Source organism: Planomicrobium sp. CPCC 101110 (assembly GCF_007859395.1).
Lineage (GTDB): Bacteria > Bacillota > Bacilli > Bacillales_A > Planococcaceae > Planococcus.
On the sequence record NZ_VOHD01000009.1, the window covers coordinates 284,887 to 341,897 of the forward strand.

Below are 57,011 nucleotides of genomic sequence, written 5' to 3' on the forward strand. Positions count from 1 at the left end.
TGATCAACGACGTACAGGAAAGTTACAAAGACGAGAACATCGATATCGAAAAAGCGATGGTTCAGCATGCCGCATTTGTGGATGCCCTGCAGAGAAATGGAGTAGATACATTATTGATCAAGCCAGTCCCCAAATTCCCTGAACAAGTTTTCACGCGGGATATCGGCTTTACAATCGGCGAAACAGTTTTTTTGGGGTCCATGGCTTCAGAGATCCGCCAAGGAGAAGAAGAAAATTTGAAGCACTTGCTTGAAGATCGCCGCATTCCATTTGAACGGCTTTCAGGCACGCCGATGGAAGGCGGTGATGTGCTGCTGGACCATAACAAAATATTTGTTGGCATCAGTTCCCGGACATCTGAACAAGCTATCCAGGAACTGCAACAGAAATTGCCGAATCATCATGTATTGCCAATTCCATTCAACGAGAAATATCTGCACCTTGACTGTGTCTTTAACATCCTGTCTCCTACAGAAGCCCTCATTTTTCCGGAAGCTTTAAGTTCCAAGACCATCAACCAGCTTTCAGAACATTACGATTTGATCCGCGTAAACCGCGAAGAGCAGTTTTCTCTCGGTGTGAATGTTTTGTCCATTGGGGACAAGCGTGTTTTCAGCCAGCCGCAAAATGTCGGAGTCAATCGCCAGCTCGCCTCGCGCGGTTATCAGGTTATTGAGGTCGATTTCTCGGAAATCATCAAATCAGGCGGCGCTTTTCGCTGCTGTACGATGCCGCTTGTCCGGGACTAACAAAAAACCTGGCTCACTATCATGAGCCAGGTTTTTTTGTTTATGGGGCTGATAAATCAGCCAGCATAATTGCAAGCATGCCTGTTTTTATGCCGTCCGGTTCTATCCGTTTACGGCCGCTTTTCGTTTCAAACCGGAAACAAATTCCTTCAGCAATTTTACGCCATCCGGCGTGCCGATGGATTCTGGATGAAACTGCAATCCGAACACGGGATAATCCCGATGTTTGATGGCCATAATGGAATTGTCATCCGTCGCGACAGCATTCACCTCAAAACATTCGGGCAGCGTTTCCGGTTCAAGCACGAGCGAATGGTAGCGCATCACCGGCAATGGCTGAGGCAAATGAGCGAACAAGCCTCGGTCGCTGTGTCTGACAGGCGATACTTTGCCATGCCGGATAACAGGGGCCTGCACCACATTTCCTCCAAACGCCGCTCCAAGCAGTTGGTGCCCTAAACAAACACCGAGAAGCGGAATCGACTGGCAGGCTGTTTGGATGAGCTTGATCGATTCCGGCAAAGCATCGGGATGTCCCGGCCCTGGCGATAAGATAATCGCTTCGGGTTTTTTTGCAAGAAGTTCAGCCACCGTCAAAGCGCCATAACGGACAACTTCCACTTCAACCCCCATTTCGGCAACAGCTTGATAAATATTGTACGTAAACGAATCATAATGATCGATTAGTAAAATCATCCGAACACCTCCGTTAATGAACGTGCTTTATGAAGCGTTTCTTCGTATTCTGCCTGCGGATCAGAGTCGTACACAATTCCCGCACCTGCTTGCACATGCACCTGCTCGCCTTTCATCACAAATGTCCTGATGGCAAGCGCGACATCCAAGTTGCCATTGAAGCCAAGATAGCCGATGGCGCCTCCGTAAACCCCGCGCCGGTCTTCTTCAAATTGCTGGATCAACTGCATGGCGCGGACTTTCGGTGCACCAGATACTGTCCCTGCAGGCAAGCAGGATACCAGCGCATCCAGCGGGTGCATTGCTTGGTTCAACTGCCCGGTCACTTCAGATACCAGGTGCATAACGTGCTGGTATTTCTCAATCGCCATGAATTTAGGGATGGCGACACTGCCAATCTCCGCAACGCGGCCGACGTCATTGCGGCTAAGATCAACCAGCATTTGATGTTCCGCCCGCTCTTTTTCATCGTTCGCCAATTCTGTGGCCAGCATATTGTCTTCCGCTTCCGTCTTGCCCCGTTTGCGCGTTCCGGCAATCGGATTGGTCACCATCTGCCCGTTTCGTATCGTCAACAAACTCTCAGGAGATGCGCCTACGACTGAATAATCATCAAATTCCACAAAAAACTGGTAAGGCGACGGATTCTGCTTGCGCAATTTGCGGTACAGCGTGAACGCATCCCCTTTATAGGTTGCGGACAAGCGCTGTGACAGCACCAACTGAAAAACATCGCCTTTGCGGATATGGTCCTTTGCCTGTTCCACTTGCGCACGGAATTTGGCCGCATCAGTTTCTGATTGGAATTGCAGCGGCTGTTGTTCTTCAAAGTTTGCAGTCTGTTCGGGCAAACTGAGCTCTTTTTCAATTTGATCCACTTTGTCTTCAAATGAAAGAATCGTTACATCGTTTTTCATATGATCGAATACAACAATTGTCTCGTATAAATGCAGATGCAAATCCGGCATTTCCAAACTGTTTTTTCTTGGTGCATCCACCGGTTCATATGCTTGAATCGCATCATATCCGATATAGCCGAGCGCCCCTCCAGTAAACGGCAGCCCTTCCACCTGCGCCTCATATGCCGGCATCCGGCTTTTCAGCAGCTCCAGCGGCTTACCGGCAAATTCCGTTTTGCTGCCTGTCCGGTAATCCATTTCGGTCAAGCTATTCCCGGTGCCGATAAAACTTTTTGACGGATCTGCTCCAATAAACGAATAACGTCCCGAAGCTGTCGTCTTCAGCGAACTTTCCAACAGACATTTCCGGGATCCGGTCAACCGGTTAAACACTGCAATCGGCGTTAAAGAATCTCCGTTGATTTTTCTCATCTTCATCTCTGCTCATCTCCTTATTGATAAAAAGCGAAAGCGGCCGATTCCTTTCGACACGCATAAGACACTCTGGCGAAGCGGCATTTTTATAGCCGGACAGCCGGAGGGGCCGATGCCCCGGGAATCTGGCCGCTGCAGCTGACTTACAAAACCCGCTGGACATTAAAAAAGCCCTCTGCCAGGAACAGAAACATTCCTTAGCAGAGGACGGATTGACCGCGGTACCACCTCACGTTAAAGCTGACACAGCTTTCCCTTGAATCCCCAGTAACGCGGGGAAAACGGACTCCGCTAATAAAATTTCACGGAATCTCTCATAAGTCCATTCACGCATATTCCCCGCCAGTTTCCACCTGCCACCGGCTCTCTTTGAGAGGATGATGATGCGCTACTCTTCTTATTCAACGATTTGCTCGGCTATGCTCAACTCAACTAGACTTTGGCGATGCCGCTCCCGGCATCTTCTACCATCCGTCCAAAAAGGTTGACCCTATCTTATGCGATATGGTGCTTCTTGTCAACAGAATTATTTCAGTTATTCGATAATTTTGTCATTAGGTGCATATATAAGGTATTCTAGTTATGAGGGGAAGTTCCAAAAAAAGACGAGGAGGAACAAAGATGAAAAAAAAGTATTCTTCTGTAGTGCTTACACTCTTAGCCGTACTATTGATTCTTTCTGGATGTGCCGGCGAAAGCACTAGCAACAGCAGCAGTGAAGGCGGGTCAAAAACGCAAATCAACTTTATGCACTGGCGTGGTGAAGACAAAGCCGTATTAGACGAAATCATTGCTGAATTTGAAAAAGAAAATCCGGACATCGCAGTTGAAATGACCATTTATCCATCCGACCAATACATGGCGACTGCCCAGCGGATGCTGCAGGAAGGTTCAACTGGAGATGTATTTGCATCATTTCCTGGCGCTCAATTTGAATCACTCCAAAGCGCTGGAGTCTTTGAGGACTTAAGCGGAGAAGCATTTGTTTCCAACTTTGACGAAAACTTGATCAGTGTTGGCCAACTAGACGGCAAACAGCTGGCTCTTCCTTATCAGCTGGTATTCAATATGCCAATTTACAATAAAGCGATGTTTGAAGAACTGGGACTTGAAGTTCCAAAAAGCTGGTCCGAATTCCAAGCACTTTGCGACACTTTGCTTGAAAACGGCATAACGCCTATCGCTTTCCCAGGTGCGGATATCGGTCCAAACCAGTTTATGAACAGCATGATGATGAACAATGCTCCTGACGAAGATATCTTCGCCAAATTGCAAAGCGGCGAAGAGAAACTGACCAACGAATGGTGGGTTAAAACGCTGGAGGACTTCCAATTGCTTGAAGAAAAAGGCTATATCCAAGAAAATGCGCTTGGCACCAACCAGGATTCCGCAATGCAAATGGTAGCGAACGAAGAAGCGGCGATGCTTGCAACCGGTTCTTACCACATGGCTTCTCTGATCGGCCTGAATCCGGAGCTGGAGCTGGATTTGCTTGCTCCTATCACAGTGGAAGAAAGCGAAGCTGTATATGAAGGCATCAATACCGCGACATTCATGCTAGCTGTCAACAGCAATTCCGAGAAAAAAGAACAAGCGAAAAAGTTCGTTGAATTTCTTAGCCAGCCGGAAATCGCTTCCAAGTATGCGAACGAAACCGGTCAGCATTTGACGGTTAACGACGTCAATTACGAATCTGAAGTTCTAAAAAATACAGCATACTGGATTGATGAAAGAAAAACGAGATTCCAACCTCGCTTTTTAATCACAAACGCACAAGTTGAAGATGCTGTACTTAGCTCGATTGAAGACGTATTGGGCGGAGCAGACCCAATGGACGCAGCAGCGGCTGCCCAGAAAATCGTAGACGAAAACAGGGAATGATTGCATGAAAATTTCAAAATCCATTTATTTATTTTTTATACCAGGGTTGATCCTCTATAGTATTTTCTTTCTTTTCCCTACTTTAAGCGCGCTGTTTTATTCGTTCACCAATTGGGACGGCTTTAGCCCGTCCTACCAGTTTGTCGGACTGGATAACTACGACCGCGCGTTTACGGGAGATTCAATATTCCGGAAAACGATTGGAAATAACTTGAAGTTTATGTTAGTCGTGGTTGTTTTCCAGACTATTGTGGCCCTGGCTTTTGCAGTGATTGTATTGAAGAATACCAAAACGACCATCTTTTTGCGGGCGCTGTACTTTTTTCCGACGATTTTATCGTCTGTTTCAGTCGCGTTCATCTGGTCATTCATCTACGATCCTTCGCTCGGCATTTTGAACCAGCTTCTGGAGTTGGTCGGGCTCGGTTTCTTGGCCCAGAACTGGCTCGGGAACGCTAATATCGCCATTTATTCACTGGCGATAACCCAAGTGTGGTTCCACGCCGGCCAAATGCTCATCATCTTTGTAGCAGGGCTGCAAGCAATTCCGCAAGACCTGTACGAAGTAGCGAAAATTGAAGGAGCAAGCAAATGGCAGACGTTCAGAAAAGTGACGTGGCCGTTGCTTGCCCCTTCCGCTACAATTGTTGTGGCATATACGACCATCCAGTCATTCAAAGCTTTCGACCTGGTCTTCGCCATGACTCGAGGCGGCCCGAACAACTCCACTGAAATCATCGCAACTTATATTTACGAAGTGGCTTTCAGAGGCTTTCAGTTCGGCTACGCCAGCGCCATTTCAGTTATATTCATGGTCATTATCGCCATCATTACGTTTTTGCAATTCAAAGCACTGCGATCGGACCGCATATCTTATTAATGAAAGGAGGACAACAATGTGCTTTTTCGAAAATTCGCTCTTGCCGTCTATGCATTGTTGATCTTAATTCCATTGCTGGTCGTTGTGCTGACTTCTGTTAAGACACTTCAGCAAACGTTCGCCAACCCACTAGGAATCCCAGAGGGCGGACTGCAATTCAGTAATTACGTCAACATTTTCCAAGAACAGACGATGGCCGGTTATTTCATGAACAGCTCCATCGTTACGTTATTCTCCGTTGCGTTCACGCTGCTTTTTGCGGCTATGGTCGCCTACGGCATCACCCGGCTCAACAATTGGCTGGGCAATCTTTTGTTCTTGTTATTCACGCTGGGCATGATGGTTCCAGCCCAAGTGAGCATGGTGCCTCTTTATTCGCTGATGCTTGATTTGAATTTGACGAATAGTCTGGTCGGGCTGATTCTCGTTAATATCGCGACAACATTGCCTATTGCGGTTTTTATCCTGACCGGCTTTATGAAGACGCTGCCGAAAGAACTTTTCGAAGCTTCAACGATGGACGGGGCAGGAAATTGGAAAGTGTTCACCAGTATCGTCATTCCCCTTTCCTTGCCGTCATTGTCGGCAACTGCCATATTCTTGTTCGTCATGCATTGGAACGATTTGCTGTATCCGCTTTTGTTCATCACGGACAACGCGTATAAAACTTTGCCGCTTGCCTTGCTTGAATTCCAAGGGCAATACGCCACCAATTACCCGATGCTTTTTACAGGAGTTATTATCGCTTCAGCCCCGATGGTTGTGGCATACATTTTCCTTCAACGATTCTTTGTCGCCGGCATGACTGCAGGCGCGGTAAAAGGCTAAACAAAAAGCTGGTGTTCCGCTTTCAACAAAGCGGTACATCAGCTTTTTTGTTACCATAATACCGGTTTGTCCACCATGAACCAAAGCATCAGCAGCAAGAGAAAAATATAGATCCATAAGGAGCGATTCAGTTTTTTGACGAGTGCCGCTTGATCGGCTTTTGGTTCCTCAAACTTCCTCAGTACGGGCGTAAATGCACGGGCGAGGAAAAAAATTGATGCAAACATGACCGCAAGCGTCAAGACAACCCATGATGCCGACCATTGCCATGCGCTTTGCCAGATGAGCAAGGCGCCGCTGGCCACCAAGGCATGGCCGGCATGTTTGACAAGGCGGGTAGCCGATTTGAATGTGGCAATGTGCGCCTGCAGAACCTCGCCTTGTGCCGCCCCTATCCGCTTGACCAACGGAACCAGCACAAAGAAGGGGCCGATTGATAGAATGGCGCTCATGATATGGACATACAATAAAATAGAGTACATCGCTTATTCCCCGGATACCGGAATGAATTCATGGACCCAGACTTTCATATCGGGTGTCCATGGCATGCCTGGATGAAAAGACAAAATCGTTTGCTTATAAGCTTCAACGTCTGCATAGCCTTCCTGCGAAGCCATTTCATCCGTCAGCTCACCGAGAGTTTGCCTATAGACCCGCTCCACCTTGAATTTCCGACCTTCTAAAATCATAATCTCCCCAATATCCGCATATCGCCCGTTGCGGCGGGTTGCTGTTTTTTTTCCGGCCAATACTTTTTCCACATCTTTTTTGTTCGTGACCAATCGCTCGATGCTGCAAGTTTTCGGCGGCATTCCGCTGTTTAACGTTTCTGGCATTGTTTACCCAACCCTTCCATAATTCTTATAACATTATAGCGGATAAATGCTGGAACCTGAGCATTTCTTGTAGTAAAAAAGGATCCTCCCAAAATTGAAGCGAATAAAACAAAAAGAGCCGATTTGTTAAAGGAGGAAACGCTTTGTTTATCCGCAGTTTTGAAAGCCCGGGCATTCGCGGCCAAAAAGGGGGCGATTTGACCCACGCCGACTGCATTGCTCATAGCAAAGGCTAAAGCCGTTCTCTTTAACAGCTAAAAAGGATTCAAAAGCAGCAAGCTTTCGAATCCCTTTCCCATTCTATTTCTTCAATTCGTAGTGCAGCTGGGCAAACTGCCCGAACTGCCGGACGCTCTTCAAGCGGTAATCAATCTGAAAGTCGAGTTCTTGGAACAGCGGGATGCCCTTGCCGATAAGCGTTGGCGCAATGGATATAATAAATTCATCAATTAGCTTTTCTTTCAAGAAGCCATGGAGGAGACTGCCTCCTCCAACTACCCATATGTCTTTTCCCGGCTCCCGCCTCAGCCTTTCTGCAAAGGGCAATATCTCTTCATCTGTATACTTAACATTTTCTTTTCGGCCGTGTTCTGTTGTGGAAAAAACATAGCATTCCTTATCGGGATATGGATCCTTTCCGCCTTCCGCCTCCATTACCCAGTCGTATGTGCGCCGGCCCATCACCACCGTATCAATGGTTTTTATAAATTCCCCGTAACCCGCGTCGCCTTCTCCCTCGACTTTGAACAGCCACTCCAGCGAATCATCTTCTGTCGCGATATACCCGTCCAGGCTGATTGCGATATAACACACGATTCTGCGTTGATTTGGCAATTTCCTTTCCCTCCTTGCTTAATATATCCATGGATGAGAATCAGATGGAATTCTATTCAATAAAAAGAAGCTCCGTAATGATGGATAACCTTTTTGGTATGTACACAGATGGGTGAAGGCAGCTGGTCCAGTGCAAAAAAATCCATTTGCAGCGACTCTTCTTCATCTTCTAAAGAGAGCGGGGTTCGGATATCGGTACAACGGTAATTGATCGTCAAAGAATACAGCTGATCGCCATTCGGCATTTCTTGGAAGTATTTCTTGCCAGAAAAAATACCCAGCAAGCTCAATTCGCCAATTTCAATCCCCGTTTCTTCTTTGACTCCCCGCCGTCCGGCTTCTTCAGCTGTTTCCCCCAGCTCCATAAAGCTCATGGGCAAAGACCAATTGCCATCTTCCCTTTTTATCAGCAGGATGTATCCTCTTCTATCCAATACAACAAGCGAGGTTTTGACAGCCAACAAGGGATCATTGCCGACTTTCTCCCTCAAATTTTCGATATAGCGCATAATACCCCTCCTCCCTTTTCATCCATAAGTTTTGCCGAAAATAATAAATTGATTATTCCGTTAATTTTATCACAACTTGTTTTATTTGGCAGTACTGATGCGGTAGATGTTGAAGAAGAAAAAGAGATAGTTTTTGACATTGGCCGAAATTAGTTTTACGGTTGAAGAAATCAATGGAGCGGAGGTACATATATGAAAAAAATTGTAATTGTTTCAGATACCCATATTCCAATGCGCGCAAAAAAGCTGCCTCAAACCTTAGTCGACGCTTGCCAGAAAGCAGATTTTATCATCCATGCCGGAGATTGGCAGACGCTCGATGTGTATTATGAGTTCGCAGCTTATGCAGAAACCGACGGTGTTACTGGAAATGTGGATCCATGGGAAATTTCAGACCGTTTCGGCAAAAGCAAAATTTTAACTTTCGATGATCTTCGCATTGGCGTAGTCCATGGCGATGGCATCCGCCAAACAACCGAACAACGGGCATTGGATACATTCCGGGATGAAAAGGTGGATATTATCGTTTTTGGCCACTCCCACATCCCGGTAATGCGCGAAGTGGATGGCATCATATTGTTCAACCCCGGTTCCCCTACTGACAAACGTATGCAGCCCCAATATTCTTTCGGTGTGCTCGAAATCGGAGAATCATGGGAGTTGAAACACATTTTTTTTGATAAAAAAAACTGAAAACTCGGGCCCCGATCAAAGTGGGCCCGAGTTTTTTTGACAGTCTTGCATCAATACAAAACCTAGTTGTTTCAATGCGGTTTCAAGATTGGCTTCGATTAAGACACCTTTCAAGCTAGAGGCAAAGTGCGGAACTTTCAGTGCCATAAACGGCTGCATGCCTGTAATAACAGGAGTAACACCAATCAACTTTAAAATGTCAATCAGTTTCAGCAAATATTCGCCTACCGCTGCGTTGATGTGGGAAACTCCAGAAACATCAATGACCAAATACTCCAGATCTTTTTCTCCCGCTTTTACAAGCATATGATCGATGATTGTTTGCGCCCGCTGTGCCGTGATTTCACCGATGACTGGAAAAATAGCCAATCCTTTTGTAACAGGGACAAGCGGCGATGAAAGGGTCTGGATTTGGTTGTTCGCCTTTTCGAGTTCCAAAACGTATGTCAGCAGCGAAGACATCGCTTCAAACGCGTATAAATGTTCTTCTGTAAATTCGAAAGATTGATTGTCCAACCCGCAAATTGTTCCGTAAACTTCTCCGTCCTCATAGTAGACAGGAATCCCAATAAAAGAGCCATTGCCAAACTGCGCAGCAATCTCCAACGACTCCGTCAATGTGCTTGCTGCAATATCATCAATGACCAACGGCGCTTCCCCGTAGTTAAGGCTAAGGCTGCAAAATGTATTTTCCAGCGGCAAAGAACTGCCTTCTACAACAAGTTCTTCGCTCACGTTTCGGGATTTGACAATTTCATTTGTTTTGCCATCGTTTTTAGCGATGAACAATGTATTAATTTTCAATTGCTTGCTGAGCATTTCCAAAATGTGTTCAGCCGCTTCATCAAAATTGCGGAAGCTTCGTTTTCTTTTCTGTTCTTGTGAAGCCATTGGTTCATTCCTCCTACTGCAAATTGCTCGTAAAACTTTTCCAGCATTCTTTTAAACATACTATTGGTTTTTCATTTTTGCAAACAGCACTTGTTTTCATTTTCACCATGGAACTTTTTACCGGGAGAAGGTTCGCCCAATTTAAGAAAGGGTATAGCATATTAACCCACTTTGGAGGTGAAAGCAGTTGTTACCGAACTCCCTTGAAATCGATTTGTTGCAACAATCGGACACGGTTATTGACTTTACTTGGACCTATACCGGCGATGCGTGCCGTGTAACACGTGATGAAGAAGTAATCTATACCGGAACTCAAAATTCCTTGAAAGATGAAAATTTGCAGCGCGGCGAATTGTATACGTATACCATCGAACGGTTGAACGGCGAAGGCAAACCAATCGAACAAATCAAAATGCAGACAGGCACCGAAAACCATGTCGAGAATTTCGTTAACCGCCTGCAGCAAATTGCTGTGACAACCATCTTATCCAAGTCAAAAATTATACTTGCATGGGGTGCCATTGATGGCATTGAGCAATTTGAGGTTTACCGTAATGGTGAAGTGATAGACACCGTCGATAAAAACCAATTCACAGACCGCACGGCGGAAATGGATCAATCTTATACGTACTGGATTCGCGGCAAGCGTCCACTGGAAAAATCCGAAGAAAGCTTTAAAACCGAAAAGTCTGCGATTGCACGAGTCTTCGGGTTGTTAAATGTGAAGTCCTCTCAGGAAAAAGCGGCAGAAGAAGAGTTTTGGATAACAAAGAAGATAGGAAGCCGCAACCGGTTGCTTGCTGAAAAAGAAAAGCCTAAAACTGACTTGCAGTATCCAATTTGGCACTTCCGTTATACCACATTTCTGCCGCAGGAATTTTTGCCAAGCCCTAATCCATTGTCTCCCAACCGCTATTTTTCCGGAGATGGACGCAGTTTCGATCCAGAGTCCAAGGATTATCGCACACAAGTGAATTTCTCTCTTGAGCTAACAGAAGGCGGAGCCGTGCTCGAATATGAAAAAGATGTAGGCACAAGCATTGCCTATGACTGGCGCAAAAAATTCCGAAAAGCTGATGTCGCCTCATCAGAAGGCATCGTATTGGAGAAAGTGAAGGAAGACCCGCACAAAGTTTCGCTTTCTTTGAAGCACAGTGTCGGAAATCCGCTCACTCCTTCACCAAACATTGATTATGAAATTTCAGCGACTTTCTATAGGGATGGCCATTATGATATTATCGGCATCCATGACCAGGCGCCCAATCATGAAGTATATTTGCGAACGGGCAAAAACAGCGAATGGGAGCAAATCCATGAAGCTGAAAGCAAAGGGCTTGCCTGGATGTCAGACGCGATTGCAAGCCAATATTGGCGCATTTCCACATTCGAGTAACGAAATGCGCGCATAAAAACAATCCGAAACGTCTCTGCTGTTTCGGATTGTTTGCTGTTATTTGTCTAAAAATCTTTTGCGGATGTGTGGAGGCGGCAGCATGCAGCTATTTAGTTTCCCAAACACTTTATAGCGGTTTCTGGCAAATGTATCATAGGCGCCATCCCTTATAAAACGAGGCACCGATTTCAAATAGAAAGCCAGTTTCCATAACCCGGTCAAGTGATGCGAAATTCTCAAAGCGCCTTCCGACTTGATATAGGCTTGTCCGTTCTCAATCAAAACCAGGCTGTCAACATCGTCCGGTATTTGATGCTCTTTTCTAAGTTCTCTTCCGACATCGCTTTGCAGGGACGCAAAATGGTAATAGCCTGCTGGGTCATGGTTTATGATGAACTGGACACTCGAGTCGCAGAAGTTGCAATCTCCGTCAAACAGCACAATGGCATGTTCCATTTTCTCTCCTCCTTTGAAGTGGACTTATTATTATTTATAAATAACCTCTTTCAAGCCCGTTAAAACACCGCTCTTCCAGAAATCGGCGAAGTGCCTTGATGAAAATCAATTTCCATCCATTGGAACGCTTTTCAGACAGAACTGCAGCGAGACCTTTTCCCGGTTGGCTGTTGAAGAAAGCGCATGGCTGCATGGCCCTTCACACCACTCCAACATCCAGCTGCAGAGCCTACATTTCCTGGGAAATAACCTCCCATTACTAGAGGGTCCGATTTCTCCTCTCCTAATCCATTCATCCATAAAAAAAACCTTGGCTTTCAAAAGCCAAGGGCTAATTCAATCTTTGCTTTTTTCTTCATAAAAATCTTCCATATCTTCATCGTCTCCAGGCTGATCTTGAGGGCCATCGGAAGAGCCGAATTCTTCAACATCCTGGAAGTTGTCTGTAAAGTCTCTCAGCCGATCATCTTCTTGCGTTACCGGATCTGAAGTATCTCCTGTTAGAATATCTTCTTCTGGCGGACGGCTCGTCAAATCCGGCTCCTGATCCGCATGGTCAATGCACGTCAAAGCCGTTGGTATAGCTTCAAGCCGCTCAAACGGAATTTCTTTTCCGCATTCTGTGCATTTGCCATATGTTCCAGCTTCGATTGCCGCCAAAGCCGCCTTGGTATCGTCAAGCTCTTCCTCCTTGAACTGCGTGAGCGCCATGCCCCGTTCCATATCAAACAAGTCCGTCCCGGCGTCGCCAGGGTGGTTATCGTAATTGGAAAGTTCGGTAGTATCGAATTCTTCTTTATGCTGAACGCGTCTTTCAAGTGATTTCAATTGATCGGTCAATTGATCCTTCAACTGGTTTAGTTGCTTATCCGTCATTATTATTCCTCCTTAAAAACTCGCTTGTTTTGTATATTTCCTATTTTTAAGAAGTCAAACCTGGCTAACCTCTGGCTCAATGTTCATCAAAGCGTTCAAGCAAGCTGCATAAATATTCATCCAATCGATGCCTGACCAATTCATCTGACAGACCGGTCATTCCAAATTCAATCCATCCGGCATATACTGACGGCGGACCGTCAAGGATATCGATCAAAGAGAGCAAGTCCCAATACGGATGGTAACCAAACGATGCGCCCGCGTAACGTTGGTATGCCGACAAAAATCGGTCCGCCACCGACACGCCATAAAGCTGCGCCAAATTGACACGGCAATGGCCCACATCAACCCCTGCCGGTCCAAGGCAAGCATTGACCCAATCCACTACTCCGCTCACCTTTTCTCCCTCCCATAAGACATTAGATGGATGATAGTCCCGATGGATGAAAGACAGTTTTGTCTGCGGACGGACACCGGCCACTATATAAAAAGCCCGCATCCATTCATCCGGCACTTTTGACCATAAAGGCTTTTCCATCGTTAAAGCATCATTATAGGAAAAGTACTCAAATGGAAAACTTTCCTCATTCGTCTGATGGATTTTTGCCAGAGCCATAGCCAAGCCATCAATCCACTGATCCTCTTTGGCTGGCTGCAATCTCACAGCGCCTCTGATTTTAGTCATTAATGTTGCCGGGAATCCGCACTTCTTCCCGGTCTCATCATAAGCGACCAACCGAGGCGCAGTAATGCCGCTGCCACTCATGTGCCGCAAGCTTTGGGCTTCATGCTGCGCCAGATCCGGTTCTTGAGCAAGCCATTCTTTGTTCGAGAACAAACGCAAAACATAACTGGCCGTCTCACCGCTACAGTAAACCGTGATTTCCCGCAATGTTGAAGACGTCCCTCCGGCAAGAGGCTGGACATGGCGGATTTCCGCGTCTTCACCGATAGACTCCACTATCCAGTCACTGATTTTTTCAGGCAACCGGATCGGTTCCTTAGTTCCCATCTTTTTTCTCTCCCGTCCGTTTGTTTCTTGCTCATTGACTAGCTTTGAAATCACTTCCAGCGTCATCAAGCTTCTTAACCGCACTCTGCTGTTCTGCTGTAATGCTCCGCTTTTAGCCATACCCCGACTGTTCCTAAAATACTCCAGTTTATAAGCGGAAAAACGCTTTGTCATTGAAACTACAGCGTTTACCCAATTTTCGAATAGGAATGTTTACAGGAAGAAAGTTTTGTTTTTGGAAGACGGAATGTTGCCGCCATACCTATGAAAAACGAATTAAGGAAGAAGTTGAAGTGATGTGAGTTAAACGCCCTATTCCAAGAGCTAAAGAATTGGACAATCCATAGCCACTTATTGAAGAAGGCTTCTGTTTTATGCAAGCTGCAGGCGAGCGCTTGAATCTGATGTTTTCGAAACCTGTTTAACGGCCAAAAAGTTCGCGTTGGCATCGCTGTGCCGGCAAATGGATGACCGTCATGGCGATGCAGCCGTTCTTCAAATATTTCATTGAAAATATCAGCTATACTGTACCGGAACAGGATTTAGAGCACCATATGTCACGCATGCCGACGATGCCGAAAAGCCGGTGTATCATCAGTAAAGCCCAGCAGCCGTCAGAACATAAGTAAAAGCCGAATTGACAGGGAATCCAAAGTCTTATAGTATGGGTTAGTAAAACCAAATCACCCGGTATCGGGAGAGGTTCATAGCATTTTACCCTCTATAAAAAACTATGGATTGTTGAAACTCAGCCAAATCCAGATGCGATTTGGCTTTTTCTTTTGTCCGTTATTATTTTTTATAGGGCGCTCTCAAACCGGCATTATAAGGAGGCCTTTTCAATGGCAGGAAGAAACGAAGAAACATTAGACCACTTATCACTTCTCGGCAATCAAAACACAAAATATAAATTTGAATACGATCCGGATATCCTTGAGCCGATCGATAATTTGCATACACGGGACTATTTTGTAAAGTTCAATTGCCCAGAATTCACTTCACTTTGCCCGCAGACCGGCCAACCGGATTTCGCGACAATTTACTTGAGCTTTATTCCTGATAAAAAGCTGGTAGAAAGCAAGTCGTTGAAGCTCTACTTGTTCAGCTTCCGCAATCACGGCGATTTCCATGAAGACGTTGTCAACATCATTATGAATGATTTGATCAAATTGATGGATCCCCGCTACATTGAAGTCTGGGGCAAATTTACACCGCGCGGCGGCTTGTCGATCGATCCTTATACCAATTACGGCAAACCGGGAACAAAATATGAAGAAATGGCTTCTTACCGCATGATGAACCACGATATGTATCCGGAAACCATCACGAACCGTTAAACCCATCAATAAAATCAAAAAAGCCGGAAGCATTGGAGCTTCCGGCTTTTTTTTGCAATATACAGTTTACGCTTTTTGAAGCTCTGATACTGTCGGCTGTTCTGTAAGCTTTTTCGTTTTCATGACGATCAAATCGGCAAGAATCGGAAGATGGTCGGATACGGCTGTATCCATCACCGCTGTTTGGGCAACATCAAATTCGTCGTCCATGAAAATGTAGTCAATGCGCGTAACCGGTTTTAACAGTTCCCCGGCAGCTTCATTTTTATAAGAAGCAGGATACGTATACGCATCCCCTCTTTTCATCTTTAAAAAGACATCTGAAAACTCTTTTTTCATTTTCTTCATTTGGATATGGTCAGGTGCCGCATTGAAATCCCCGGCAATAATCCGAGGGAAGCGGTCATTGCCCGCTATATCAAGAAGTTCATTTATGCTGACTTCCAGTTCTTCGTCCTTAAAAGCTAGATGGGTATTATAAACACTGATATAAGACCCTTTCACTTCAATGACCGCTTTCAGTATGCCTCGCTGTTCGTTATGTCCAATCGGAGTGATCACTTGGCGCAAAAGGTGATTTTCAAAATACTTGATCGGATATTTGCTTAAAATTGCGTTTCCATACTGGGGTCTCGGCATATCGGGCGCTTCAGGCTCCAAATCCAATGTTGCCCCGAATGCTGCATGCATCCCCAATCGTCTGCTCAGCCAATCCACTTGATCGACAAAGGAACTACGTGCTGAAAAATGGCGGTCTACTTCTTGCAAGGCTATAATGCCAGCGCAGGAATCTTCAATCACTGAAGCCGTTTTCTCCAAATCTACAGTACCATCCATTCCCAAACCATGAGCGATATTGAACGACATTACTTTAACAGAAACGATTGGAGCCATTTTCTTTTCAGCCACTATAATCCTCTCCCTTTCGAATAAAACAAATCACAGGCTAGAGTGCTATAGTTATCATTATAGCAAAGAAAACATGAAAATGTATTTACTTTATGTAAATTATATGAATATTTTATTAACTTTTCGTTAATATCTAAATGAGTCTAAATAATTAGACCCATTTTCTTTTACAACCTTACAAGTGGCTGAAACCTGTATAGAATTGGATCGAATCTCGCAAAAACCGTGCGGTTCCCGGTTGGCCCTTATCGTAATAGGCGCTGAACCGTTCATCTTCGACATACATTTGAGCAAGGCCTGCGTGTGCTTCTTTGGTGTATTCGGGCCATGTATACATCAACCATTGTTTGTGAAGGCTAGCCGCTTTTTGTGCAATGGGGCTTTTGGGATCTCCAGCTTTGAACGCTTCCGCCAGTACAGCTTGAAGTTCTTTTTCCAAACGGGTAAATTCCGTATATTGCCCTTCTGTCATATTGAGCATATGAGCGTTTGATGCATCAACTATGTCATCTCCGTATTTCTCCCGAACTTCTTGCCCATACTGCTTTTCATTGTCATCAATCAGCTTTTGTTTGAAGCCTTCAAATTTCTTGTTGTCAGCCATTTCACTCTTCCCTTCTGCTGCGGAAATAGTATTTTCCACATTATTGATCAAGAGGTCAAGCTGCCGGCGTTTAGCGAGAAGCTGTTCCAAGTGCTGTCTTAAAGCAGCGGAACTGTCGAACAATGGGTCATTGACTATTTTCTTGATATGGTCCAAATCCAATCCTAACTCCCGGTAAAAAAGGATGTGCTGCAGCTTGGCCACTTCATTTTTCCCATAGATGCGATATCCGGATGAATTTTTTCTGGCCGGCTTCAACATTCCGATTTCATCATAATATCGCAGCGTCCGTGCGCTGACTCCCGCTATTTCCCCCAGTTTTTGAACGGTGTACTCCATTTCATCACCTCCCGGCAACTTAACTCTACACCTTTACGCAACGTCAAGGTCAAGTGAGATTTCATGTTAATTGCTGCCCGTGAACAAGCAATTGTTTCGTTCCGGTTCCCTTGGCATTTACAGAAGCGGCATCTCCATTTCCTGGCTTTCCTGTTTAGTATGCTGCATCCTGCTTTTTATCCCTGGGCAGCCATAATCCGGCAAGCCCGATGATCGGCAAGAATGAAACGATGACCATCGTTTCGTAGACACCGATCGCATCCATCAGCATGCCGATTACGACACCGCCGATCGCCCCCATGCCAAAAGCCAAACCAACGGTCAGCCCGGACATCGTCCCGATTTTACTCGGCACCAATTCCTGGGCATATACGACGGTCACTGAGAAGCTCAGCATAATGAAAAAGCCGATGAGCGCAAGCAAGACGGCAACTGCAAAGAGCGGAACATACGGCAGCACTGCCGCAAGTGGTATCGGCACAAGAAGCGACAGCACAATGACATTTTTCCGGCCGACTTTATCCGCTAATGGCCCGCCAAAAAACGTGCCCACCGCACCGACAGCTAAAAACAGAAAAACATATAATTGCCCTTGCTGAATCGTCAGGCTGTATGTTTCCATCAAATGAAAAATATAAAAGCTGGTCATGTTCGTTACATAAAACGAACGGGCGAAAATGATGATCAGCAACAGTGCAAGCGCTGCCCCTACTTGCTTTCTAGTCATTTTCGGCAATGAAGAAAGAATGGTTTTTTTCTGTTTTTCCAGTTTTTCCTGAGCTAGCCGTTCCTTGTACCAAAAAGAAATCCGCATCAAAATAAAAATGCCGATAGCTGCGACGATTAAAAACAATGCGGCGCCCCTCTGTCCAAGCGGCACAAGGATGAATGCGCTGATCAATGGCGCGAGTGCTTGCCCAGAGTTGCCTCCGACCTGGTAGATTGACTGGGACAATCCCCGTTTTGATTCTGCAGCCATGAATGATACACGGGAACCTTCAGGATGGAAAATAGCTGATCCAAAACCTAGGAATATCACCGCTACAAGAATCATCCAGTATTCAGGAGCGAACGCCAAACCCGCTATTCCAAGAAATGAACTTGTCATACCGATTGGCAAGGCGAAAGGCATGGGCTTCCGGTCGCTGATATAGCCAACCACCGGCTGCAAAACAGAGGCCACCATATTCAATGCAAACGCAATGAGCCCCAATTGCGTATAGGTCAAGCCAAGATCAGCTTCTAAAATAGGAAACATTGCCGGAATGACTGCTTGGAGCGAATCATTCAGCAAATGGCATGCGCCTATTGCAAACATAATCGAATAAACCGGATTTCCCGCTGCTTGAGAAGAAATTGCTTTTGCCATGGCAGTGCCTCCAATAAACTTTTATAGAATGCTTCCATTATAGAACAATTCCTGCCGGCCAGAAATCCTCAGTACTTTTTGTCCCATGCAAAAAACACTTGCGGAAGTGATTCCACAAGTGTTTCTTAAATGGCTTGGGCTTTTTGCCAATTTTTCAGCCGGTGATCCAAAATGAAATTTCCGAACGGGATAAATGCCGATATGATTGCGCCAGCTGCAAAGCGCAAAGGCCATTTCACTGCAAATGTGGCATAAACAATCGCTGCGCAATAAAGGGTAAACAGTCCGCCGTGGATAGCTCCTACTACGCTGACCACTTCCGGCAAATCAAAACCATATTTTAACGGCATGGCGATAAACAGCAAAACCAAAAGCGAAATTCCTTCCAAAAATCCCATAAATCGAAATTGTCCGAGTGCATTCTTAAACATCCATTACCCCTCCCAATCTAGTATCCATTATAAAAGCGGCGGGGCTGGCATGTACAGTTTTCCAGCAGGAAGTTATACAAAAAAATTCGCATGCCTTCAATGTTTCGCCATAGTTTGTCGAACCATGTTTCAGCGGAAGGGAAAATGTGCCAAAACAAAACCATAAACTTACTGCAGTTTTACGAACAGCACTTTCAGATAATCGCCTTCTTTGAATTCTTTTTGCACGCGAAAATCACTCGGCAAAGTAAATTCTTCCACAATGGTGTATTTCTTCCCTAAGTCTTTGAACGCTTTATCGATAAACCCTTTGAACTTTTTCATGCCAAAAGAAGCACTGTTTGTTGAAGCGACAATGACGCCATCATCCTCTGTAATTTCAATCGCTTCCTTCATCAAATTCGTATAGTCTTTTGCCGAGCTGAATGTATATTTTTTTGAACGCGCAAAGCTTGGAGGATCTAGGATGACCAAATCAAATTTCATTTCTTTGCGCTTCGCATAGTTGAAGTAATTGAAAACATCCATGACGAGAATGTCATGGCTTTCATAATCGATGTTGTTGACACTGAACTGTTCGATTGTTTTGCTGGAGCTGCGCTTTGCCAAATCGACGCTTGTGGTTTTCACGGCTCCGCCGATGGCCGCTGCGACTGAGAACGCACCCGTATACGAAAACGTATTCAACACTGTTTTTCCCTTGGCGTATTTTTCTTTTATTTTATTGCGCACATCGCGTTGATCGAGGAAGATTCCGGTCATTGCGCCGTCATTCAAATAGACGGCATAATGGATGTTGTTTTCCTTGACGATCAACGGAAAATCACCGCGCCCTCCCGCCACGAAATCGTCTTCTTCAATATACTGCCCTTTTGTATCAAATCGTTTTTTCTGGTAAATGCCCTTGAAATCCACGAGGTTTTTTAGAGCTGCAATAACTTCTTCTTTAAACGTATACATGCCTTCACTGTACCAGCTGAGCATGTAATAGCCGTCGAAGTAATCGACCGTCAGTCCCCCAAACCCGTCGCCTTCCCCATTAAAAACCCGGAAAGCTGTTGTCGAGGGGTTGTCAAAAAAGGATTCCCGCTTTGCAAGAGCCTCTGCCAGTTTTTCTTGAATAAAATTCTGGTCGATCGCATCATGCTCATTGCGCGTCAGGACCCAGCCGTATCCCTTGTTCTGTTTGCCGAAATAGCCTTTGGCGATAAAACGGCCCTGCTTGTCCGTCAATCGTAAAATCGCGCCTTCTGCCCTAATGGCTTCAATGTTTTCCACTGATTCTTTGGTAATCAGCGGGTAGCCTTTAGCAAAGTCCGCTTTGAATTTGTCATTCACTTTTATCGAAATTTCCGTTTTCATCATTCTCATCCTATCTGTAGAACCCTTTAATCTTATACCCAGTGTAATACAAAGCGCCTTTCTTTTATACCGATTGCTTTTATGGATGCTCTCTGAACGCTTTTAGCCCATATAAAAAGCGTTTTGCATTTCTGCAAAACGCATATCTTATGCTTGAATCCATTCCCAAGCCTTTTCCATCTCGGTCAATGTAAAATGCTCGGTTTTGACGCCCGGCAAGTATCCACTCGCTTCGGTAAGGCCTTTAAGCCATTTGTTGTCGCTCACAACAGCCATTTTCCCATACTGGCTCCACCGCTTCACATCAATTTTCACTTCTTCGGCTACAGCTTTAAAAGCCGCCCCATCAAAATCATAGACAACTGCATATACGTTAAACTTCCCGTCTTCTTCGAACTTCTCCTGAATCACTTTGTCCAGTTTTTCCAAATCTTCTTTTTTCACTTTGCCGTTTACTTCAACTGCAATTGTATGGAAATCCTTGCTAGGAACCAACGTCAACATGCGCACACTCCTCCTTTCATCTTGAAAACTTACCATTCTTCTTCCCTATCATTGCGGCTTCAAACAAGCATACATTTCCCTATTCTTCTATGAAGATACGATATATTGCATAAAACAACCTTTTTGAATAGTTAAAATTGGTGTATACTGGATGTAGCATATAAAAGAAGAAAGGGGAAACTGCAATGCCGGTCCCAGTAAATCACCCGAAACCTGTCCGTGTTACTGCAAAAGAAAGTGCATACCTGCAATTACAGCAATGGATTATAGATGGCACGCTGCAACCCGATGAGAAATTGGTAGATACCGACTTAGCACAAGCGTTAAGCTTAAGCAGAACCCCTATTCGTGAAGCCCTGCAGCTTCTTGAAGCACAAGGTTTTGTTGAAATGTTTCCTGGCAAGACGACGCGTGTAACAAAAGTACACAAGGAAGATATTGTCCACCTCCTCCCTCCTGTAGCGGTGCTCCAAGCTTTGGCAGCAGAACTGGCGATTCCGAACATGGACAGCCAGTCGTTTGACATGCTGAAAGAAACCAACAAACGGTTTGCCCGGGCGATAAAAGCGGACGACAACTTCTCTGCTCTCAAGATTGACGAAGAGTTTCACCAGCTGATTGTAGATGCTGCACAAAATCCTTATGTGCACAATATGCTTGACCACTTGCAATCACATGTCAGAAGGCAGTTTTTCCATAACTCACTGATTTTGACCGCCGGTTCGTATGATACGCACGAAAGGATCATCCGCGCCCTTGAAGAAAAGGATGCCGCAGAAGTATCACGATTGATGAAGGCCAATTGGATTAGAACAATCGACGAATTGACTGCTCCAGCAAATGCTTAATGCGTACAATAGAAAAAGCTGTTCCAAAACCTCGGTTTTGGAACAGCTTTTTTTGAAGCCGACCCGATATTTCGGACTGGCCTTTAATGCTTGATTACAATTCGTTTTGCGCCGCCTGTGTGCGCGTGCCTTTTCTAAGGTTCACGATAACACTGGTAATGGCAATCACAATAACAATTGGCAGGAACCATCCCAGACCGCTGTTGTAGAACGGGAGCACCGATGCATAAAAATCGATGATCGCTTGCAGCCAAGAAGGATTTCCAACTCCCAGGGAAGCAGTTAATGTTTTTAATCCATCAATGATGCTGATCAGGAAAGTCACTGTGATGGCCGATACATAGACAAGACGGTCATGCTTGAACAATGGCGACAAAAATGCCAGCATGATCAGCGCAATAGCCAATGGGTACAAGAGCATCAAAATCGGAATGGAATACGTGATGATGTTAGACAACCCGGCATTAGCGACGATCAAAGAAAATGCTGTAAAAATGACAACATAAGCTTTATAGCTGATGCGCGGAGTAAGTTTGTTGAAAAACTCAGACGTTGCCACCGTTAACCCGATAGCTGTTGTCAAACAAGCCAACGTAATGATTAACGCGAGCAGCACCGCCCCAAAAGTTCCAAAATAATGAGATGAAGCTTCGCTTAATACCGGTCCGCCTGTCTCAAACAACCCAAACACGCCTGTGCTAGTTGCACCTAGATAGGCGATTCCTACATATACTAAAGCCAGCAAGCCTACAGCCACAACTCCGCTTTTCATAGTTGCTGATAAAATGCCTTGCGGTGACTTGATGCCCATTTTGCGTACTGTTGAAATAACAATGATTCCAAACACCAAGGAAGCAAGTGCATCCATTGTGTTGTATCCTTCCGTAAAGCCTTTCAAGAAGGCGCCGCTCGCATACACGTCCTGCGGAGCTCCCATCGTGCCTAAAGGTTTTACTATTACCATAACAAGCAATAACAGTAAAGCCAATAGAATAGCGGGCGATAGAAACTTCCCGATATTATCGACCATTTTAGATGGGTTTAACGACAGCCAAAGTGAAATCCCGAAAAACACAAGCGAGAAAACAAAAAGGCCCATAGTCATAAAACTTTCGCTGACAAATGGTGCGATTCCAATTTCATAGGCAACCGCCCCGGTTCTTGGAAACGCAAAAAATGGTCCAATCGTCAAATAAAGTACAGCTGTGAAAATCAATCCGAATAACGGATGAACCCGCCCAGCAAGATCTTGCAAATCATTGCTCTTGGAATAGCCGATCGCTAAAATGCCAAGCAATGGCAAGCCAGCTCCAGTAACTAAGAATCCTGCTACAGCTACCCACACATTTGTCCCTGCATATTGTCCAAGCTGCGCCGGAAAAATCAAATTGCCTGCCCCAAAAAATAAAGCAAACAACATCATTCCTACTACAGCATAAGATTTAAAGGATAATTTTGTATCCATCTTTCTTTTCCCCTTCCTTCATTCGCATATTGTTCTATTAACAAGAAAGCCAAATTAAAATTTTCAAATAATTCTTTCTTGTGCAAAACTTAATATGCAATATATCACAAATGTAATCATACATTATTTTCGGTTAAAAGCAACGATAAAATCTTCATTTTTTAAAAAAGTCTGCTTATTTCGGGAACAAAAACATTTTTATTACTTTTTTGAAATAATTTTAAATGAAGAAACTTCTTTAATAGGAAGAAAAATCCACAAAAAAAGGTTTGCCATTAAGGCAAACCTGCAATTTATCGTAATTGGAAGGGATAAAGCGCCATGCCGGCATCTGCAAACGCGCTTGTGCCGGTTACATAATCGGCTCTAGAAGACGCCAGCCAAGCACCCGCTGACGCAATCTGATCAGGATGGCCGATTTGCTTCGTCTGCCCCCTAAACGTTCGGATTTAATAACGGAGTGCTGCCACTGATTTGCTGATGCTCACTTGATCCATATCATAACCTTTCCATTTCAAGTAATGCTCCATGCCGCTCTTGGCAATATCCACATTATTCTTAGGCCCGATCGTGATATGGCTGATTGGCAGTTTTGTTTGAAAATCAACTGTAATATAAGGAATGATAACGCCATTTTGCGCACGGAATTGGACGTTCGGCTGTTCGTCGCTTTTCTGGCTCATCAAAGCTATCCGGTATTCTTCCTCGCTTTTGAATGCGGGGTCTTTGAAAAACACTGCACACGAGGCAATCAGGGAGAAAAAATGATCGGGCAGCGCTTTTTTTATTTCCTCTGTTTCATATGGTTCCACTAATTCATATGTTTTCAGCAGCAGCTCGATCAAGACCTCTTCCTGTTCTTTCCTGCCATACATCACGTATCCATGGAGCATAGGCCCACTGGAAAATCCGCTCACTTTTTGAAAAAGCTGCTCTGCGGAAAAACCGATATTGTAGCCTTCTCCTTTAGCGTAGTTATACCAAAGCGCGAGCGAGTCTTGCGAATGCGACAATGAAAAGATATAAACTTCAAATCCGTTGTCCTTTACCTCTTCCATGAACAGCCCCATAACCCTCACCAATTCCCGGATGTACAATCGCCATAAGGGCGTATGTTTTCGGTTTTCCAGCTTTTTTGCAACGAACTCCAGAACTTTTGAAAAATACACCAATTCACTTGAGTCATTCAAAAATGTTCCTTTACTCATCCATAACTGGTTAGTTTCCATCATTCCCATCAAACTCGGAAGGCCCGTGTAATGATAAAGGGTCTGCTCGGTTTCGTGCACTTTCCTGATTTGCTTCTCGACATTATCCCGGAACTGTTGTTCAAGCACTTCTGCTAATCCTATACCCTCCGCCATGCCGCAGCCCCTTTCCCAAAAGATAAGAAACCGTTTTTTCTATTTATTCCCGCTCGCCCTCTCTTCAAACAGCAATTTCAAATCAGATTGGCTGCGTCTCTTCGACCGGTTGGACAATTACAAATCCTTCTCCCTTGAACTCCATTTGAATGGATTCTCCACTGCCGCGGCCCACTAGCGTCCTGAAGCTTACATCGGTCCGAAATTCCGGTGTTAAGTTTCCGGACCAAGCCACTGTTGCATTAGGGTCTGTAATCACCGGTTCACCCGGCCGCACAAGCAGCGTCAACGGCTCATAGTGGGAGGTGATGGCGACTCTTCCCTTCCCCGACAAAGTTACGTTGAACAATCCGCCCGCCATCATTCCCGCGACTTTTTTCATCAACTTGATATCCCATGTCACACTAGATTCAAAAGCGAGTAAATCATTGCCGTTTACAGTAATCGACTCGTTGTCCAGATGGAAAATCGTGATTTTCTTTCCTTGGTCCGCCAAATACAAACGGCCCCGGCCTGTCGCCTTCATCAGCGGCGCCCCTTCACCTGTCAATGCCTTCTTGAACATCTGGCCAACCCCATGCTCAAACATGCGCTCCCGCTCAAATTTGATCTCGCCTGTATAAGAAATCATTGAACCTGCTTTTGCCCATACAAGATCCGCCAGATTCACTTCCAAAATCCGCGGTGTTTCCAGCTCAAAATAGTCGTTTTCCTGTTCATCCTGCTGTGTCTTCCGGATAAATTCCTCAAGTGTGTATTCGCCCATCCTATCTTCCTCCATTCTTTTTTTCCATACATACACATACGGACGGGAAACATCAAAAGTTTCAAAGCTTGTGAAGCAGGAAACTGTTTGCCCGAAATTCAAAAAGCTGGTGTTTTCTGCCAATCCAAATCCAACCATTACCGCTTTTCTCTCCTTTTGCTGTAAAATGAAAAGTGACAGAACGACTGTTTCAAATGAGGAATAGCCGTCCCTCCTTACGGGGAGACGGCTATTCCTTTTTATAATCTAACGCATATTAATGGAAGGCTGCGGTTGCACATGAAGTTCGTCATCATTTTCATCCAGATTATCATCTTGTATGGCTTTTACCTTGCGGGCGAAAGCATACGGACTATTTTTCACTTGCCACTCCCGGGAAGCATCATAGGCTTTCTTCTTTTGTTTGCCGCTTTGATGCTGAAAATTTACCCGCTTCGCTGGATCGAATCCGGGGCCCATTTTTTATTGGCGTTTTTATCGCTGTATTTTATTCCGGCGACAGTCGGTGCGATAGAATATGGAAATGTTTTTACCGGCAAAGGCGTCTGGCTCATCGCCATTGTATTGGTCAGCACATTGTTGACAATGGCGGTTTCCGGACTTTCCAGCCAATGGGCAAGCCGAGCAGCGGACCAAAGGAGGAACCGTTAAATGAATGTCATCCTTTTATCCTTCTTGTTCGCCGGACTGACCATCATCTTTTACTTGTTTCTTAACAGCTTGTATGTCAAATACCGCTGGACGCTCTTGACTCCCGTTTTAACGACCACCACGGCCCTCATCATTTTCCTGCTGCTGTTTGATATTCCATACGGGCAATACATGCTCGGCGGCAAGTGGATTGGTTCTCTTCTCGGTCCGGCGGTGGTGGCGCTAGCCGTTCCGCTCTACAAGCAACGGGATCTGCTGATTCAAAACCTATGGCCGGTAACTCTCGGGGTCACTGCTGGCGCTTTTGTCGGAATGCTCAGTGGTCTGCTCTTGGCAAAGATATTCCGGTTTTCAGAGGAACTCATCTTGACAGTCCTGCCAAAATCACTCACTTCCCCTGTAGCCATGCAGCTTGCCGAAGGCTTTGGCGGGATTTCATCATTAGCCGCAGTTTTTGTCATGGTCGCCGGTTTCAGCGGCGTCATTTTCGGCTCATGGCTGATGAAGCTGCTCGGCATCGATTCCTCAATCGGACGGGGCATCGGGCTTGGTTCATCTGCCCACGGCCTTGGGACAGCCATGGCATTCGAATACGGACCTAAAGATGGTTCGATGAGTTCGGTTGCCATGACCCTCTGCGCCGTTGTCGGTTCATTTCTCGGACCGGCTCTTGTATGGCTGTTCTTCTAGCTGTTAGAATGCCCGCTTTCTATTTTAGGAAGCAGGCATTTCCATTTCTTAGACAGCCTAAAATCAAGGACCGGAAATTCAAGAGGCCGCAAGAATCCACAAACGCCAAAGGCATTCATTCTTGAACTTGTTACATGACCTGCTGCCTGCTTTTTTAGCGTGGAGTTTTTTCTCTATGGTAATTACCGGCTTCTTCCGCCGCTCTTTTGTTAGAATTTTTCAACAAGAAAGTTAACCCAATTAACCCATTGCTCTCTGTTATTCTTAATGCTATGTTTTGGAAGGATTAAAAAATAGGGGGTACTACATTGAAGAACTTATTTAACAACCGGAGCCGCGCCTTGATTGCCGGGATTGCATCACTTGCTCTTTTAACCGCTTGCGGAAGTGAAAGCGATAACATGTCCGAGGAGCCGACAACTGAATGGGATCGCATTCAGGAAGAAGGCAAATTGACTGTCGCGACTTCCGGCACTCTTTATCCAACTTCTTACCGTGAAGAAGGAACAGATGAACTGACAGGTTTTGAAGTGGAAGTGGCAAAAGAAATCGGGAAGCGCTTAGAACTTGAAATTGAGTTCACTGAACTTGGGTTTGATGAAATGCTGACGTCTGTCCAGACAGGCCAAGTCGACATGGCAGCGAATGATATTGAAGTGACCGAAGACCGAAAAGAAAACTTCTTGTTTTCGACCCCTTTCAAATATTCTTATGGAACAGCGATTGTCCGCAAAGATGATTTATCAGGCATTGAAACACTGGAAGATCTGAAAGGCAAAAAAGCAGCCGGCGCCTCCACTTCCGTTTATATGGAAACCGCCCGCTCTTATGGAGCTGAAGAAGTTGTCTATGACAATGCAACAAACGAAACGTATTTGCGCGATGTAGCTATCGGCCGGACCGATGTCATCTTGAATGATTATTACCTGCAGACGCTGGCGCTTGCCGCGTTTCCAGAACTGAATATCACCATTCATCCTGACATCAAATACAGCCCGTCCGAAGTCGGTGTAGTAATGAACAAAGACAACACGGAACTGGCGGAAAACGTTAACCGTGTTATTGAGGAAATGATTGAAGACGGCACCGTAACCGAGATTTCAGGCGAATTTTTCAACGGCGCAGACGTTACGAAAAAAGTGGATATTGAAGAGTAGGAAACTTGAAAAAGAAGCTGACCCCTTGCGGACAGCTTCTTTTTCTTCATGGAGAACCCTTTTAGCACACAGAGAGCAGGCACTATTCTTATTTCGTTGGACTGTCCGGGACTCATACTCACTGGGGTTGCATTAGAACAAGCCTCCCAAACTTTTCCGCTAATCTCTTTTCCTCCCTTTTTTCCTTTCTCATGAATTGCCTGCATTGCCACTTTCGTTGCATAAAGCAAAGCTTTATACTGAATCTATAATCAGAATACTCAATGAATGAGGTGAGCAATTGGACTACTCTTTTTCCCCGCTTGGCGACCAGGCCATCGTAATTGAAGTCGGACAGGAAATAAGCGAAGAAGCACAAAATCAGGTTCGGACAGTTTCCCAGCTTCTCGAAAGCAGGCCGCCCCACTGGCTGGTGGAAATCATCCCCGCTTTTACAACCGTGGCGGTGTTTTACAATTCACTTTCCGCGGGGTATGAAACAGTGGAAGCCGAGCTGAAAGAACTGCTTCAACAAACGGAAGAAGTTGCGGCTTCGGAAGCTCGGACTGTAGAAATTCCCGTATGCTACGGCGGAGAGTTTGGGCCGGATTTGGCATTTGTCGCTGAGCATAACGGATTGGCGCCGGAAGAAGTTATCCGTATCCATACAAGCGGCACTTATTCGGTGCACATGATCGGATTTGCCCCCGGTTTCCCATTCATTGGCGGCATGTCCGAGAAAATTGCGGCGCCGCGGCGGGATTCCCCCCGCCTCCGCATACCGGAACGGACCGTTGGCATTGCCGGCAAACAAACCGGCATCTACCCCATCGAAACCCCCGGCGGCTGGCAGTTGATCGGCCGGACCCCAATGCGGTTGTTCCAGCCGGAAAACACGGTGCCAAGCTTGCTGCGGGCTGGCGATAAAATCGTTTTCAAGAAAATCACAGAAAGTGAATATCACGCATGGAAGGAGGAGGACGATGCTGAAAATTATTAAAAGCGGCCTTCAAACAACTGTGCAAGATTTGGGGCGTTACGGTTTCCAAAAATACGGGGTCATCGCAAGCGGGGCAATGGATCCCTACGCCCACCGATTGGCCAATTTGCTGGTCGGCAATGAAGAGAATGCTGCAACACTTGAAATTACGCTTGTCGGCCCTGTCATCGAATTTGAAAGGGACATCTTCATCGCTTTGTGCGGCGGCGATTTGTCCCCCAAAATTGACGGCAAAAAGGTGGATACTTGGCGGCCCCTCGCTGTAAAAGGCGGCAGCCGCTTGTCGTTCGGCGCCCCAATATCGGGATGCCGCTGTTATTTGGCCGTATCCGGCGGCATCTCCGTCCCTGAAGTGATGAACAGCCGATCCACTTACTTGCGGGCGGAAATCGGCGGTTTTCATGGAAGGGCGTTAAAAGCAGATGATCTGGTAGAAGCAAATCCTACACCCGCATGGCAGCTTGCAGCATTCGAAAAAGCTTCGTCTAAAGAAACGGACTGGAAAGTGCCTGCCCCGCACTATTCGGTTGAGCCTGTTGTCCGTATGATGAAGGGACGGCAATATGATTTGTTTGATGAAGAAAGCCAGGAAAATATCTTTGCTGATTTCTTTTTTGTATCTTCCAATTCAGACCGCATGGGCTATCGTTTGGAAGGAACACCGTTATCTCTCGAAGAGCCAGCAGAACTGATTTCTGAAGCGGTGGCGTTTGGATCCATCCAAGTACCCGCTGATGGCAATCCCATTGTCTTGCTTGCGGACCGCCAGACGACTGGCGGCTATCCTAAAATTGGCCAGGTCGCATCGGTCGACTTGCCGCTCGTCTCGCAACTCAAGCCAGGAGACCGTCTTCGCTTCGAGGAAATCACACTGGAAGAATCTCAGCGGCTATGGGCTGAACAAGAACAGAAAATTCGGCAATTGAGAATCAGCATCCAGTTGAAATGGGAGGAATGGAAATGAATTATAAAGTGGATTTGAACTGTGATATGGGGGAAAGTTTCGGTGCCTATACAATGGGGCATGACGCCGACATACTGGATTACGTGACGTCGGCGAATATTGCCTGCGGATTCCATGCAGGCGACCCCGCAACGATGCGCAAAACGGTGCAGCTGGCACTCGATAAAAACGTTGGCATCGGCGCTCACCCGGGCCTCCAGGACCTTGTCGGCTTCGGCCGGCGCAATATGGCAATTTCGCCTCAGGAAGCCTATGACCTCACCCTTTATCAAATCGGCGCTTTGTCCGGCTTTGTCCAGGCTGAAGGAGGCCGTTTGCAGCATGTAAAGGCACATGGCGCACTTTACAATATGGCCGCCAAAAATGCTTCGCTATCAGAAGCGATTGCTGAAGCGGTCTATAAAATCGATCCCGAATTGGTGCTCTTCGGCTTGTCCGGCAGTGAAATTATCAAAGCCGGGCGAAACATCGGGCTTCGCACCGCGAGCGAAGTGTTTTCAGATCGGACCTATCAACCTGACGCAACGTTGACGCCGCGAACACAATCGAACGCGTTGATCACCGACCCAAATACTGCGATTAGCCAAGTCGTGCGCATGGTAAAAGAAAACAAAGTCCAAACGGTTGAAAATGAAGATATTGAAATTCAGGCGGATACCATCTGCATTCATGGCGACGGCGCCACCGCACTCGATTTTGCAGTTGAAATCTCCAAAACGCTTCGCGGTACAGGCATTGACGTATTGAAAGTAAGTGAATTCATGTAATTACTTTATGGAAGGAGTGTGGACAGCATGAAAAATACAAACCGCAGCATTCTGCTCGGCGCCGCTTTTCTTATGGCGACTTCAGCTATTGGACCAGGGTTCCTGACCCAGACAACCGTCTTTACCGAATCGCTTCTTGCCTCATTCGGCTTTGTTATTTTAATTTCTATTCTTATCGATATTGGTGCACAGACGAACATTTGGCGAATCATCGCTGTGTCAGGAAAACGGGCGCAAGATATTGCAAATGACGTCTTGCCCGGCCTCGGATATTTCTTGGCCCTATTGGTTGTGATGGGCGGGCTCGCCTTCAATATTGGAAACATAGGCGGCGCCGGCCTTGGAACAAATGTGCTTTTCGGTATATCCCCAAGGACCGGTGCCCTTCTTAGCGGAGCCTTGGCCATCGGTATTTTTGTCGTAAAAGAGGCCGGCAAAGCGATGGACCGCTTTGCGCAAATACTCGGTTTTGTCATGATCGGCTTGACTGTGTACGTCATGATTGTCTCACAGCCTCCTGTTGGGGAAGCCATTGTTAAAACCTTCGCACCGGATACCATCGATATTTTTGCTATCGTTACTTTGGTCGGCGGAACGGTCGGCGGATATATCACATTTGCAGGCGGGCATCGCTTGATTGATGCAGGACTGACCGGCAAAGCCGCGCTTCCGGAAGTGACGCGCAGTTCTATTTATGCCATCGGCATCGCTTCCCTTATGCGAATTATCTTGTTCTTGGCCGTTCTTGGTGTCGTATCCCAGGGGTTGCCGCTTGATCCGGCCAATCCTCCAGCTTCAGTGTTCCAACTGGCAGCCGGGAATATTGGCTATAAGATTTTCGGTGTCGTTATGTGGGCCGCTGCCGTTACATCGGTTGTCGGGGCAGCATATACGTCGGTTTCATTTATCCGTACATTCAGCCCGGCATTGGAAAAGTACCACCGGTTGCTGACAATCAGCTTTATCGTCATTTCCACTGCCGTTTTTGCCACTATCGGCCAGCCGGTTCTGATTCTTGTTCTTGTGGGATCATTGAATGGTTTGATTTTGCCGATTGCCCTCGGAGTTATGTTGGTAGCTGCACACAAGGCAAAAATTGTCGGCGATTATAAGCACCCTTTATGGATGACCATAATCGGGGCCATCATTGTGATTGCCATGGCATGGATGGGCATTTACACTCTTTCCAACGGAATCCCTCAACTTTTTGAGTGAAAGGAAAACTTCCAAGGGCAGCAGCTTTTCTGTTCTTGGAGGTTTCATTACAAAAGCTAAACGCAGAATAGGACGGGCTTTAAGTGAAACAGAAATCTTACCGGCATTATATGGCTCAGCTTTTTATGATGGCAATTTCTTTTATTGGATGGGCAGTTGCGGCTTTCCTGCTGCTTCACCTTCCGGTGATCACCGAACCGTTTGAATTGGTTTTTTTACTGGCGTTCATCTTTATTTGCGAGTACTTTCCAATGCCTTTCCGAAAAGGCAATTCTTCTCTTACTTTTCCAGTCGTTTATCTGACGTACTTGATCTATGGAATTGAAATTGCCTTCATTCTGTATTTTATTGCTGTATTAGCAACAACTTTGTTGAATCAGCGGCCGGTGCGCATCATTTTCTTCAATCCTGCCCAGCTGGCGCTCAGTTTAGGGATAGCCCACCTTGCGAAAAGTTGGTCAATGCAATTTGGGGATTTATCTGAACCGGCAGCAATAGTTTCTTCGTTCTTATTTTTTCTCTGCTCTTTTTACATCTTCAACAACTTCATTGTAGATATTGTATTGCTTCTGAGGCCTGAAAAATATACGCTGCCCATTTGGCTTGAAAAAGGAAGAGGTGAACTGTTCAGCTTTGCCATCTCGCTGGTTTATGGAGTTCTTCTTCACTTTTTGGGGAATCAAAACCGTGCCGTTGAAGTGGATATTTTTACTTATTTTTTCTTTTTATCTCCTTTAATTTTCCTTGCTATCATCAGTTCCATTATTATTAAGCTGCGGGCTGACAAACAAAGGTTGAAGGCATTGTTCCATTTTTCCTCTGAATTGAACAAGCTGATTCCTGTCAAGGACTGGGAAGATGGGCTTAAACGGCTGATTACCGGCGTTGTTTCTTATGATGAAAGTTTTTTGTTCACGCGCGACGAGAAAGGCAAATGGTATTTGGCGATTTCAGAAGGCAGCCTCCACCTTAGCCAGCATCAATTACAAGAACTTGAAGCGTTGAACAAGATCCGTTCATTACAGGTCTATAACAAACAAACTTTGAATCAGGCGCCTCTAGCCGCTTATTTTGATAAAACCATCCAATCAGCCGTGTATGCTCCCCTTGTTTTAGAGGATCAACAGATTGGCTGTTTGGTTATGGCAAAGACCCGCACTAATAGTTTCATTGTGGAAGATGTTCACTCTATAGCTACTATAGCCAACCAGCTGGCGATATTCCTGAAAACCCAGCTGCTGTTTTCCGAAAAAGAACAGCGGCTTTTATTGGAAGAGCGCAACCGGATCGCACACGATATCCACGATGGCATTGCGCAGACTTTAGCGGGTGCCATCATGAAATATGACACGGCGTCCAAAAAAATCTATTCCCATCCGGCGGAAGCTCAATCGCTTATCAACGACAGCAACCATACACTTAGGGAAGGGCTAAAGGAAATCAGGGATTCGATTTATGCGCTGCGCCCCTATCCTACTGAACAGTTGGGTTTGCACCTGGCGATAAAGAAAAAAATTGCAGACCTTAAAGAAAATCAGGAATTAGCGCTTTCCATATCTTTTGAAAGCCAAGGAGTCCAAGATAAAATGAGCTTGATGACAGAAAAAGTGATTTTTTCGATTGTTCAGGAAAGCATCCAAAATTGCATCAAGCACGCAAATGCTTCGCGACTCGATATTTTGCTGGCTTACCAGCCAGACCATATCTTTTTAAGGATCAAAGACAACGGCATCGGCTTTTCGCTGTATCAAGCAATGACAAGAGCCATGAAAGAACCGCATTACGGCATTCTTCAAATGAATGAAGATGCGGAAAAAGTGAACGCCAGTTTCCAGATCGAAAGCAAGGAAAAAGAAGGCACCGAAATTATGGTCAAAATCCCCGCAGAGGGATTCAAAGGAGGATAACTGGTTTGATAGAAGTGGTTTTAGTAGATGATCACGCAATATTGCGCGATGGCCTGAAAACCCTTATCGCACAAGAAAGTGATATGGAAGTGGTCGGGGAAGCGACAGGAAGCCGGCAATTGATGGAAATGCTGCCGAACAAAAAACCCAACGTGATTATGATGGACATCAATATGCCAGAGATGAATGGAATTGAATTGACAAAGTGGGTGAAAAGCAATTATCCTTCCATTAAAATCGTTATATTGACGATGTACAAAAACGATGAGTATTTTATGGCAGCCATTCGGGAAGGCGCAGATGGCTACTTATTGAAAGACTCCCCTTCAGCGGATGTCATTTCAGCCATTCGGACCGTAAGCAATGGAGAATCCGTCATTCCGCCAATGATGACCAAAAAATTGCTGTCTCTTCATCAAACTGAAAATCAGACAGAAGATAATGCATTGTCCCCACGGGAAATGGAAGTTCTTCTAGGATTGGTCGAAGGCTTATCAAACAAAGAAATCGCAGACCGCCTTTATATTAGTGATAAAACCGTAAAAATCCATGTGAGCAACATTTTCAAAAAGCTGAATGTGAAAAGCCGGTCTCAAGCCATAATTTATGCTGTACAGAATCAACTAGTCCCTCTCCTTTAAGCAAAAGGCGTCCTCCGATACTACTTAAGTAGTATCGGAGGACGCCTTTTTACGTAGTGAGAATATGGCTGATGCCTAATAGCGCAAGGAAGAGATTCATGCCAAGATAAAATAGATTTACTATTCTAATAAAAGGGCGGGTTTTTAATGAAGAAACAATGGAGTTTAATAAGCATCTTTTGTTTGATATTCAGCCTCATTTTCACATCGTTGCCATCCAGCCAGCATCATGCAGCTGCCTCTGAAGGCGCAATTATTGATGAGAAATTAAAAGAAATGCTGCAGGAGGCTTCAGGGCCTGTTGAAGCGATCATCACATTTAAAGACATCGAACCAGAGAAGAAAAACCAGCTTCTTTTGCTCCAAAATTTAGGGATTGCAAATGGGGTAGTATTTCAAAACCTTCCATTTATCGGGGCTTTATTGACGAAAGAACAAATCTCGAAACTTTCAATGGAAGAAAGCATTCAATCCGTTTATTACAACGCTCCTTTACAATATGAAAATGAAACCTCGACAGCTATAACAGGCGTTGACCGCGTGCGGGAAGATAGCGAGTTTCAATCCGCTAATGGCGGATTCCCGTTAACCGGAAAAAACATTGGTGTAGTGATCAATGATAGCGGTGTTGACGGAACCCATAAAGATCATGAACTCGGCCGCAATCTGAAGCAAAATGTTCTAGCCAGCACAAACTTGAACAGCACCGTTGGATTCGTTCCCATCACTTATTTGGAAAACGTGCCTAACACCGACTCATCTTCCGGCCACGGCACCCACGTTGCAGGCATTGTCGGCGGCACAGGAGCCATGTCCGGCGGAAAATACGAAGGAGCTGCACCAGGCGCTGACTTGATAGGCTATGGCTCTGGAGCAGCCGTGGCAATTTTGGATACAATCGGCGGGTTTGACTATGCCCTTACCCACCAGCATCAATACAATATTCACGTAATTACCAATTCATGGGGCGATACAAGTGATTCAAATACAGATTTTGACCCGAACCATCCGATCAATATCGCGACAAAAAAATTATATGACCGCGGAATCACAACAGTCTTTTCTGCAGGAAATTCCGGTCCTGGAGAATCGACCATTTCCGGCAATTACAAAAAAGCCCCTTGGGTTGTCACTGTTGCAGCCGGAGATCAACACAAAAAATTAGCCGATTTTTCTTCTAGAGGAGTAAAAGACAAAGGCGGCACTGTAACTATTGACGGTGAAACGTTCCGATGGACAGATCAGCCAACTATAACCGCACCCGGAGTAGACGTTATTTCTACACGCGTCCTTTCCCCGCTTGCGCCTTTGAGTTTGCAAAAAGATTCAAGCAGCATTTCACCGGCTCATTTGCCGTATTACACAACGTTCAGCGGAACTTCGATGGCTGCACCTCACGTTGCCGGCATCATTGCTTTGCTGCTTGAAACTGACCCGACTCTGTCGCCTTCAGAAATCAAAACAGTATTGCAGCAAAGCGCAACTCCGATGGACGGATACGCAGCATGGGAAGTCGGCGCTGGCTATGTGAATGCTTACGAGGCTGTTACCATGATAAAAGATTTGGCTGCTTCAGAATCTTCAAAATAAGGACCCAGTTTACCCGCCCTACAGGGGTGGGTAAACTTTTTTCTCAAAAATACTGCATTGGTAGTAATCATGTTAGTTCCTTTGTTTATCAAGATACTTCTTAAGAGGAATAGGAAAAATTATGATTCCATTCAATAATAAAAGTATAAGTTTTCAAATTATTATGAAAAGAGGATGAGGAATGAAAAAACTTTTGTTGAGCATTATGATGATCTTCTTGATTTTCCCTGCTTTTTCTACTGCCTATGCCACTGATGTGGTTTCCACTGGCAAGACAGTAGTAGAAGAAAAAGTATGGTCAGCTTTTGAAGAAAAAGACTTGGCCCAGGTTATTGTCACTTTCCGCGGGGATCAAAAACCGACAGAAGCGCAATTGGCATTCATAGAAAAGCTTGGCATCCAGTCAGCGGTTTCTATGCAAAGCCTGCCGATTGTAGGCGCTGTCGCCACAAAACAGCAAGTAGAGCAATTGGCTCAACAGGAAGATGTTCAATCTGTTTATTTGAACGAAAAGTTAAGCTATTTCAACTCTGATGCTACAGCTATGACGGGTGTAGACAAAGCACAAGCAGATGCTGGATTCCAGAAGCAAAATGGCGGCTTCCCTGTTTCCGGAAAAGGTGTCGGTGTAGTCATCAACGATAGCGGGGTTGATGGGACGCACAAAGACCATGAATTTGGAAAAAATCTGGTTCAGAACGTTTTGGGGACTACAAATCTGCAAGGAACAGGAATCCTCCCGATTTCTTATACAGAAAATGTGATTAATACAGATACGAATTCAGGCCATGGAACACACGTTGCAGGTACTGTCGGCGGTACGGGAGCTTTGTCAGGAGGCAAATATGCAGGCGCTGCTCCTGGCGCTGATTTGATCGGTTATGGATCAGGAGGCGCTCTTTTCATCCTGGATGGCATTGGCGGATTTGACTATGCAATCACGCATCAAAGAGAATATAATATCCGTGTCATTACAAACTCATGGGGCTCTTCTGGCAATTTCGATCCAAATGATCCGATCAATATCGCCAGTAAAAAAGCACATGACCGGGGCATCGTAGTTTTATTTGCTGCAGGAAATTCCGGTCCCGGAGAAGATACGCATAACCCGTATGCAAAAGCGCCTTGGGTCATTTCTGTGGGCGCCGGTGAAAAAGACGGGACACTAGCAGACTTTTCTTCCAGAGGAACAAAAGGTGTGGGCGGAACATTTGAAATGGACGGGGAAACTTGGACATGGGAAGACGCTCCGACCGTAGTGGCGCCTGGTGTTGATATCGTCTCTACCCGTACGGTTTCACCAGTTACTTCTTTGGCGGCGGAACAGGATGCGGCAACACTTGATCCAGCTCACTTGCCTTATTACACGACAATGAGCGGAACTTCCATGGCTACTCCACACGTAGCAGGCATTGCCGCGTTGCTTTTAGAAGCGGATCCTTCACTTTCGCCTGATGAGATCAAAAGCACATTGCAGCAAACGGCAACAAACATGCCAGGCTATGAAACATGGGAAGTTGGTTCAGGCTATGTGAATGCCTACGCAGCATTGGATGCTGTATTCAACGGAAATGTATACGGCGCTACATTGAACAGCACAAAAGATTTCAATGGAAACGTTACTACAGATACAACACGTGAGGATTTTGCAGTGGACTATACCGTTTCCGCAAGCACGCAGCACAGCTTTACAGTAGAACCCGGAACATCGATCGTTTCTGCAAAAGCAAATGCTGCCGGACTGATTGAACAAACTGGAAATCCAGTAAACTTGGTTCTCATTGCCCCAGACGGCACGGAATTCAGTTCAGGAATCAGCTTGTTATTTCCTACAGCATATGACCGGACTGTCATTGTCAACAGCCCGGCTCCAGGTGAATGGAAGTTGGAAGTCCGCGGCCTGAAAGGCCATGCAGCCAATCCTATTGGGTTGGCTCTGCCAGAAACAGTGAAAGGGTCACTTGCATTTACGACCACAGGGGAGATTACAGGCTTGTCCGATATTGCCGGACATCCTGCAGAAGCAGCTATCGTCATGGGCATTGAAAACAGATTGTTTGATTCTTACGCGAACGGCACATTCAAGCCTGATTCAAAATTGACAAGAGTGGATCTAGCGAACTATTTGGTCATGGGTGCTGAAATTCGCCAAGCTTTGCCAAAGACCGCAAGCTTTACGGATGTTTCAGAAGCAGTTCGTCCATTTGCGGAAGCTGTTGCCGCTAAAGGCGCAGCTTTCAGAGATTACCAGCAAACCGCCAAAGGTGTTATGCTGCCCGCAGCAAACGGCTCTTTCAACCCTAAAGGGACTGTTACAAGAGCTGAATTGGCTTACTCGCTAGTCCAAAGTTTAGGGCTTCAAGAACAAGCCGAAGCTTTTGAAGGCGATGTAACTGTCCAGTACAAAGACGAGCGGGTGGTTGTGAAAGATCAAGGAACCATTCCGGCCCACTTGAAAGGCTATGTCCAAGTGGCACTCGATTTGAATATCTTGAATGCGAAATTCTCGGTCACCCAAGGGACATATGATTTGTCTCCTACAGTAGAAGCATCGTTTTCTCCCGCGCAACAAGTAACACGCGGAGACTTTGCAGTTGCGTTCAGCCGACATTATGGTGCCTTTTTCGCTAAGTAACTGAATGGGAAAACCCTCTGCCTATTGGGCAGGGGGTTTTCCCATTCATCTCTATTTCCAGAAGCTTTTGCGGTCTTTTAACTTCTTCGAAATCAAGTCGGTTACTTGAAGTAAATACTCAGGGCTATGCGGAACCAAATCGTTCGTCGTGATGGTTTTTCCTGCCGCTGTTTTCCGTCCGTCTTCTGCCACTCCAAACCCTTCAACAGCTATTTTCTTTTCCAAGCCTCGGCACAACTTATAGAAATCTTGAAAATCCGCAGTTACAACTCCTGATACTTCTTCTTTTTGCAGCTTGTACAGCGTTTCAATAGTTGTTTCTGCATTGTATAAAAAAACATGGCACCGTTCATTGTCAAAGAATCCATTTTCATGAATCTGATCTTTAATGACGCCAATTGAAATCAGTTCTTCAAAAGATACGGCAATTCCAAGCTCTTCCTCGATTTCCCGTACACCATCCCCTATCGTTTCATCCGACAGAATATGTCCCGCTGCCGTGATATCGAACAAACCCGGAAAATCCTTTTTGTCTTTGCTCCGCAACTGCAGATGGATGGTATCTCTGCCCTGCTTTCTGCCAACAAACCAGCAGTGGAATGTTTCATGCTAATAGCCTTCTTTATGAACTTCCTGGCGCGTAGCCACTTTAAGAAAAACGCCCTCTTTATCGCATACGTTTATTTTTTCAGCTTCCATCCCCTTGTCTCCCCTCTCAAGCAAAAAACCGGCAATCATATGCCGGTTTTCCTCAATTCCTTTATCTTCATCCTACCCAGACCGTTACACGGTTTCTCCCCATTTTCTTGGATTGGTAGAGCGCTTGGTCTGCTTCTTCGATGATTTGTTCCAGCGTTTTACCGCTTCCTGAGAAACTGACACCCAGTGAAATGGTCAAATCCCCTTCCGGCTGCTGTTCTTCGCCTTCAAATCGATAGTCTTGGACGTTTTTACGAAATCGCTCCGCAGCCGCTTTTACATTCTCCTCATCTGAAGCTCCCGAATAACAGAGAATGAATTCTTCGCCTCCGTACCTGGCAATAACATCATTTTTTCCGGCGGCCTCTTTCAACAGCTGGCCCAATGTCCTTAATACCGCATCCCCTTTTTGATGCCCATGGGTATCGTTGTATGTTTTAAAATAATCCACATCAAACATCACAATGGAAACCGGCTCATCTTTCATCAAAAGCTTTTGCACCCTGTTCTTGAAAAACCGGATATTCGGCAAATGAGTCATCGGATCTTGATTGGATAGGAATTCCAGTTCTTTCCTCAACAACAGCTTACGGTTTTCTTCATTCAGCATCAACGCCATTGACAATGCGGCAATCGCCGCAAAGATGAACATTACAGCAGCGATAAATGGAGTGATTGGTGTACTCAGCAAGAAAGCCACGGTTTTGATCATTTCAAACAAAATAAAACCTGCCATCATACGCTTCAGATTGATGAGCACAAGCAATGGATTGGCCGGTTTTTTGACGTGGAACAAAGCGCCGATGATAACCGGAAGGATAATCGATTGAAGGGTTCCTTCCAATACCGTCGGCCCACCCAAGTAAATGCGGTAAATCGCCGGAAGGATACTTGAGAGAATCCCAACTTTCCACCCGCCTATATAGGAAATGAAAAACAGCGGGACTTCCCGCAAATCAATCCGCATGCCCTCATGAAAAAAAGGATGGTACATGACGGAGAACGTTAAAAAATTTATAAAAAGCGCATAGCCCACAAACAATATAGCGGGGTTCTTCTTATCAAGCGAAAGTGATTCTTTGACCCTTAAAGCCATATACATCAAGGCAATAATAAGCGCCATGTTCTCCAGAAAGAAAAAAAGTAATTTATCATCCATTGATCAACAATCCCCTTCAACCCGTTCAAACGCTTGCCAAAGAGTAGGATCTAGATGGCATGCTAATATGTAATTATTGGATAAATATGTTTTTTTGTCAATGCGCAAAACAGAAAGCTTCCTTTAACTTTCGGCAGACTATAGAATGTCATTTTTCAGCGCCTCAAAAGGCGGTTGATGATCAACCCAATCGACCACTTCAAGCAAGTTTCCAACCACTCCATCCGCATCTGGCGCATTCCATTGCGGATCTTTTTTCCAAAGGCCTTTCATTCCGATGCTGCGGGCTGCTTTCACGTCATTGTCGGGATGATCGCCGATGAAAACACTTTCGGAAGGAGCAGCCTGAAGACGATCCAAAGCGCGATAGAACAACCTAACGTCAGGCTTTTTCATGTTTTCCCATTGGGATATCAAAATCGCATCAAAATAAGGATCAATTTTCAACGCTTTAATATTATTCATCTGAAACTGCCCTTTGCCGTTTGAGATGATTCCCATAGGGATCGACCGCTTTTTCAATTCGTCCAGCATATCATGCATTCCCGGGAACGGTATGCAATGGTTTTGGAATTTTGTGACGTAATCCTGCAGCAGCGCTTCTTGGCTGATGCCCCGGATGCGGTGTTCAGCGATAAGCTGCTGGTACACCTTGTCTTTCCAAACATAGCCGTGTTTATCCAGTTCTATAAACCGGGAAATATACCGCTCTTTCGGGATGTGGCCAATCCACTTTTCAAGCCGCTCGTACTGCCCGTCGATAAAAGACCGAAGAGAAGCATCCCGGTCCAGCAACGTGCCATCCAAATCAAACAACACCGCTTTGATCAATTCCTTTTCCCCCTACCTAAAACTTCCTAAGCGCGTCACCCCGGTCAGCTCCGTGCCTTCAAAAGACAATTTATAAATGTCCGGCATCGCAAGCTGCTGCCAAAACTGAAAATCGTATGCAGGATCGAAATGGTTCATGATCAACACCATTATATTGCCGTGCGTGCCTATAGCGATATTTTTCCCGGCATAAGTATGCAAAAGCTCCACCGTCTTCTTCACGCCGCGCGCCTTTGCTTCCGCATTCGACTCCCCGCCGTCCCAGGCAAACCCTTCGTCTTGCCATACTTTTTGGATAGCCGAAGCAAAATCCGCAAGCGGGCCATCACTCAAAGTCCGTTCGCGAAACTCCTCCACCAGCTCGATGTCATTGCCAACCCCTTCTACCGTCTGAACCGCCCGCTTGTAAGGGCTCGAAATAACATGGTCGATAGATTCCCGCCCCAAAAGTTCTGTAACAGTACAAGCATCCTGGAGGCCTTTTTCCGATAGCGGGCGCGACCACTCATCCGGCGTGTATACCGAATGGGCGTGACGCACAAAATACAGGTTTGTTGTCATGCGTTCCCACTCTTTTCTTGAATCTTGTCCATCTTTTCATAAATCCTTAAAGTTTCAGTTAAAAACACTTTATCTGCGCCTGTCCTCTTGTGGATCCGCTCCGCCCATTCCTCGGTTGTCGACAGCGGTGCTTCGGAAAACAGCCCTTCGCTTGTGCTCAGGAAACTTTTCCAATCATCAAATTCCCAATGGGCAATTTCATCTTTATACGGAATGCGCTTTTCAAACAGCGGCTTTGGATAGACATGATTTTGCGAAAACTCTGCCGCCGCCATAAAGAAATCCAATGCAATCGGATCTGTTTCATAGCTTTGTTTTGATTGTTTGCCGTTTGGCCGATGATAGATGATTTCCACTTCCTTTTCTTTAGGCAGCACTTGCACTTCCGCCGCCGGAAAAAAGCCGGAAAGCCGTTCTTTCGTGAACGCTTTGCTGTTGCCGTCGATCAGGATCGGCTGAAGCCATAAATCGCCAAGATCGCATAAATAGCGATTGCCAGAAGAGTCTTCAGCCACAAGTCCTACATGGGCATCCTCCGTATTCAAATGGCTGCCGACGGGATAGGCCTTGATGCCGGCTTGCGCGAATTCATCCATTAGCCAAATGGCCAAGTCGAAGCAATTGCCGGATATCCCATAACGCTCCCGATGAGCTTTCATCAATGCAACCGTCCGCTGCCTTTTCCCTTCCGCCTTCGAATAAAACCAAGCTTTTGTAAAAGTTTCCATCGGAAATTCATCAAACTTTCTCCATACTGCAAGAATCTCTTCAGGCGCTTTCATCGCAGTCACCTTCCCTAAAAGTATCTTGTTATATCTTCGGGTTTCGGGCAGTGAATCCCTTTTAACGTTCATATAAAAAGAAAGGCAGCAAAGAACATTTTTCTGCCAGGCTCGCATATTCTGTTCACACCACTCCCTTCACTGAAATCCTTCAAAAAAAGAGAAAGAATGAAATTGGTTTCAAGAATTTCTTCTCTTCAACAAAATAAGCGCTGCACTTACGCCTAATGCCAGCAGTATAATTATCCCCATTAAGATTGTTTGCCCATTTTTGGAGCTGGTCAAGTCGACTTGTTCAGTCGGCGCAGCTCCGTTTCCAAGTACCGCCAAATCTTCCTGAGCCATTGCCAGTTCATTTGTACGGCTGCAAATCAGCGATTCAAATTCATGGGAACCGCCATACAGGGAAGGCTCGCGCGCATAAACCAAATAAGCTGTACCTGTCTGGAAATCAGAACCACAATCTCCATCGCCGCTCCCGGTCACAATCATAACTTGAGACTGTTCCACACCTTTCCATGTTTCTTCCACTTCAAAAAAGACCGATGTAGAAGGCGCCCCAAAGAATGGGGTTGCTTCCCGCACGTCCAATACAGTTCCAGTGAATACTGCTTTTGAACGCGCCACTTCCTGCTCAACCCCAGGCGGCGATGTGCAAGAGCAAGCTCCTGTTGCTGAGGGAAAAGAAAAAACTCCTGCAAAAACGAGGGTGATCAAAGCAAAGAAACATGTCTTTTTCATTTTCTTCCCCCTTATCTTTTGAACAGATGCAGTGCACATGCTTTACTTTTTATTCGTACATAACCTTGTTCAGGTTGCCGCCAGTGTGTGTAAAATCATAAGGTTTTGGTCTTTATGATTATCCTTTGTCCGTTTATATCCATCTTGGAAAGATTGCCGGTAAACTTTCATGCAATCCTTCTTTTTCGCAAAACTCCACTTCTATTCTACCAAATATTTCAAGAATATTTAAACTGCCTCCTTTAAAATTTTAGGAATAGGAAAACGAAAAAGCTGACCTGTATAAAAGCCAGCTTTAGCAAATCCATTTACTTGTCGTTTTCAACCAGCTGTTTCAATTTTTCAAACATCAATGCCCAGCCTTGTTCTGTTTGGGCGCCATATTCCTCTAACGCTTTGTTTACGTCTTCATCGGTCCAGCCTTCTTCATGCGGTATTACAATTTCTTGGGTGAACAGCATCTCCGCCGCTTCCCTTACCTCGGAAATTGTAACCCGGACAATATCCGTAGCTTCGTTGAATTGCGGCATCTCAAATGTGAAGACCAATTTATGCGGCCGCCGCACTTCCTGGTACTCACCGGCAGCCCGGTACTCAACTCCATTTCGATGGTCGACGATTTCCCAAACGCCGCCTATCCGCGGATCATTGTTTACAGTTTTGTTTGTTGATTCAGAAGTAAACAGCCACTTTTTCATTAATTCCGGTTTCACCCACGCTTCAAAAACCCGTTCCGGCCTTGCTTCGAAACGCCGCGCCATGGAAATCATAACGGTGGAAGTAACATTCATCAGCCTCATCCCTCTTTCTTTTTATTGATAAAAGAAATCACTTAACACCATAGAAAATGATGCATTTCATAAAGTATAATTTCTAAAAGAACAGATCATAGGGAGCACTTTAGATGAAAATTGATGACCAGCATTTCAATGTTAACGGAATAGCTTATACCATCAGGCCAGCCGCACCTGAAGACGCGCAAAGCCTGTCGGCTCTTCGCCTGCAGATTGATGGAGAAACCGAAAACCTCGACAGGGAACCAGACGAAGCGTTCATTGATCCGTCCGGTTTCGAGCAATTGATCCAAGCGGATACCGAAAATTGCAAGAACCTCTTTTTAGTCGCCGTGGCTAGAGATAAGATCGTCGGCTTTTCCAGATGCGAAGGAAATTCGCTACAGCGTTTCGCCCACAAAGCAGAATTTGGTGTCTGCGTCCTGAAAGACTTCTGGGGTTGCGGCATCGGCAAAAACCTTTTAATGGCGTCGATTGCCTGGGCCGATGCAAACGGCATAAAAAAGCTGGCATTAGCCGTTCTCGAAACGAACAAATCCGCTATAAACCTATACAAAAAGCTCGGCTTTCAAACGGAAGGCATTTTAAAAAATGACAAACGCCTTTCTAGCGGCAACTTCTTCAATACCGTTTTGATGGGGAGATGGAACGAACAATAAATTCCTTGGCATTTTACTATACCCTTACCCTTTTTCAATCTGAAACACACCGTAAAAAATCCGTTAGGAAAACAGAAATGATATACAATGATAAAAGACTGGATTTCTAGAAGCCCAGTCTTTTGCTTTTCCGCTATTCTCTTTAAAGCGATCTTCTTTAATAACACCTGCAAGCGTTTACTTTTTCCCTTTTGCTTCTCCAGCGGAAATCTTCCTCCACCGTTAAGTAAAAAGCTTCTTGCCTTGTGCTTATTTTCCGCTGTACACATTTTTCAGCCATGTCCCGAATGGCATCAAACCGAAGTCCGCAAGCTCGCTGCAGGACATAATAAAGGATGATTTTAATAATTTCATCGGTCAGCTTTTTCTCTCTCAGTTCTTCAATTAGCTCGAAATCAATATCTCTTATCGCAAAGCCTTTGTTTTTCTCTATCAGCAATGTCTCAGGTGTAAAAGAAGATAGGTATTCCATAATTTCCTTATCCGTCATTTTTATCCCCTCCACGTTTTGCAGCAACAGCTTGCTTCATTTCCAATTGCTTTAACCCTGCAATTTTTCCCACAACTGTATTATACATAATTCTAGTCTTTATACCTAACATTATTTTATTGATAGTTCTTTTAATACTATAAGTTATACAGAAAAATCCTTGCAAAAGACCTCTTTTAACAATTTAAAAAGGCTGCACCCGAAATAGGGTTAGCCTTGAAATGATGCATTATAAAAGTAAGCAGAAAGTTGGATTCAACCGCGGACTGGCTGCCCGAATTATAAGCAAAGGACCAAATATTCATACTCTTAGTGAACCGCGGAATCCTCTAGAGGCATAGTAGGAGTCCGCACCGTTATGGTACAAGAACACATGCCCATAGCGGCAATCGCAAAAAAGGGCACCGCCGCGCTCTCTAATGTCAGCAGGTGTCTGGATCCAGCTCGATGTTTTCAAATCGAAACTTCCAAGTTCCTGCAGTGCTCGATATTGCTCTTCTGTTAACAGCTCAATACCCATTTCAGCTGCCATATCGATAGCACTGTTTTCAGGTTGGTGTTTTTTTCGGGATTCCAGCGCCTCCCGGTCATAGCAAACACTTCTGCGCACTTTTGGGCTTTCCGCTGAACAATCAAAGAAAATATATTCATCTTGTTTTTTATCATAATCCACGACATCCGGTTCGCCGCCTGTTTTTTCCATCTCATAGAGCGACCAGAGCTTTTCTGCATTTGGCTCCAGCTTTTCTTGGACATTTTCCCAGAGAAAGCCTTGGTGGCGATTCATATTAGCTTCGAAGCGGGCTTTTAATACGCCGATTATTTCTTCAACTTGTTCTTGCCGCAACTTCTTTTCATTTTCCTTTGCCATATTCATCCCTCCCGGTTTTGGTTGATCACGTGTATACTAGCCGCTCAATCTAACTGTCGAATTCAATTTATAATACATTGGATGAACAAGTAAACTCTTGTAAAGCCGTCTTTCCGCTTTATAGTTTAACAATAGCGCAATGCTTTGCAATTATGAATGCGGCAAAGTCTGCAAAAAAAAAAAAGAAACAGCGTTCATCCATTGCCGGACAAATGCTGTTTCTTTTTTATATGGTATTTTTTGAACAGAAATTACTCAACTGTAACTGATTTAGCCAAGTTGCGCGGCTTGTCCACGTCGCAATCGCGGTGAAGCGCCGCGAAGTAGCTGATCAATTGCAACGGGATAACCGCTACTAGTGGAGACAGCAATTCATGGACTTTTGGAAGCACCAGGCTGTCGCCAGCTTCTTGCAACCCTTCCATGGAAATGATGCAAGGGTTGGCGCCGCGTGCAGCCACTTCTTTGACGTTTCCGCGGATGTTCAAGTTGACCGCTTCTTGAGTAGCAAGCGCTATAACCGGAGTGCCTTCTTCGATCAATGCGATTGTTCCGTGCTTCAGCTCGCCGCCGGCGAAGCCTTCAGCTTGGATATACGAAATCTCTTTCAATTTCAATGCGCCTTCCAAGCCGACGAAGTAATCCATTACACGGCCGATAAAGAAGCAGTTGCGTGTTGTTGATAGGAATTCGCGCGCGATTTGTTCCATTTCTTCCTTAGCGTCGATTTGCGCTTGGATTGCATTCGCGACAATACCCAATTCTTGCACAAGGTTGAAGCCAAGGTCGATTCCCCGCGCTTCTGCTGTAACAGCAGCCAAGATTGACAATACAGCCAATTGCGCTGTATAAGCTTTTGTAGAAGCTACAGCTATCTCAGGTCCTGCATAAAGCAATAATGTGTGGTCCGCTTCACGGGAAAGCGTAGAACCTGCAACGTTCGTGATTGTAAGGGAAGTGTGGCCAAGTTCTTTGATTTTCACCAATACCTGGCGGCTATCCGCCGTTTCGCCTGACTGTGAAATGAAGATGAACAATGGCTTTTCAGACAGAAGCGGCATGTTATAGCCAAATTCGCTTGAAACGTGCACTTCTACCGGAATTCCAGCCATTTTCTCCAAGTACTCTTTACCGATCAATCCAGCATGGTAGCTAGTGCCCGCCGCGATAATGTGGATGCGGTCCGCTTCTTGCATTGCATCCAAAATATCCGGTTGGATGAACAGTTTATCATTTTCATCCTGATAAGCTTGAACGATTTTGCGGACAACTGCCGGCTGCTCGTCAATTTCCTTCAACATATAATGCGGGTATGTGCCTTTTTCAATATCGCTCATATCGATTTCAGCTGTGAATGGCTGGCGGCTGATGCTTTCGCCGTCTAGCGTCAAGATTTCAACGCCTTCTTTGCGGACGATAACAATCTCTTTGTCCATCAATTCAAGGAATTTGTCTGTCACTTGCAGCATTGCCATCGCATCGGATGCAACAACGTTGAATCCTTCGCCAAGGCCGACTAGAAGCGGGCTTTTGTTTTTCGCAACAAAGATTGTTTCTTCTTCTTCTGCGTCCAGCAAAGCAATCGCATAAGAACCTTTTAGCAAACCAAGGGTTTTGCTGAATGCTTCTTCTGTTGTCATGCCTTCTTCAACAAATTTCCCGATCAACTGTACAACGATCTCTGTATCCGTATCAGATTCCATTTCCACGTCAGCCAGATAATCGCGCTGCAGGTGGTGGTAGTTCTCAATAACACCGTTATGGACCAAAGTGAACCGGTCATCTTTGTTTTGATGCGGGTGAGCATTCACGCGGTTCGGTTTACCGTGTGTCGCCCAACGTGTATGGCCGATCCCAGTTGTTCCAACTACGTCTCCTTCAACCACTGCGCGCAAATCTGCAATGCGCCCTTTTTCTTTAAAAACGGTAATGCCGCTGCCATTGCGGACAGCAATTCCCGCTGAGTCGTACCCGCGGTATTCTAATTTTTCAAGACCTTTCAGTAAGATCTCCTTTGAATCATTTTCTCCAATGTACCCGACAATTCCACACATAATCTAATTCCTCCGTTTTCTAAAAGTCCAATCCAAATGAGCGTTTGCGAAGATGCGCAAACACTTCTGATGAGCCCATCCATCCGTTTGTCCAGCTGATCGCTCAACTGTTTTAAAGATGGATATAACGACCGGGCTTCACGGCCGGGAGGTATCCGCCGAAATCTCGATACTCCTCCTCCTCGTCTACTAGGGACTGATTTGTCCATCCGATTTCCCTAGTACTGGCGCTTCAACTGTTTTCCTCGTACGCATTTCTATCCCCCTTTTTTAGCGACCTTAAACAGGTAATGCCATCATACCTTTTTAATACAATTTCGTCAATAGAATCAAATAATTATTTAGGTATATTATCTTAAATTTACTAATCACCCTAGTTAATTGGACCCGTTGGAATAAAATAGGCCGGAAGCTAAAAGCTTCCAACCTAACGTATTGACTTAATTTGTTCCCATTTCCGCTCTGACAACTTCTGCAATTTGTTCCACATAATTTTCGCATGCTTCCGGAGAAGCTGCTTCCACCATGATACGCACTAAAGGCTCTGTTCCTGAAGGACGTACAAGTACGCGGCCATTGCCGTTCATTTCGCGTTCCACGTCTTCAATTACGCCTGCGACTTTTTCGTTATCCGTAACAGCATGTTTATCGGTTACACGGATATTGACGAGCTTCTGCGGGAAAATAGTCATCTCAGCCGCCAGCTCTGACAATTTTTTGCCGGTAACTTTCATGATGTTGACAAGCTGCAGACCTGTTAACAATCCATCCCCTGTTGTGTTGTAATCCAAGAAGATGATATGGCCGGATTGTTCTCCACCTAAGTTGAATTCGTTTTTCTTCATCTCTTCGACAACATACCGGTCGCCTACCGCTGTTTTGTTGCTGGCGATGCCATGGGCTTCCAAAGCTTTATAGAAGCCCATATTACTCATTACAGTAGATACCACCGTATCTTTTTGAAGGCGTCCTTCTGAATGCAAATGCTTTGCGATTATGTACATAATCTGATCGCCATCTACAATTTGTCCTTTTTCGTCCACTGCAATCAAGCGGTCCCCATCCCCGTCAAACGCAAGCCCGATATCCGCGTTTTTCGCGAGGACCATTTCCGCCAATTTCTCAGGATGTGTGGAACCGACTTTGTCGTTGATGTTCAAACCGTTCGGTGAAGTGCCCATTGAAGAAAGATCGGCATCCAAGTCGGCAAAAACATGGGTTGCAAGAGAAGATGTCGCACCGTGTGCACAGTCAAGCGCCACATGGATTCCTGCGAATTCTTCGTCCACTGTTTGCTTCAAATACTGGATGTATTTTTGGCCGCCCTCGAAATAATCTGTGACGCTGCCAAGGTCTCCGCCGGTTGGGCGAGGCAAGTTGTCTTCCGCGCTATCCAGCAATTCTTCAATTTCCGCTTCTTGGTCATCAGACAATTTAAAGCCGTCTGAACCGAAGAACTTGATGCCGTTATCTTCCACTGGATTGTGGGAAGCAGAAATCATAACACCCGCCTCCGCGCTCATGACACGCGTCAAATAAGCGACGCCTGGTGTGCTGATAACGCCTAGGCGCATCACTTCAGCACCAACGCTCAACAAGCCTGCAAGCAACGCACCTTCAAGCATTTCACCAGAAATCCGGGTGTCGCGCCCAATCAGCACTTTAGGTTTATCTTTCGAATGTTTTGTAAGAATATATCCGCCAATTCGGCCTAATCTAAAAGCAAGTTCGGGTGTCAATTCGCTGTTTGCAACGCCTCGCACACCATCAGTTCCAAAATATTTTCCCATTATTTTCTCTCCTTCAATCTCATTCTGCGGAATAGCAGATTTTTTCAATAAATTTTTTATTAAGTTGTTGATTCTTCCGAATCATTGTCGCCATCCGGCACTTCTGCAGTCTCATCAAGTGTTATCTCCGCTTTCACGGTCACTTTACCCGGCTTAACGGAACTTGTTCCAGCTGGCGGCTTCAATTCAATTTCTACGTCTGTATCGGTTGCCGTGATGACGCCGGCATTGATCTCCACTACATATTCATCGACTTGGTCCACTGCAGATTTCGGTCCATAAATTTGTACGGTTTCGCTGGAACTTTCCAAGGATTCAATGGCGATGCCCTGTTTAGGTTCCCCGTTTTGTTTGATTGTTACCGGCACTTCTTTGCTGTATTCTTCTATATTAACATTCACACTGACAATTTCAGGTTCTATTGTAACATTTTCCAGCTTTGTTAAATCATTGGCCAATACGCGCACGTTGGATTCCGCTGTGAATGGCTTGCTCAAATTCTGTTCCCCAGTTACTGTAGCCTTCACAAAACTGATGGCATCAATTACACTTTTAGGTCCTGTTACCGTTACAGTTTTCGGATTCGCCTCCATGCTGTCCAATACAAACCCTTCTTTCAGCAAGCGTTCGTTCATTTCCGGATCAATCCGGAACTCCTCCGTGACCCGCTCTTCGATCGTGACTTCCACTACGCTCGGGTCCACCCTTACCCGAAGCTGTTCGGAAAGATTTTCTGTTTGTATAGGTACTTGGTGCTTTCCAATCGGCAGCTCACGCAAATCTACAAAGAGCGTGAAATCTTTTATCTGGCGTGCGGTTTGAACGATGCTAGAGGGTCCTGTAATAGTCAAATCCACTGTTTCAGGCACTCCACTGACCATCAAGCTTGTATTGTCATAGTAGACTTCCAATTTCACATCTTCGATTTCTTCAGTCATCGTCGTCGTTTCTACCGGATTGGCTGCATTGTCATCCGCTTTGACGGAAAAGAACAAAAGAAATGCCAGCAAAAGGGCTGTAATCCGTAAAAACCACGGGTTGTCCATCATTTTATCCATTCTTTTTCCCCCTCCATTTCCATAGGGAAGAAGTTGCCGGTTGTTGCTGGTTTTCACCAAACCAGATTCTCCGCAATTTCACTTCGAAATCTTCAAGCGACAGGTTTCGGTGCAAGTCCCCGTTCGCTGTCAAACTGATAGCTCCGGTTTCCTCCGACACAATCACAGTGATGGCGTCGGTCACTTCGCTGATGCCAAGTGCTGCACGGTGGCGTGTACCAAGATCTTTTGAGATAAAAGGGCTTTCCGAGAGCGGCAAATAACACGCTGCAGCTGCAATGCGGTTTTTTTGGACAATGACGGCACCGTCATGGAGTGGTGTATTGGGGATGAACAGATTTATCAACAACTCCGACGTAATGTCTGAGTTCATCGGAATTCCTGTTTCAATGTATTCACTCAACCCTGTTTCCCGCTCAATTGAAACAAGAGCACCAATCCGGCGTTTCGCCATATAACTGACCGACTTGGACATTGCTTCAATCAGCCGGTTGCGCTCAGATTCCTCATTCAGCGTACTGCTTGAAAACAGTTTTCCGCGCCCCAGCTGCTCAAGTGCCCGCCGCAGTTCCGGCTGGAAAATGATGATAATCGCCAGAAAACCCCATTCCAGCACTTGCTGCATGATCCAACCGAGCGTTTCCAAGTCCAGGGCTACGGTTACAAGCCGCGCAATGATAATAACAAATATCCCTTTAAGCAATTGAACGGCTTTTGTGCCTTTTATGACGGTAATCAATTTATAAATAACGAACCATACTAATAAAACATCAACAATATTTACTAGCAGTTCGAATGGTGTTTGGTTTGTTATATTTTCCAAAAACGGCATCTGCAACCCTCGCTTTTCTACATCTGCATATAGAATAGTATAGCATAAGTAAAATCAGCTTGCCTTTATTGAAAAAAACCCGCCCCTTAAGAAAGGGCGAGTTTTTCATTCGGGCTGGACATTGCTGTTATCGAAGATTGAAGCTGCTTCTTTGATGCCGCTTTTTATCGTATACCAGAGCCACTCGAATGCTTTGTCAATTTCTTCGATTTCACCGGTGATAACGCCGCTTGAAGCCATATACTGCCCATTGACGATGGTCACATCGCCATGCAATTCGCCTTCTACCCTCAAATCACCGTTTTGGATCGTCAAATCGCCGACCACGGTTTCGCCTTCGGGTACAATAACCGTTTCCCCCTCAACAACTAAGTTCGGCTGCTTTGTAAAGGAAAACTGCTGTTCGTTATTGAAATTTGAAAACAGCATGGCGCTGGTCATGATGCAAAAAAGAGCAGCTGCCGTTAACAGCGGATGCTGCTTGAACCATCGCTGGACATTGGCTTTCTTTTTCTCTTTTGGAAGACGCGCCATCGTCTTTTGGACAAAATCAGAAGGCGCTTGTATATGGGATGCACTTTGGACAAATGCAATTGTTTTGCTTAACTCATGGTAAAGCTTCTGGCAATCGCTGCAGCTTTTCAAATGCGCTTTCAGCGTTGCTTCATCTGTTGAACTGATATCTCCATCTAAATAATCGTTCATGGCATGGACGATATTCTCCGGACACGCTTTCATCGTGTTCGCCTCCTACAAGTTGCTCAATTGCTTTCGAAGAGCTTCCCTTCCGCGGTGTATACGGGTTTTTACAGTCCCCAGCGGCAGATCCAAAATTTCGCTGATTTCCGCGAGCGGCAATTCTTCAATATACTTTAATACAATAGCGGCACGATACTTATCTGGCAAGCGACTAATCTCATATTGCACCCGTTCCTGCACTTCCATCCGCATCAGCTCTTCTTCCGGAAGCTGATCGTCATTGGCGATTTTCGAGTACATATCCAAGCCTTCCGCTCCACGCACTTCCGCATCCAGATGATAATCCGGTTTTTTCTTGCGGATCCGGTCGATGCACAGATTCGTAGCTATGCGGTAAAGCCATGTTGAGAACTTTCGCTTTTGATCGAACGTGTGAATATTTACATAAGCACGCATAAAGGCTTCTTGCGCAATATCCTCCGCTTCATGCTTGTTGCCAAGCATACGATAACAGATTTGATAAAGCTGGTGCTGGTAAAGCTCCACAATTTCGGCAAACGCGTTTTGGTCGCCTTTCATTACTTTTGCTATCCTCTTATTTACTAACGCATCCATGATTTCATTTCCCTCCGCCGTATGCGGCTGTCATTTATATACGGATTACTTGATAAAAAGTTTCAAAATTTTTTCTCCTTCTATCGTATCAAATAACAGATAGCTAAATCCATCTAAAATCTTACAAATTTTCTCAAATTAAAAGCCGGGCAATCTGAATTGTCCGGCGCTTCCAAAATTATCGATATAAAGTCCATATAGCCCCTATATTTCTTTGGACATGAAAACACTATTCGGATCTTCCTTATAGTCAGAAAATGGCTCACAGTATCGGAAACCAAAGCTTGCATATAGATTCCGGGCCGGTTCGAACGCTTCCATCGTTCCAGTTTCCAAACTCACGCGCTTATAGCCTCGGCGCTTCGCTTCTTCAAGGATATGTTCCAACAATAGCTTTGCTACACCTTTTCCTCGATAAGCTGGATTTGTCCGCATCGATTTCAGTTCCGCATGATATACATCCAACTCTTTAAGCGCTCCGCACCCAGCCAATCCGCTCCCCTGCCAGACGCTCCAAAATGTGATTTCCGGTTTTCGCAAGCGGTCCAGATCCAATGCGTGAATACTTTCCGGCGGAGAATGCACAGCCATATCCTGCAAGTGTTCCTCCAGCAGCACCGCTATTTCCTTGCCAGTCAAATCGTCAATTTTAATCTCCATAAGTTCCCCTCCCCAATATCTTTCATTTTAATGAATTCTGTAATAAAAGGCGAAGCTAGGCTTGATTTTTTTACTGAAGAATGCGTAATAGACTTTTCAGGATTGAACACAAAAAAACAGGCTTTCGCCTGTTTTAGAGTAATTTTTCTCCGAATAATGAACCCATAAGGGCGACCGCCACGTCAGCTGTACGGTTTTTCTCATCCAAAATCGGATTCACTTCGACAAACTCCGCAGAAGTGATAATGTTTGCATCATGCAGCATTTCCATCGCTAAATGGCTTTCCCGGTAGCTGATGCCGCCCGGAACCGGTGTCCCTACGCCCGGCGTGTAAATTGGGTCGATGCCATCAAGATCAAGGGACAAATGGACCGCATCGGTTTTCCGTTCTTCTTTCAAATAACGGATGGTGTCTTCAATAACTGCACTCATGCCCATTTTATCAATTTCATGCATGCTGTAAACTTTGATTCCAAGTTCTTTGATCAATTTACGTTCCCCTGGATCGACTGAGCGCGCACCGATGATGACAATATTCTCCGGCTTCACTTTTGGCGAGTATCCTCGGATATGCGTCAATTGCTCATGTCCAAGGCCGAAGCTTGCGGCAAGCGGCATGCCATGGATATTGCCCGATGGCGACGTATCGCTCGTATTCATATCCGCATGCGCATCATACCAGATAACGCCCAGGTTCTCATGGCGTTCTGAAATGCCGGAAAGCGTTCCAATAGCAATACTATGATCGCCTCCAAGAACAAGCGGGAAATTCCCTGCTTCCGCAACCTTGAATACTTTATCGCCAAGTGCCGTGCTGGCATCTGTAATCGCTTTCAGATTTCGCATGTTAGTGGCATGTTCAACCGTTCCGTCTGCCGGCCCGATCAAAATATCGCCCTCATCTGTAACTTTATGGCCCAAGCTTTCAATCCGCTCTACTACACCTGCATAACGAATAGCACTCGGTCCCATGTCCACGCCACGGCGATTTTGCCCATGGTCCATCGGAACACCGATAATTGATATATTTAAATTATTCATTATTCTATGCCCCCTTACTAGTATGAACTTATTGTACTAGCAAAGTTATCTTTGGCTCAACTCGATACGATTACGCATATTTATGCAACTTTTCCGTCAACTCTTTCTTTAGTCGCGGCCACTCCCGATCAATAATTGAATACACAACCGCGTTTCTCGGTTTGCCCGTTGAACGGATCCGTTCATTGCGCAAAACGCCTTCTTTCACAGCCCCTATCCGTTCCAGCGCTTTTTGCGAACGGAGGTTTTCAGCATCCGTTTTGAACTGTACGCGGATCATTCCACACTCTTCAAAACAATACTCCAACAAAGCCAGCTTCACAGCCGTATTCACATGGGTTCGCTGTGCCGGTTCAGCATAGAATGTCGAACCGATTTCACAGCTTCTATTTTTTTCGTCAATTGCATAAATACGGGTAGTGCCGATCACTTGCGACGTTTCCATGTTTTCCACTGCAAAAGATAATACATCCGGTTTGCCAAGCCCCTGTTCAAGCCAAGCCGTTAACTGCTCAAACGTTTCTATCTTTGTCAGCATATGTTCAAATATCCCGGGTGTATAAAGCTCCCATAATGAAGCGAAGTCTTTTCTGTTCATTAACCGCAACCGTACATTCGATTGTTCCAATAACATATTTATTTCCCCTTTCAGCTGAAGTACACAGCTTGAATTCGTTTTAAAAAATCTTGTTCCAGCTCTCCCATCTCTTTCGCTAACATATAAATTGAAACCACAGGCAATGGAAACAAGTCAAAATGCGCATCCATCAGCCTTCCTTCAATCATTTCGCGGCGCACCATCGAGCGCGGCAAAAAGGAGACGCCAAGTCCTTCCTGGATAAAGCGTTTTGCAATATAAGCTTGCGTCACTTTCATTGTCCGGATGCCTGGAACCCGGATGCGCAATTTAACAAGGAGCTCTTCCCAAAATACAGGATGGTGATGTGTGAAGAGATACGATGTCCGCAGCGCGGCTTCTGCTGAAACTGCCGGACCTGTTTCATCATCGTATGCATCCCTTGGCAGGACAAACAAAATCGGATCATCGTATACTGCTTCATGGAGTATGTTCCGCCGTACTGCAGGCAAGGCGGAGATTCCAGCAGACACTTCCCCTGCTTCCACCAGCTCTTCTATCCGTTCCGATTCTTCTATACGAATCACCAGTTCAACATCCGGATGATCCCGGGTGAATGATTTTAGGATATAAGGCAAAATCGTTTCTGCCATCAGCGGGGAAATTGCCAGTGTCCATGTATTCCGGTAGCCTTGGGCAAATGCCAGAAGGTCTGCAACACTTTCATCCATTTGAGCTAAAATCTTTTCAGCATCTCGTTTAAAACGCTTTCCGGCCTCTGTCAGCATTACCCGGTTCTTGCTTCGCTTGAACAAAAGCACCCCCAAATTGGCTTCCAAAAGCCTGATATGCACCGTAACATTCGGCTGCGACATCAGCAAGCGTTCAGCAGTCTTGCGAAAATTCAAAGTTTCAGCAGCATCAACGAAGGTCTTCAGCCAAGCTAACTCCATCCAATCCCTCTTTTCAATCAATAAATTAAATTGATTTAATTATATATCTTTAATTTTTGTTATTGAAGTCTCTGGGTATGATAAAAGAAAAAGGAGGAATAAATATGTTCCAAAAAGGATTAAAAGGCGTGGTGGCTGTCCAGACCCATATCGCTTCGGTCGATGGGGAGAAAGGGGAACTGCGTTATCGGGGAAAGCTGGTTGGTGAAGTGATTGAAGGAAAATCTTTTGAAGAGACAGCTTATTATCTTTGGCATGGGAGCTTTCCTTCTGCTGGCGAGTTAGAGGAATTGAAGAACCAGTTGATTCGGCATCGCCTTCTTCCTCCGCACATCATTGAAATGGCAAAGCTTCTGCCGCCCGGCACTTCAATCATGGACAGTTTGCGCACATTGGTTTCAGCCTATACGCATCATGCTTTCAAAGCACTGCCTTCTGCTGAACAAGCCGTTGCCTTTACTGCTGCCCTTCCTGTTTTGACTGCTATGGTTTACCGGCTTCATAATAGGAAGGAACTTGTCCGTCCACGCAATGGTCTGGGCCACACTGCTAATTATCTATGGATGTTGAAAGGAGTTGAACCGGCCCCTGCCCAAGTCGAAGCGTTGGAAACTTATTTGAAACTGACCATGGAACACGGCATGAACGCTTCTACTTTTGCAGCACGCGTTACCATCTCCACCGAATCCGATTTAACATCGGCTGTTACATCTGCACTTGGCGCGATGAAAGGCCCGCTTCATGGAGGAGCTCCTTCAGGAGTGATTGATCTGCTTGATGAA

General features: G+C 45.5%; 60 protein-coding genes, 1 pseudogene, 1 riboswitch and 1 other annotated feature (2 of these 63 only partly in view). Of the genes and pseudogenes, 22 read left to right on the forward strand and 39 right to left on the reverse strand.

Going from position 1 to position 57,011, the window contains the following annotated elements:
- Positions 1-749, forward strand: partial view of a dimethylarginine dimethylaminohydrolase family protein gene (locus FQV30_RS15425; RefSeq protein WP_146501040.1) — the 3' portion only. 106 nt of this gene lie to the left of the window's left edge; 749 of the gene's 855 nt are visible here — the last part of the coding sequence; the start codon falls outside the window, past its left edge; it ends in the stop codon at positions 747-749.
- A gap of 102 nt (positions 750-851) precedes the next feature.
- Here the strand turns inward: FQV30_RS15425 and FQV30_RS15430 are convergent, their stop codons facing one another.
- Positions 852-1,445: an anthranilate synthase component II gene (locus FQV30_RS15430; RefSeq protein ID WP_146501041.1), complete on the reverse strand. Its 594-nt coding sequence runs from the start codon at positions 1,443-1,445 to the stop codon at positions 852-854.
- Positions 1,442-2,782, reverse strand: a complete 1,341-nt coding sequence (gene trpE / locus FQV30_RS15435) for an anthranilate synthase component I (RefSeq protein WP_146501042.1) — start codon at positions 2,780-2,782, stop codon at positions 1,442-1,444. Before trpE ends, FQV30_RS15430 begins: the two co-directional genes overlap by 4 nt.
- Positions 2,783-2,979: 197 nt before the next feature.
- Positions 2,980-3,193: a binding site (T-box leader), on the reverse strand.
- Between the two features lie 207 nt (positions 3,194-3,400).
- Here trpE and FQV30_RS15440 point away from each other — a divergent pair.
- From FQV30_RS15440 to FQV30_RS15450, 3 genes are read left to right on the forward strand one after another with little or no spacing between them, the layout of a single operon-like run.
- Entirely contained in the window at positions 3,401-4,660 is a 1,260-nt protein-coding gene (locus FQV30_RS15440) for an ABC transporter substrate-binding protein (protein ID WP_146501043.1), read from the forward strand.
- Between the two features lie 4 nt (positions 4,661-4,664).
- Positions 4,665-5,540 carry a carbohydrate ABC transporter permease gene (locus tag FQV30_RS15445; protein ID WP_146501044.1) on the forward strand — a complete coding sequence of 292 codons (876 nt, stop codon included), beginning with the start codon at positions 4,665-4,667 and terminating at the stop codon, positions 5,538-5,540.
- Positions 5,541-5,558: 18 nt separating this feature from the next.
- The gene (locus FQV30_RS15450; protein WP_146501045.1) at positions 5,559-6,368 is read left to right on the forward strand and encodes a carbohydrate ABC transporter permease; all 810 of its coding nucleotides are present in this window, start codon (positions 5,559-5,561) and stop codon (positions 6,366-6,368) included.
- 50 nt (positions 6,369-6,418) lie between these two features.
- Here FQV30_RS15450 and FQV30_RS15455 read toward each other — a convergent pair whose 3' ends face one another.
- The 4 genes from FQV30_RS15455 to FQV30_RS15475 form a co-directional block, all read right to left on the reverse strand.
- Positions 6,419-6,850, reverse strand: a complete 432-nt coding sequence (locus FQV30_RS15455) for a hypothetical protein (RefSeq protein ID WP_146501046.1) — start codon at positions 6,848-6,850, stop codon at positions 6,419-6,421.
- A 3-nt stretch (positions 6,851-6,853) separates the two neighbouring features.
- Positions 6,854-7,204, reverse strand: a complete 351-nt coding sequence (locus FQV30_RS15460; protein WP_146501047.1) for an ASCH domain-containing protein — start codon at positions 7,202-7,204, stop codon at positions 6,854-6,856.
- A gap of 300 nt (positions 7,205-7,504) precedes the next feature.
- Positions 7,505-8,038 (reverse strand): dihydrofolate reductase family protein, encoded by a 534-nt coding sequence (locus FQV30_RS15470; protein WP_146501049.1) that lies wholly within the window; start codon positions 8,036-8,038, stop codon positions 7,505-7,507.
- Positions 8,039-8,094: 56 nt separating this feature from the next.
- Complete coding sequence (locus FQV30_RS15475) at positions 8,095-8,547, reverse strand: NUDIX hydrolase (RefSeq protein WP_146501050.1); 453 nt, start codon at positions 8,545-8,547, stop codon at positions 8,095-8,097.
- 192 nt (positions 8,548-8,739) lie between these two features.
- Here FQV30_RS15475 and FQV30_RS15480 point away from each other — a divergent pair, with 192 nt between their 5' ends.
- Positions 8,740-9,240, forward strand: coding sequence for a metallophosphoesterase family protein (locus FQV30_RS15480; RefSeq protein WP_146501051.1), 501 nt, complete (start codon positions 8,740-8,742; stop codon positions 9,238-9,240).
- Between the two features lie 15 nt (positions 9,241-9,255).
- On the opposite strand, the gene FQV30_RS15485 is transcribed toward FQV30_RS15480, so the two are convergent.
- Positions 9,256-10,131 (reverse strand): STAS domain-containing protein, encoded by an 876-nt coding sequence (locus tag FQV30_RS15485; RefSeq protein WP_146501052.1) that lies wholly within the window; start codon positions 10,129-10,131, stop codon positions 9,256-9,258.
- A gap of 187 nt (positions 10,132-10,318) precedes the next feature.
- Between FQV30_RS15485 and FQV30_RS15490 the strand changes: the two genes are divergently transcribed.
- Positions 10,319-11,524, forward strand: coding sequence for a DUF3238 domain-containing protein (locus FQV30_RS15490; protein WP_146501053.1), 1,206 nt, complete (start codon positions 10,319-10,321; stop codon positions 11,522-11,524).
- Between the two features lie 57 nt (positions 11,525-11,581).
- On the opposite strand, the gene FQV30_RS15495 is transcribed toward FQV30_RS15490, so the two are convergent.
- The 3 genes from FQV30_RS15495 to FQV30_RS15505 form a co-directional block, all read right to left on the reverse strand.
- Complete coding sequence (locus FQV30_RS15495; protein WP_146501054.1) at positions 11,582-11,980, reverse strand: thiol-disulfide oxidoreductase DCC family protein; 399 nt, start codon at positions 11,978-11,980, stop codon at positions 11,582-11,584.
- Between the two features lie 336 nt (positions 11,981-12,316).
- Positions 12,317-12,856, reverse strand: coding sequence for a TraR/DksA C4-type zinc finger protein (locus FQV30_RS15500; protein WP_146501055.1), 540 nt, complete (start codon positions 12,854-12,856; stop codon positions 12,317-12,319).
- Positions 12,857-12,932: 76 nt separating this feature from the next.
- Positions 12,933-13,988 (reverse strand): aminoglycoside phosphotransferase family protein, encoded by a 1,056-nt coding sequence (locus FQV30_RS15505; protein WP_255473493.1) that lies wholly within the window; start codon positions 13,986-13,988, stop codon positions 12,933-12,935.
- A 356-nt stretch (positions 13,989-14,344) separates the two neighbouring features.
- On the opposite strand from FQV30_RS15505, the gene FQV30_RS18035 reads away from it, so the two are divergent.
- Positions 14,345-14,497 (forward strand): hypothetical protein, encoded by a 153-nt coding sequence (locus tag FQV30_RS18035; protein ID WP_186725680.1) that lies wholly within the window; start codon positions 14,345-14,347, stop codon positions 14,495-14,497.
- A gap of 64 nt (positions 14,498-14,561) precedes the next feature.
- Positions 14,562-14,609, forward strand: a riboswitch (PreQ1 riboswitch).
- A 101-nt stretch (positions 14,610-14,710) separates the two neighbouring features.
- Positions 14,711-15,205 carry a preQ(1) synthase gene (gene queF / locus FQV30_RS15510; protein ID WP_146501056.1) on the forward strand — a complete coding sequence of 165 codons (495 nt, stop codon included), beginning with the start codon at positions 14,711-14,713 and terminating at the stop codon, positions 15,203-15,205.
- A gap of 66 nt (positions 15,206-15,271) precedes the next feature.
- Here queF and FQV30_RS15515 read toward each other — a convergent pair whose 3' ends face one another.
- From FQV30_RS15515 to FQV30_RS15540, 6 genes are all read right to left on the reverse strand, one after another.
- Positions 15,272-16,114: an endonuclease/exonuclease/phosphatase family protein gene (locus tag FQV30_RS15515; protein ID WP_255473494.1), complete on the reverse strand. Its 843-nt coding sequence runs from the start codon at positions 16,112-16,114 to the stop codon at positions 15,272-15,274.
- Between the two features lie 175 nt (positions 16,115-16,289).
- Positions 16,290-17,057 (reverse strand): MerR family transcriptional regulator, encoded by a 768-nt coding sequence (locus tag FQV30_RS15520; RefSeq protein WP_146501058.1) that lies wholly within the window; start codon positions 17,055-17,057, stop codon positions 16,290-16,292.
- 154 nt (positions 17,058-17,211) lie between these two features.
- Positions 17,212-18,426, reverse strand: a complete 1,215-nt coding sequence (locus FQV30_RS15525) for an MFS transporter (protein WP_146501059.1) — start codon at positions 18,424-18,426, stop codon at positions 17,212-17,214.
- Positions 18,427-18,551: 125 nt separating this feature from the next.
- Complete coding sequence (locus FQV30_RS15530; protein ID WP_146501060.1) at positions 18,552-18,857, reverse strand: DUF3817 domain-containing protein; 306 nt, start codon at positions 18,855-18,857, stop codon at positions 18,552-18,554.
- Between the two features lie 168 nt (positions 18,858-19,025).
- Positions 19,026-20,219, reverse strand: coding sequence for a class I SAM-dependent rRNA methyltransferase (locus FQV30_RS15535; RefSeq protein WP_146501061.1), 1,194 nt, complete (start codon positions 20,217-20,219; stop codon positions 19,026-19,028).
- Between the two features lie 147 nt (positions 20,220-20,366).
- The gene (locus tag FQV30_RS15540) at positions 20,367-20,723 is read right to left on the reverse strand and encodes a SpoIIAA family protein (protein ID WP_186725681.1); all 357 of its coding nucleotides are present in this window, start codon (positions 20,721-20,723) and stop codon (positions 20,367-20,369) included.
- Positions 20,724-20,908: 185 nt separating this feature from the next.
- On the opposite strand from FQV30_RS15540, the gene FQV30_RS15545 reads away from it, so the two are divergent.
- Positions 20,909-21,571 (forward strand): GntR family transcriptional regulator, encoded by a 663-nt coding sequence (locus tag FQV30_RS15545; protein WP_146501063.1) that lies wholly within the window; start codon positions 20,909-20,911, stop codon positions 21,569-21,571.
- A gap of 94 nt (positions 21,572-21,665) precedes the next feature.
- Here FQV30_RS15545 and brnQ read toward each other — a convergent pair whose 3' ends face one another.
- From brnQ to FQV30_RS15565, 3 genes are all read right to left on the reverse strand, one after another.
- Positions 21,666-23,036, reverse strand: a complete 1,371-nt coding sequence (brnQ, locus tag FQV30_RS15550; protein WP_146501064.1) for a branched-chain amino acid transport system II carrier protein — start codon at positions 23,034-23,036, stop codon at positions 21,666-21,668.
- A gap of 449 nt (positions 23,037-23,485) precedes the next feature.
- Entirely contained in the window at positions 23,486-24,400 is a 915-nt protein-coding gene (locus FQV30_RS15560) for a DUF2971 domain-containing protein (protein WP_146501065.1), read from the reverse strand.
- Positions 24,401-24,482: 82 nt separating this feature from the next.
- A complete protein-coding gene (locus FQV30_RS15565) occupies positions 24,483-25,166 on the reverse strand; it encodes an AIM24 family protein (protein WP_146501066.1) in 684 nt (227 codons plus the stop codon).
- A gap of 279 nt (positions 25,167-25,445) precedes the next feature.
- Here FQV30_RS15565 and FQV30_RS15570 point away from each other — a divergent pair, with 279 nt between their 5' ends.
- The 11 genes from FQV30_RS15570 to FQV30_RS15620 all read left to right on the forward strand — a co-directional run bounded on the left by FQV30_RS15570 (position 25,446) and on the right by FQV30_RS15620 (position 38,362).
- Entirely contained in the window at positions 25,446-25,817 is a 372-nt protein-coding gene (locus FQV30_RS15570; RefSeq protein ID WP_146501067.1) for a CidA/LrgA family protein, read from the forward strand.
- Entirely contained in the window at positions 25,818-26,507 is a 690-nt protein-coding gene (locus FQV30_RS15575; protein WP_146501068.1) for an LrgB family protein, read from the forward strand.
- A gap of 308 nt (positions 26,508-26,815) precedes the next feature.
- Positions 26,816-27,664 carry a transporter substrate-binding domain-containing protein gene (locus FQV30_RS15580; protein WP_146501069.1) on the forward strand — a complete coding sequence of 283 codons (849 nt, stop codon included), beginning with the start codon at positions 26,816-26,818 and terminating at the stop codon, positions 27,662-27,664.
- Between the two features lie 280 nt (positions 27,665-27,944).
- Entirely contained in the window at positions 27,945-28,643 is a 699-nt protein-coding gene (pxpB, locus tag FQV30_RS15585; RefSeq protein WP_146501070.1) for a 5-oxoprolinase subunit PxpB, read from the forward strand.
- The gene (locus tag FQV30_RS15590; protein ID WP_146501071.1) at positions 28,627-29,607 is read left to right on the forward strand and encodes a 5-oxoprolinase subunit C family protein; all 981 of its coding nucleotides are present in this window, start codon (positions 28,627-28,629) and stop codon (positions 29,605-29,607) included. The genes pxpB and FQV30_RS15590 overlap by 17 nt, the downstream gene beginning before the upstream one ends.
- Positions 29,604-30,374 carry a LamB/YcsF family protein gene (locus tag FQV30_RS15595; RefSeq protein ID WP_146501072.1) on the forward strand — a complete coding sequence of 257 codons (771 nt, stop codon included), beginning with the start codon at positions 29,604-29,606 and terminating at the stop codon, positions 30,372-30,374. Before FQV30_RS15590 ends, FQV30_RS15595 begins: the two co-directional genes overlap by 4 nt.
- 27 nt (positions 30,375-30,401) lie before the next feature.
- Complete coding sequence (locus FQV30_RS15600; protein ID WP_146501073.1) at positions 30,402-31,589, forward strand: NRAMP family divalent metal transporter; 1,188 nt, start codon at positions 30,402-30,404, stop codon at positions 31,587-31,589.
- Between the two features lie 83 nt (positions 31,590-31,672).
- Positions 31,673-33,496, forward strand: a complete 1,824-nt coding sequence (locus FQV30_RS15605; protein WP_255473496.1) for a sensor histidine kinase — start codon at positions 31,673-31,675, stop codon at positions 33,494-33,496.
- Positions 33,497-33,501: 5 nt separating this feature from the next.
- Positions 33,502-34,137: a response regulator gene (locus tag FQV30_RS15610; protein ID WP_146501074.1), complete on the forward strand. Its 636-nt coding sequence runs from the start codon at positions 33,502-33,504 to the stop codon at positions 34,135-34,137.
- A 147-nt stretch (positions 34,138-34,284) separates the two neighbouring features.
- Positions 34,285-35,727 carry a S8 family serine peptidase gene (locus FQV30_RS15615; RefSeq protein ID WP_146501075.1) on the forward strand — a complete coding sequence of 481 codons (1,443 nt, stop codon included), beginning with the start codon at positions 34,285-34,287 and terminating at the stop codon, positions 35,725-35,727.
- A gap of 181 nt (positions 35,728-35,908) precedes the next feature.
- On the forward strand, positions 35,909-38,362 hold the full coding sequence (locus FQV30_RS15620; RefSeq protein ID WP_146501076.1) for a S8 family serine peptidase: 2,454 nt from the start codon (positions 35,909-35,911) through the stop codon (positions 38,360-38,362).
- A 51-nt stretch (positions 38,363-38,413) separates the two neighbouring features.
- Here FQV30_RS15620 and FQV30_RS15625 read toward each other — a convergent pair.
- The 7 genes and pseudogenes from FQV30_RS15625 to FQV30_RS15655 all read right to left on the reverse strand — a co-directional run.
- Positions 38,414-38,935: pseudogene (locus FQV30_RS15625) on the reverse strand (NUDIX hydrolase); the annotation flags it as partial.
- Between the two features lie 193 nt (positions 38,936-39,128).
- Positions 39,129-40,220, reverse strand: coding sequence for a GGDEF domain-containing protein (locus tag FQV30_RS15630; protein WP_146501078.1), 1,092 nt, complete (start codon positions 40,218-40,220; stop codon positions 39,129-39,131).
- A 138-nt stretch (positions 40,221-40,358) separates the two neighbouring features.
- Positions 40,359-41,051, reverse strand: a complete 693-nt coding sequence (locus FQV30_RS15635) for an HAD family hydrolase (protein WP_146501079.1) — start codon at positions 41,049-41,051, stop codon at positions 40,359-40,361.
- A gap of 12 nt (positions 41,052-41,063) precedes the next feature.
- Entirely contained in the window at positions 41,064-41,612 is a 549-nt protein-coding gene (locus tag FQV30_RS15640) for a histidine phosphatase family protein (RefSeq protein ID WP_146501080.1), read from the reverse strand.
- The gene (locus FQV30_RS15645; protein ID WP_146501111.1) at positions 41,609-42,394 is read right to left on the reverse strand and encodes a hypothetical protein; all 786 of its coding nucleotides are present in this window, start codon (positions 42,392-42,394) and stop codon (positions 41,609-41,611) included. The genes FQV30_RS15640 and FQV30_RS15645 overlap by 4 nt, the downstream gene beginning before the upstream one ends.
- A gap of 180 nt (positions 42,395-42,574) precedes the next feature.
- A complete protein-coding gene (locus FQV30_RS15650; RefSeq protein WP_146501081.1) occupies positions 42,575-43,135 on the reverse strand; it encodes a hypothetical protein in 561 nt (186 codons plus the stop codon).
- Between the two features lie 308 nt (positions 43,136-43,443).
- A complete protein-coding gene (locus FQV30_RS15655; RefSeq protein WP_146501082.1) occupies positions 43,444-43,926 on the reverse strand; it encodes an SRPBCC family protein in 483 nt (160 codons plus the stop codon).
- Positions 43,927-44,039: 113 nt separating this feature from the next.
- Here FQV30_RS15655 and FQV30_RS15660 point away from each other — a divergent pair, with 113 nt between their 5' ends.
- Complete coding sequence (locus FQV30_RS15660; RefSeq protein ID WP_146501083.1) at positions 44,040-44,588, forward strand: GNAT family N-acetyltransferase; 549 nt, start codon at positions 44,040-44,042, stop codon at positions 44,586-44,588.
- Between the two features lie 157 nt (positions 44,589-44,745).
- On the opposite strand, the gene FQV30_RS15665 is transcribed toward FQV30_RS15660, so the two are convergent.
- The 13 genes from FQV30_RS15665 to FQV30_RS15720 all read right to left on the reverse strand — a co-directional run bounded on the left by FQV30_RS15665 (position 44,746) and on the right by FQV30_RS15720 (position 56,229).
- The gene (locus FQV30_RS15665; protein WP_146501084.1) at positions 44,746-45,078 is read right to left on the reverse strand and encodes a DnaD domain protein; all 333 of its coding nucleotides are present in this window, start codon (positions 45,076-45,078) and stop codon (positions 44,746-44,748) included.
- Positions 45,068-45,244 (reverse strand): hypothetical protein, encoded by a 177-nt coding sequence (locus tag FQV30_RS18040; protein WP_186725683.1) that lies wholly within the window; start codon positions 45,242-45,244, stop codon positions 45,068-45,070. Before FQV30_RS18040 ends, FQV30_RS15665 begins: the two co-directional genes overlap by 11 nt.
- A gap of 135 nt (positions 45,245-45,379) precedes the next feature.
- The gene (locus tag FQV30_RS15670; protein WP_146501085.1) at positions 45,380-45,949 is read right to left on the reverse strand and encodes a DUF4256 domain-containing protein; all 570 of its coding nucleotides are present in this window, start codon (positions 45,947-45,949) and stop codon (positions 45,380-45,382) included.
- 251 nt (positions 45,950-46,200) lie between these two features.
- On the reverse strand, positions 46,201-48,003 hold the full coding sequence (gene glmS / locus FQV30_RS15675; protein ID WP_146501086.1) for a glutamine--fructose-6-phosphate transaminase (isomerizing): 1,803 nt from the start codon (positions 48,001-48,003) through the stop codon (positions 46,201-46,203).
- 440 nt (positions 48,004-48,443) lie between these two features.
- On the reverse strand, positions 48,444-49,793 hold the full coding sequence (gene glmM / locus FQV30_RS15680) for a phosphoglucosamine mutase (RefSeq protein WP_146501087.1): 1,350 nt from the start codon (positions 49,791-49,793) through the stop codon (positions 48,444-48,446).
- A gap of 59 nt (positions 49,794-49,852) precedes the next feature.
- Positions 49,853-50,851 (reverse strand): CdaR family protein, encoded by a 999-nt coding sequence (locus tag FQV30_RS15685; protein ID WP_146501088.1) that lies wholly within the window; start codon positions 50,849-50,851, stop codon positions 49,853-49,855.
- On the reverse strand, positions 50,844-51,683 hold the full coding sequence (gene cdaA / locus FQV30_RS15690) for a diadenylate cyclase CdaA (RefSeq protein ID WP_146501089.1): 840 nt from the start codon (positions 51,681-51,683) through the stop codon (positions 50,844-50,846). Before cdaA ends, FQV30_RS15685 begins: the two co-directional genes overlap by 8 nt.
- 105 nt (positions 51,684-51,788) lie before the next feature.
- Positions 51,789-52,421, reverse strand: coding sequence for a zf-HC2 domain-containing protein (locus FQV30_RS15695; RefSeq protein WP_146501090.1), 633 nt, complete (start codon positions 52,419-52,421; stop codon positions 51,789-51,791).
- Between the two features lie 12 nt (positions 52,422-52,433).
- Positions 52,434-52,997 carry an RNA polymerase sigma factor SigW gene (sigW, locus tag FQV30_RS15700; protein ID WP_146497105.1) on the reverse strand — a complete coding sequence of 188 codons (564 nt, stop codon included), beginning with the start codon at positions 52,995-52,997 and terminating at the stop codon, positions 52,434-52,436.
- 204 nt (positions 52,998-53,201) lie between these two features.
- Positions 53,202-53,657, reverse strand: a complete 456-nt coding sequence (locus tag FQV30_RS15705) for a GNAT family N-acetyltransferase (protein ID WP_146501091.1) — start codon at positions 53,655-53,657, stop codon at positions 53,202-53,204.
- Positions 53,658-53,790: 133 nt separating this feature from the next.
- Positions 53,791-54,699: an arginase gene (rocF, locus tag FQV30_RS15710; RefSeq protein WP_146501092.1), complete on the reverse strand. Its 909-nt coding sequence runs from the start codon at positions 54,697-54,699 to the stop codon at positions 53,791-53,793.
- A 70-nt stretch (positions 54,700-54,769) separates the two neighbouring features.
- Positions 54,770-55,333, reverse strand: coding sequence for a GNAT family N-acetyltransferase (locus FQV30_RS15715; protein ID WP_146501093.1), 564 nt, complete (start codon positions 55,331-55,333; stop codon positions 54,770-54,772).
- 14 nt (positions 55,334-55,347) lie between these two features.
- Positions 55,348-56,229, reverse strand: a complete 882-nt coding sequence (locus FQV30_RS15720; protein WP_146501094.1) for a LysR family transcriptional regulator — start codon at positions 56,227-56,229, stop codon at positions 55,348-55,350.
- A gap of 104 nt (positions 56,230-56,333) precedes the next feature.
- On the opposite strand from FQV30_RS15720, the gene FQV30_RS15725 reads away from it, so the two are divergent.
- Positions 56,334-57,011, forward strand: partial view of a citrate synthase/methylcitrate synthase gene (locus FQV30_RS15725; protein WP_146501095.1) — the 5' portion only. It continues 402 nt past the right edge of the window; 678 of the gene's 1,080 nt are visible here — the first part of the coding sequence; the start codon lies at positions 56,334-56,336; the stop codon falls past the right edge of the window.

What these genes read in the sequence shown, in the direction of transcription:
- glmS (WP_146501086.1), bottom strand. Translation starts at nt 48,003, where the DNA reads ATGTGTGGAATTGTCGGGTACATTGGAGAAAATGATTCAAAGGAGATC.
- FQV30_RS15655 (WP_146501082.1), bottom strand. Translation starts at nt 43,926, where the DNA reads ATGAATGTTACTTCCACCGTTATGATTTCCATGGCGCGGCGTTTCGAA.
- FQV30_RS15500 (WP_146501055.1), bottom strand. Translation starts at nt 12,856, where the DNA reads ATGACGGATAAGCAACTAAACCAGTTGAAGGATCAATTGACCGATCAA.
- sigW (WP_146497105.1), bottom strand. Translation starts at nt 52,997, where the DNA reads ATGGATGCGTTAGTAAATAAGAGGATAGCAAAAGTAATGAAAGGCGAC.
- FQV30_RS15520 (WP_146501058.1), bottom strand. Translation starts at nt 17,057, where the DNA reads ATGGAGTACACCGTTCAAAAACTGGGGGAAATAGCGGGAGTCAGCGCA.
- FQV30_RS15640 (WP_146501080.1), bottom strand. Translation starts at nt 41,612, where the DNA reads ATGACAACAAACCTGTATTTTGTGCGTCACGCCCATTCGGTATACACG.
- queF (WP_146501056.1), top strand. Translation starts at nt 14,711, where the DNA reads ATGGCAGGAAGAAACGAAGAAACATTAGACCACTTATCACTTCTCGGC.
- cdaA (WP_146501089.1), bottom strand. Translation starts at nt 51,683, where the DNA reads ATGCCGTTTTTGGAAAATATAACAAACCAAACACCATTCGAACTGCTA.
- trpE (WP_146501042.1), bottom strand. Translation starts at nt 2,782, where the DNA reads ATGAAGATGAGAAAAATCAACGGAGATTCTTTAACGCCGATTGCAGTG.
- FQV30_RS15570 (WP_146501067.1), top strand. Translation starts at nt 25,446, where the DNA reads ATGAAGTTCGTCATCATTTTCATCCAGATTATCATCTTGTATGGCTTT.
- FQV30_RS15505 (WP_255473493.1), bottom strand. Translation starts at nt 13,988, where the DNA reads ATGGCTAAAAGCGGAGCATTACAGCAGAACAGCAGAGTGCGGTTAAGA.
- FQV30_RS15595 (WP_146501072.1), top strand. Translation starts at nt 29,604, where the DNA reads ATGAATTATAAAGTGGATTTGAACTGTGATATGGGGGAAAGTTTCGGT.
- FQV30_RS15485 (WP_146501052.1), bottom strand. Translation starts at nt 10,131, where the DNA reads ATGGCTTCACAAGAACAGAAAAGAAAACGAAGCTTCCGCAATTTTGAT.
- brnQ (WP_146501064.1), bottom strand. Translation starts at nt 23,036, where the DNA reads ATGGATACAAAATTATCCTTTAAATCTTATGCTGTAGTAGGAATGATG.
- FQV30_RS15720 (WP_146501094.1), bottom strand. Translation starts at nt 56,229, where the DNA reads ATGGAGTTAGCTTGGCTGAAGACCTTCGTTGATGCTGCTGAAACTTTG.
- FQV30_RS15650 (WP_146501081.1), bottom strand. Translation starts at nt 43,135, where the DNA reads ATGAAAAAGACATGTTTCTTTGCTTTGATCACCCTCGTTTTTGCAGGA.
- FQV30_RS15715 (WP_146501093.1), bottom strand. Translation starts at nt 55,333, where the DNA reads ATGTTATTGGAACAATCGAATGTACGGTTGCGGTTAATGAACAGAAAA.
- FQV30_RS15430 (WP_146501041.1), bottom strand. Translation starts at nt 1,445, where the DNA reads ATGATTTTACTAATCGATCATTATGATTCGTTTACGTACAATATTTAT.
- FQV30_RS15535 (WP_146501061.1), bottom strand. Translation starts at nt 20,219, where the DNA reads ATGAAAACGGAAATTTCGATAAAAGTGAATGACAAATTCAAAGCGGAC.
- FQV30_RS15695 (WP_146501090.1), bottom strand. Translation starts at nt 52,421, where the DNA reads ATGAAAGCGTGTCCGGAGAATATCGTCCATGCCATGAACGATTATTTA.
- FQV30_RS15670 (WP_146501085.1), bottom strand. Translation starts at nt 45,949, where the DNA reads ATGGCAAAGGAAAATGAAAAGAAGTTGCGGCAAGAACAAGTTGAAGAA.
- glmM (WP_146501087.1), bottom strand. Translation starts at nt 49,793, where the DNA reads ATGGGAAAATATTTTGGAACTGATGGTGTGCGAGGCGTTGCAAACAGC.
- FQV30_RS15460 (WP_146501047.1), bottom strand. Translation starts at nt 7,204, where the DNA reads ATGCCAGAAACGTTAAACAGCGGAATGCCGCCGAAAACTTGCAGCATC.
- FQV30_RS15575 (WP_146501068.1), top strand. Translation starts at nt 25,818, where the DNA reads ATGAATGTCATCCTTTTATCCTTCTTGTTCGCCGGACTGACCATCATC.
- FQV30_RS15540 (WP_186725681.1), bottom strand. Translation starts at nt 20,723, where the DNA reads ATGTTGACGTTGGTTCCTAGCAAGGATTTCCATACAATTGCAGTTGAA.
- FQV30_RS15630 (WP_146501078.1), bottom strand. Translation starts at nt 40,220, where the DNA reads ATGGATGATAAATTACTTTTTTTCTTTCTGGAGAACATGGCGCTTATT.
- FQV30_RS15620 (WP_146501076.1), top strand. Translation starts at nt 35,909, where the DNA reads ATGAAAAAACTTTTGTTGAGCATTATGATGATCTTCTTGATTTTCCCT.
- FQV30_RS15685 (WP_146501088.1), bottom strand. Translation starts at nt 50,851, where the DNA reads ATGGATAAAATGATGGACAACCCGTGGTTTTTACGGATTACAGCCCTT.
- rocF (WP_146501092.1), bottom strand. Translation starts at nt 54,699, where the DNA reads ATGAATAATTTAAATATATCAATTATCGGTGTTCCGATGGACCATGGG.
- FQV30_RS15545 (WP_146501063.1), top strand. Translation starts at nt 20,909, where the DNA reads ATGCCGGTCCCAGTAAATCACCCGAAACCTGTCCGTGTTACTGCAAAA.
- FQV30_RS15530 (WP_146501060.1), bottom strand. Translation starts at nt 18,857, where the DNA reads ATGTTTAAGAATGCACTCGGACAATTTCGATTTATGGGATTTTTGGAA.
- FQV30_RS15705 (WP_146501091.1), bottom strand. Translation starts at nt 53,657, where the DNA reads ATGGAGATTAAAATTGACGATTTGACTGGCAAGGAAATAGCGGTGCTG.
- FQV30_RS15445 (WP_146501044.1), top strand. Translation starts at nt 4,665, where the DNA reads ATGAAAATTTCAAAATCCATTTATTTATTTTTTATACCAGGGTTGATC.
- FQV30_RS15615 (WP_146501075.1), top strand. Translation starts at nt 34,285, where the DNA reads ATGAAGAAACAATGGAGTTTAATAAGCATCTTTTGTTTGATATTCAGC.
- FQV30_RS15495 (WP_146501054.1), bottom strand. Translation starts at nt 11,980, where the DNA reads ATGGAACATGCCATTGTGCTGTTTGACGGAGATTGCAACTTCTGCGAC.
- FQV30_RS18035 (WP_186725680.1), top strand. Translation starts at nt 14,345, where the DNA reads ATGGCGATGCAGCCGTTCTTCAAATATTTCATTGAAAATATCAGCTAT.
- FQV30_RS15525 (WP_146501059.1), bottom strand. Translation starts at nt 18,426, where the DNA reads ATGGCAAAAGCAATTTCTTCTCAAGCAGCGGGAAATCCGGTTTATTCG.
- FQV30_RS15645 (WP_146501111.1), bottom strand. Translation starts at nt 42,394, where the DNA reads ATGAAAGCGCCTGAAGAGATTCTTGCAGTATGGAGAAAGTTTGATGAA.
- FQV30_RS15600 (WP_146501073.1), top strand. Translation starts at nt 30,402, where the DNA reads ATGAAAAATACAAACCGCAGCATTCTGCTCGGCGCCGCTTTTCTTATG.
- FQV30_RS15475 (WP_146501050.1), bottom strand. Translation starts at nt 8,547, where the DNA reads ATGCGCTATATCGAAAATTTGAGGGAGAAAGTCGGCAATGATCCCTTG.
- FQV30_RS15560 (WP_146501065.1), bottom strand. Translation starts at nt 24,400, where the DNA reads ATGGCGGAGGGTATAGGATTAGCAGAAGTGCTTGAACAACAGTTCCGG.
- FQV30_RS15440 (WP_146501043.1), top strand. Translation starts at nt 3,401, where the DNA reads ATGAAAAAAAAGTATTCTTCTGTAGTGCTTACACTCTTAGCCGTACTA.
- FQV30_RS15480 (WP_146501051.1), top strand. Translation starts at nt 8,740, where the DNA reads ATGAAAAAAATTGTAATTGTTTCAGATACCCATATTCCAATGCGCGCA.
- FQV30_RS15665 (WP_146501084.1), bottom strand. Translation starts at nt 45,078, where the DNA reads ATGACGGATAAGGAAATTATGGAATACCTATCTTCTTTTACACCTGAG.
- FQV30_RS15565 (WP_146501066.1), bottom strand. Translation starts at nt 25,166, where the DNA reads ATGGGCGAATACACACTTGAGGAATTTATCCGGAAGACACAGCAGGAT.
- FQV30_RS15660 (WP_146501083.1), top strand. Translation starts at nt 44,040, where the DNA reads ATGAAAATTGATGACCAGCATTTCAATGTTAACGGAATAGCTTATACC.
- FQV30_RS15590 (WP_146501071.1), top strand. Translation starts at nt 28,627, where the DNA reads ATGCTGAAAATTATTAAAAGCGGCCTTCAAACAACTGTGCAAGATTTG.
- FQV30_RS15455 (WP_146501046.1), bottom strand. Translation starts at nt 6,850, where the DNA reads ATGTACTCTATTTTATTGTATGTCCATATCATGAGCGCCATTCTATCA.